Raw genomic sequence first — 52,547 nt, forward strand, 5'->3', positions numbered from 1 at the left:
GCCGGCGGGGGCGCCGGGACCGGTCCGCGCGACATGGCGCCGTCGAAGGGCGCCGGCCTCGCGAGTGCCGCTGCCGGCCGACTTGCGGGAATCGCCAACGGCGTGGGCCAGGCGGGGTCGGCGGGTGCGGGCTCACCGGGTATGGGTGCCCCGCCGCCGTCCGGTCAACGCGGCGGCGCCGAGGAGAAGGATCACAAAGTCAACAAGGCGTTGCGCAGCAAGCGAAACGGCGAGTCGCTCTTCGGCGAGGCAACCGCGATCGTGCCTGTCGTCGGTGACGCCGGTGATCCGGCAGCGCGCAAGCCGGAAGCGTCTTAGCAGGTGCGGTCGCTCCGATCCCTGAGCGTCCTGTTGCCGCCGGTGCGTCCCACACAGGCCGATGAAGTGGCATCCACTCCCGGTTGGCGGGCGGTCCGCGAACACCCGGGAGCATCGCCGGCGGAGATGGCGATCCGGGCCGGGCGGGCCGCGCTGGCTGCCGGTGCGATCGCCCCGTCGCAGGTGGGGTGGGTGCTGCACTCTGGGTCGGGTGTGCAGGGCAGCACGGGCTGGCCTCTGCATCATCATGTTCAACACGGCATTGTCGGTTCCGTCGGCAACGCGGTCGAGGTGCGCCAGTACTGCGCCGGTGGCCTCACGTCGTGGGCGATCGCCGACCGCCTCGCGGAGACCGGCGGCGACGTCGTGTGCACCGGCGCGGACAACTGGTCGTGGACCGATCGGTTCGCAACGTCGCGATCCGTTGGTGGCGAACCGTTCTCCGACGCCGCGCACGCGGCCGTGGTGTCCACGGGCGGCGGCTTCGCGCAGATACTCGGTTGGGGCACGGCCAGTTGTCCCGAGCAGTCCGATGCCTGGCGCACCCGCGAGGCCTTCCACGAGACGGCCACCATGGCGGACTACGCTTCGACGCTCGAGGGCGTCGGCCGTGGGCGGACATCGGAGGACACGCGCAGCTCGTTTCGCATGCTGCAGCGTGCCGCCACGACGGCCCTCGCCAAGGCCGCGCTCAGCCCCCGGTACGTCACCCACTTCGTGCCGCACAGCTCGCACGGCGGCGAACCGTATCGCCGGCTGGCCCGCGTGCTGGGGCTGCCGTGGGCCGAGTCGCTGCACGAGATCGCCCTCGGGCATGGCTATCTGGGGGTGAGCTGCCAGGCGGCCGGCTTGATGCACCTCGCCGAATCGCAGCTGTTGTTCCAGGATTCGATCGTGCTCCTGCTCGCCGCGGAGTATCTGCTCAGCGCAACCGCCGTCGTTCTGTACATCAATCGGCCACCCGAGGTGAGCACCGACGGCCCGACGCTGACGGCCGCATGAGCGGCCCCGCCCGGCGACGGGTCGGCAGCATGGACCTGACCGACGTCGAGGTCCTCAGCCGTAACTTCGGGCGAGATTTCCTGCCCTACCCTCTTATGTTCACGCGCCCGACGCGCTTTCCCACCGCCGACGCCTACTCCGAGTACGCAGCCACGGTTCCTAACCGATTCGCCACCGGCGACCTTGGGAAGTTCGAGAAGTGGGCGGCGTCCTACGCATATGCCGATCTGCGGGTCGAGTGCCACGTTCAGTACATCCCGGCCGACACCCCGAGTGTCCGACTGGTGGCCAACCGTCTGGGGGACAACGGCTTTCTGGCTCAACAGCGGGGCGACGACGACATCGTCGACGTCGACGAGATCTCGGCCTACCAGCTCGGGGCGGTGATCGCCGAGACGGTTGGGTTGGCGAAGCCGGGCCGGCGGGCGCGGATCGCGGTGCCCGAGTACGTGCGCCCCGCCGCTGCCGTCCCCGAGTCGCGCGACTTCTCGGTTCATGACACTTTCGTCGACACCGGAATCGAGACGGTGGCACGGGCGGACATCGCGGCGTACGGAACAGTGCAAAGCCACTGGCGTCCCGTCCGCCGGTGGGGATTCGACGCGGGCAAGAATGCGGCGCTGTTCGTCCGCGTCCGCGACGACGGTGACTACCTCTACGAGGACGCAAGCCTCACCGCTGCTTGGCCGATGGACCGTCAGGCGCTCGCGCAGCGCATCGACCGCTTGATCGCTGAAGACGTTGCGGTGTTGCGGCGAGTCCGTCGTGGCTAGCTGCCTCGCGACATTGCTGGGCGAACCCCACGACGTTGCATCGGCGCGGTCGTGACCGTCCGGCGGCCGTGGTGGCACTCCTACCCTCAGCCGAAATTGTCTTTCGCGAAACTTCTGGGGCCCACCCGCGCACTGGCTGACGACGACTGGCCTACCATCGGCAACGTGAGCGCGACGTCATCCCGTTCGTCGGCCCGGTCCGAAGGGCCTCGGCCGACCCGTCGTGATCAGATCCTGGCCGCCGCGCGGGCGGCGATCGAGCAGTACGGTCCCGGCGCGATCACCGGACAGATCGCCGAGCATGCGGGGTTGGCCAGGCCGAACGTCTACCGCCACTTCGCCAGTAAGGACGACCTGGACCTGGCGCTGGCCCGGGTGGCGTACCGGGAGTTGCGCGCCGCGATCACCAGCCGCCTCGATCTGTGTGGCACCCCCCTCGACGTGGTCCGCGCTCCGATCGAAGCGCAAACCACCTGGGCCGGCGAACACCCCAATCTGTACCGCTTCCTGGTCAGCCGCGGCCATCAGCGGAATCGCGACGATGCGTCGCGAGGGGCCTTCGCGGCCGAGCTCGCCGCCGCCGGTGCCCGCTACTTCCCGCACTTCGCTGACGATCCCGAGGCCGCGGAGGCGACCCTGGTCTCGATCATCGGATTGGTCGACGCCTCGGTGCTGCGGTGGCTCGACGGACGCGTCGAGACGCGCGATCGGCTCGTGGACCGGCTGACGTCGCAAGCCTGGCTGCTCATCGACCATCATCTGCGTGAGTTCGACGTCCGCCTCGACCCCGCGGTGCCGCTGCCGGACGATGCGGCCGAGGATGCGCGAACCTGATACACCCTGTATCATTCGGTCGGGAGGCGTTGACGTTGACAAACGACGCGGCACGATACGAACTGGCCGAAGTGCTGGCCTTGGTCGAAGAGCAACTCGGCGACCTCGCCGCCGTGCAGGAGAAGCAGCGCGCAATGACTGCGTGCGCTCACGAAGCGGACGGCGCGGTCGAGGTCACCGTCGATTTCCGGGGTCATGTCCGCGAGATCGTCGTTGACGAGTGTTACCTCGATGAGCATGAGTTCGCCGACCTCGGTGAGCACCTGACCCGGGCCGCCCAAGCGGCCACCCACGACGTCGGCCGGCAGGTGACCGAGTTGATGGTTCCGATCAACCACAGGCGAATGGCGTTCCCATCGCTTTCCGACATCGTCGACGGGGCCCCGGATTTCCGCGAGTTTCTTCCTGATTGGGACGGCCTCAACGGCGCGCCGACGCCGACGAGAACCGAGCAGGACGACGGCGATCCTCCGTTCCCGACGCTACGGGGATGACAAGACCGGTGGGCGCGACCGGCACCCCTCGGGAGGCCCGGACGGCCGAGTGCTCTGAGGTCGGCCGACGCCTTGGCTGTCGCCGCAGCCGCACCGCGACTCGGTAACGGACTCGCCGCTGTCTAGTGATCGCGTCGGTGGCGAGGCGCGACGTGATCGTTGCGCGCACGTTGCCGTCACCCAGCTTTGTACGTCGATCATGCCTCGCGCCAACGGTTGTCGACGGCGGTGGACCGGCCGACGCGGAGGCGCTGGGCTTGCACGAGTTGTCGCCATGAAGATGACCAGCGGTGGTACACCGTGTATCATTTCTTCATCGAGCGAGCGCTGGAGGCCGCCTGAGCGGCGCAGATCGACGGTGAGGACCTGACCCCATGAGCGAACCCTTCGAGGTGACACCGGCGGAGCTGCGCGCCACATCCGAGCATCTGCACGACGTGAGCGACAGCATGAAGAAGGCTCTTTCGGCCCTGCGCGGCAGGCTCGCCGGCGAGGGTGCGGCGTGGGGTGACGACAAGATTGGACATCAATTCGCCGGTGGTGGCGGCGGCTACCTTGCGCAGCTGGACTGGGTTCAGGGCTCGGTGAATGCGAAAACCGGATTGCTCGACTATTACTCGAGCGGACTGAAGGGCGCCGCCGACTCGTTCGAGCAGGCGGACGAAACGCCATAGCTCCGAGACACTTCAGCACAGGACGTCACATCGCCATGGGACAAATGCGTGGGTATTGAGATACCGCCGTCCCTGCAGTGGGTGTCCTACCTGGCCGGTGACGAGTGGCCGCAAGGCGACGAAACCGCCATGTTCCGCATCGGCGACGAATGGAACACGTCGGCCGCCGACGTTCTCGGCCTGGTCGACGACTTGGCAAGGGTGCGGTCCGCGACGCTGTCCGTGCTTTTCGGCGAAACCGCCCAAGCTGCCGAAGAGCACTTCCAAAAGCTCTTCGACGGAGACCATTCGGTGGAGAAGCTCGGCGATGCACTGGCGGCGCTGGGCGAGCTGGCCGCCAACACCGGCACCGACATCGAGTACGCGAAGCTGATGATCGTCAGCACGCTGGGGATGGCGGCGGTTTGGATCGCCTTCTACATTCAGAGCGCGCCCTGGACCGGCGGCGCATCGACAGCACTTATCCCGGCCGTCGAGGCGGTCACCACATCGGTCATCCGGCAGATCGTGTTTCGACTGCTCAACGGGCTGCGCGCCGCACTGCAAAGCGCCCTCACCCGAACGATGGTCAAGCGCCTGGCCGGCGAGGCGGGCGAGGAACTGGTGCAGAGCCTCGCCCAGGAGCTCGCAGTGCAGGGCTTCCAGGTCAACAAGGGCTCGCGCAAAGACCTGGTGGCCGACATGTTCCGTCAGACTGCGATCGCGGGCCTGGCAGGCGGCGCGGCCGGCGGCGGTACCGCCCACCCGATGCAGTCGGCGTTGGGTAATGCCCGCACCCGAACGGGACGGGCGGGAAACGCTGCGGCGGTGGAGGTCTCGGCCGGCCTGGCCGGTAACGCGGCCGGCTCGGCAGCGACCGGCGGACTCGACCAACTCGACCTGGTCTCGCTGTTGGGTGGGGCGACCGGCGACGGGCTCAGCGGCGGCATGCACGGGGCCGGAACTCCCGGGGCGGGTCCGACACATGCCCCCGAACCGGAGTTGGACGGTTTGGTGCCCGCGCCCCGCACACCGCTCGACGACCATCTCGGCAGTGCCCGGCCGGCCGATCAGCCGGCAACACCCGTTGATGCCGGCCGCGCGGACGACACGGACGGCGCCTCCGAAACGTCGGCGCAGGCGCCGGACGACGGGGCGACCAACGGCGCACAAGACGTCGCTTCCCAGGACGACTCGGTGACCGGCGGCGCGCAGGTGGCCGGCGGGACCGCGCCAGATTCGGGCGTGACCGCTGACGTGGATGGGCCGGAGCCCGCTGTCGGGCAGACCACGCCCACCGAGACGTCGCATGCCCCGCTGAGCGATCCGAACACATCGACATTCGACAATGGCGCGCGCGCTGGCGGTGATGTCCTCTCCAACAACGGGTCCTCGAGATCGGAGGTAGCGTCATCGACGGCGGGCGCTCAAGGGTCGACCACCACGCCTGCCGCGTCGTCGTCGGCGAACGCTTTCGCCGCAGAGCCGTCGACCCCTCCTGCCTCAACGTCGGCCTCCTCCGCCGTACCGTCGGCCGTCGGTTCCACTTCGACGCCCCATGCGGCGACCACGACCATGCCCGCGTCGCCGACGGCGCCTGCGTCAGCGCCGACGACACCGGCGGCGGGGACCACGTCTGCAGCGGCCACTGCGGCGTCAACATCGGCCGCAGCGTCCGGGCAGTCGAGTAGTTCGACGCCTCGGGCCGCAACGCCGGAAGCGCTGGCGCCGAGGAGCGATTCGCCCACGCCCGCGCCCACTGCCACGGTGTCGTCGACGACGAACGGCGGCGCTCCGATCACCCGGGTCGCGGACGCGCGGGTCCCGCAAGCCGGCGTGGACTCCGATGTGGCGCCCGGGGCGGTCGCCGGACCTACCGTCGACGCTGCCGCGAATCCGCCGCCGATGAGCTGTGCGCATCGCGTGGCCGAATTCGTCTCGCAGCGGTACCGCCGCGTGTTCACCGTGGAGGCCGCGGCGACGCCGGACGGGGTGCCTGCGCGCGCGCTGTACACGGCCTTCGACTCCGCGGTGACGTTTCAGAGCTTCCGCCAGGTGGCTGCTGAGTTGAGTGCCATGCCGTCCGGATCGGCGGCGATCATGGCGTTCGCGTGGGCTCCCGGTTACGGCCGAATAGGCGGTCATGCGTGCCTCGTCGAGAACAACGGCGGTCGAATCGAAGTCGTCGATCTCGAGACCGGCGAGCGGTATCCGTGGCCGCCACGGTGGTCCGAGGACGAGGTGTCGCTGACAGCGGTCGGCTACCTCGACGAGATCGGCGATCCGAAGGTGCGCGTGGGCGACTCGGTGGATGGCCTGCGGCCGGCGGACATCATCGGCCTGGTGGCCGGCAGCGCCGACGTACGCGCGGCGGCGCGGAAAGCGTTGCTGCAGAGCATTCCCAGCGGTGACGCCACCGAGTTGAGAAATCCACTGGGCGATGCCGGCTTGGCGGTCACCCGGGCAAAACGCAACGCCGCGTGGTGGTCGACGCTGACGCCCGAGCAGCGCGAAGCCGTGATCGTGACCTACCCCGAGCATGTCGGCAACGCCGAGGGCATCCCGACCGACGCGCGGGACCGAGCCAACCGGATCGTGTTCGACGGCTTCCGCCGGGTGCGCGACGGGCGGCAGGTGAAGCTCGACGAGGGCGAGGCGCTCAACCCTACTGAGCTGAAGTTCATGTTGCGTGTCAACAAGATCGATTCGGCGCTCGCCGCTGGTGCGGTCGCTGCTGAACGCGCCGGGGTCGGGGGCCCGCACCTGCTGGCCTTCGACCCGTTCGAGTTCGGTGGTGACGGCCGCGCCATCGTCAGCTTCGGTGATGACCCTCAGTTCGCGCATGCGGTGTCGATCTACGTGCCCGGATTCGGGACGACGATCGCCGACGTCGGCGGCGTCATGCATGGCGCCCTGAACATCTTGCAATCCACCTTGGCGGAGAACCCGGGCCTTTCGGCGGCGTCGATCGGCTGGATCGGCTACGACGCGCCGAATGACCTGGATTCGTGGCGCGTCGCCGGCCCTGCCCTGGCGCGAGCCGGCGGAGACATCCTGCACGCGGACATCAAGGCTTTGCACGCCGTCCATGCCCCATGGCCCCCGGGCAGCGACCCGGCCGTCGGCATCATGGTGGTGGGGCATTCTTACGGGTCCACGACTGTCGGCTACGCGGCGCAGGGTCGTCGGCTCAACCGCGAGGTCCGTAAGGCGTTCGTGCTGGAGGGATCTCCTGGTGCCGGGCCCCAGCGGCACGCCAGCGACTTCGGTGACGCCCCGGTTGTCGCGATGTCGTCGTCGCGTGATCCCATCACCGCGCTCGGTGCGCGGAGCGCCGAATCGGACGGCCGTATCCTCGGGCGCGGGCTCGGTGTGGATCCCGCGATGAGGGAGTTCGGTGCGATCCGTGCGACGGCCGAATTCCCCTCGAGGATGGACGACCTCACGTCCGTCGGGACGCATCGCAGCTACCACGACTTCCTTCCGACCGAGGGTGCTCGGACCGAGCGAATGGTCACCCCGGACGGCGCGATCAGGACTGAGTCGCTGCGCAACATGGGCATGATCGGCGCCGGCCGAGCCGAAGACCTCGACCGCGAGCGTCATCGTTTCGATCAGGGCCGCGTCGGCATGCGCCCACGGTGGCGCACCGTCGAGCCCGCGATGAGCCGGAGACTACGCATCGAGGGCGACGTGGACGTTCCGGGGGAGGATCGCCACATCCGGCGGCGGTGGAACCCGCGCTGGCATCTCGACGGCGACTCACAGCTCAATCCATCTGAGACCACCGTCAGCCGGGTGCTCGGCGCGTTCCGGCGCGGCGCCTCGCGGAGTGAGTCGCGGCCGGCACCGATACCCCGGAAAGTGGCAGTGTCAGGCCATGTCCGGCAAGTGCTGCTTCAGCGTGTGCCGGACGGCGACGCATCCAAGCTCCGCAACCCGTTGGGCGTCGCGGCGCTGGCGGTCGAGCGGGCGAAAGCCAACCAGAGCTGGTGGCGGGGCCTGACCGGCGATCAGCGGCGCGGCTTGGTCGAGGCCTACCCCGAGGAGATCGGTAACGCCGAGGGAATCCCGGTAGCCGATCGGGATCATGCGAATCGCATTGTCTTCGAGGCTCATCGTGCTGTCCGCGACCGCCTGCAAGCGAGGCTCGACGTGGGAGAGGCGCTGCAGGCCGGGCAGATGGAGTTCCTGCTGCGGATGAACAGGGTCGACATGGCACTGCGCAAGGGGGCCACCGCCGCCCAACGCGCCGGGGTGGGCGGCCCGTACATCATGGCCTTCGACCCGATCGAGTTCAACAGGGACGGCCGCATGATCGTGGCCTTCGGTGACTATCCCGAACACGCGGAGGCGGTTTCGGTCTACGTCCCGGGCCTGGGTGCGACGCTCGACACGATCGCGTACCACATGCACTGTGCCTTCAATATCCTCCAGTCAACGAAGGCGGAGAACCCCGACCTGTCGGCGTCGGCGATCGCCTGGCTGGGTTACGACGCGCCCAACGACAGGGCAACATGGCGGGTGGCTGGGCAGTCACTTGCGCGCGCGGGCGGCGAGATCCTGCACAGCGACCTCCAGGCCTTCCATGCGGTGCACGCGCCGTGGCCCCGGCACGGCGACCCGGCCTTCGGCATCGCGGTGTTCGGACACTCCTACGGCTCCACCACCTTCAGCTACGCGAGCCGCAATCAGCGGCTCGCCGGCGTCGTGCGCCGAGGAGGGCTGGTGGGCTCGCCGGGCGCCGGTCCGCAGCGGCACGCCAGTGATTTCGGCTTCGAGCTGGTCGTCCTGTCGTCGTCACGGGATCTGGTGACCGGACTCGGGGGCAGCACACCGGGTTCGAAAGGTCGAGTACTGGGCCGGGGTCTCGGCGCGGACCCGGTGATGCGGGCGTTCGGGGCCACTCGCGTCACCGCCGAATTCCCCGCCGCCACCGACCGCGGCGACACCACCGGAACCCATAACGCGTATTTCGATTACGCCGAGATTTCCGGGCCGCGCGCCGGGTGGCTGCTGCCGCCGGACTCCGACGTGCGTTCAGAGTCGTTGGCCAACATCGGGCGATTCGCTGCGGGCCGGTTGGAGCGTCTCGAGCTCGAAGGTCCGCGCGATCTCGCGGGGCGACTACTTCGACGCACCGTCGAACCCGCCGCGAGTCGCCGCGGAGGCAGCGATCCTGCCAGATGGTGGAATCCGCGTTGGCGAGCCGGCGAATTGCCGACCGAAACGAGCGTGACAGCCGGCCCGACGCGGGGTCCGCTCGACCGGCTGCGGGAGCTGCTGGGGTCGCGCGAGCTGCCGCGGCATGCTGCCGGCACGCTGTCGGAGGTCGACGCGCTCGAGGCCTACGCCGAGGTCGTCGGCGCGCTGCGTGAGTTGAACCACCGACTGTCCCGCCGCGGCGTCAGCGCACGGGCGCGTGCACGGTCGCTGCACGAGCTCGAGGGTGCACTCCGGCGCTGGTCACTCGACCTGATGAGCGATCGGGCGCGTGGAGAATCCGTTGCCGCGCAACTGGACACGCGCACCTTCGCCGAAGTCGTCGCGGCGTACCGCGAGCAGGGCCTGATCGGCGACGCGCCCTACCGCGCGATCATCGACGTCGCTCTGGGCGACCACGACTCGACGGTGCCCTCACCGATCCGGGTGCTCGGCCTTCCGCCGCACGTCAGTGGCACCCTGTCGGAGGTCGATGCGCTCGAGGCGTACGTCGACGGCAAGCTGGCGATTCGCCGGCTCGACGAGCAGCTGATCCGCGACGGGGTTGGGTGGGCGGAGCGGGCGCGCACGCTCTGGGATCTCGAGGTCGAGCTGCGCGGCTGGACCGACAGCCTGCTCAGCGACCAAGACACGATTGTGGCGGCTGCCACACAACCGATGTCGTTCTTCGATCGGGTAGCGGCGCTGCGCGTCGACGGGATGACCGGGGATGACGTCTACCGCACGGTGCTCGGCACCGCGGTGTACGACAACCCGGACGGAACCGCAGTGCCGGGCCCGCCCGCCGGTGCACCAGCCGCTGCGGAAACGTCATCTCAGCGCAGTGCAGGAGAGCGATGGCGCGACGTGCCGCCCGGCGTCGACCCGATGGGCAACATGGCGGCGCAGGCGCTGGCGCTGCGGGTGCCGGCCGTCGACGTCGCCGACATCTGCCATCCGCTGGGCGACGCCCGGTTGGCTGCGGAACGGGCGCGGGCCAACGCCGCCTGGTGGTCGGCGCTGGACGGGCGTCAGCAGCGGGCGATGCTCGACGGGTACCCGCGCGAGATCGGAAACGCCGAAGGCATCCCGACCGGCGCACGGCACGAAGCGAACTCTCAAGCGCTGCAGGACGTACATCGCGAGCTGACAGCGCAAAGCAACCGTGGTTCGCGGCTGACCCGCAGCGAGCGCAGACTGCTGACGCGCATCGAGCGCATTCGGGCCGCCCTGGATCGCGGCCGGCGCGCTGCTGAGGCTGCCGGCGTGGGTGGGCCGTACCTGTTGGCTGCGGACCTGTCCGCGTTCAAAGGGAGGGGCCGGGTGCTGGTCGGCTTCGGTGACGACCCATACCAGGCGGATTCAGTGTCACGCCACGTGTTCGGCATGGGCACGACGCCCGATGCTATCGGCTACTGCATGGACACCGCCCTGCGCCAACTGCAGTCGACCCGCAGCGCGAGCCCGACCGTGTCGGCGGCCTCGATCGCCTGGCTCGGGTACGACGCCCCGAGCGGCCGGGGCTTGTGGCGGGCGGCCGGCTCGGGTGCGGCGCGTGCGGGCGGCGACATCCTCCACGGCGACATCGTCGCGTTCAACGCCGCGCGCCAGATGTGGGTCGCCGATGGCGAGCAGTTCACCGGCCACCACGTGTACGGCCACTCGTACGGGTCGACCACGCTGAGCCACGCCGCAGCGGGCGGGCGGTTGGACGGCCAAGGGCACCCGGCGACCCTGAGCGGACCGGCCGGACGGAATCCGGCAGAAGGGCCGTCGGAGTCGCCGGTGAACATCAGCCGAATCGCTGCGGCCGCCACCACCGCATACCGTGCACAGGACCTCACGCTGCGCCACGTGGATTCCAACCAGGCGTACGACGTCGGCCACGTCCTGGACAACGCCGGCGATCCGGCCGTGCTCGACCAGTTCGCCCGAGATCTGTCCGGGTACTGCGGCCCGTACCGCATCGAGCTCACCCCGGATGTGGTGGATAAGGAGGGTCGGCGCGCCGACCCCGACGTCGTCGACCGCCGGGTCCGCCTACAGGGGCCGATCCTCAACGGGACCCAGGAGGTCGGCCGCCTGGTGGTCACCTTCTTCCGCGATGCCGATGGCCGACTGGTCGTGCACCATAACCGCATCTACATCTCACCGACATTCCAGCGCAGAGGCTTCCACAAAGCGGTCCACCTCCAACTGGAGCGGCTGTACCGGCGCAGCGGCGTCGACCACACCGAGCTCAGCGCGGAACCACCTGGCGGCGGATACGCAGCCGCTCGTCAAGGCGTGACGTGGAACGAGAACTCGGAGGATCACGCCGCATCCCTGGGCAGGCTGCGCACGTGGGCGCTCGAAACGGCAGATCAAATCGAGGCGGACAGGCCCGAAGCCGCCGCCGTCCTGCGGCACGCGGCGGTGAGACTGCGCACCGGCGACGATCTGTTGACACCGCAGCGAATCGCAGCGTTGACCACTCCGGACTACCCGATGCTCGGCGCCGATTTCATCAACGCAGACCTGTGGGAAGGGGTCAAGTACCACCGCGACGACGCAGCCGAGCCGGCCACCGCGGACGTCAAGGCGACCGCGGTCACCGTCGTCGATCGACCTTCGGGCCTGCTGCGGGTCGACGGACCGTTGGTGGTCGCGCATCGCGGTGCGTCGGCCGAACGTCCCGAGCATTCGCTGGCGGCCTATCAACTGGCGCTCGAACAGGGCGCCGACGCAGTCGAGTGCGACGTCCGGTTGACCCGCGACGGCCACCTGGTGTGCCTGCACGACCGGCGTGTCGACAAGGTGACCACCGGTACCGGCCCGGTCAGCGCGATGACGTTGGACGAATTGCGCGAACTGCGGTTCCACGCCCGCGACGGTGCCACGGACGAGACCTTCGACGTGCTCCTGTTCGAGGATCTGGTGCGGCTGATGGTTGACGCCGACCGCCCCGCTCAACTGATCGTCGAGACCAAGCACCCGGTCCGTTACGGCTCGGCTGTGGAACGCGAAGTGGTCGCGATGCTGTCGAGGTACGGTTTGGCGTCGGCGAGGTCAACAGAAGAAGCGCGGGCGCTGATGATCTCGTTCTCAGCGGCTGCGATGGCGCGGGTCCGCGAGATCGCGCCGCGGCTGCCGACGGTACTGCTGGGCCGCAACGTACCTGCGAAGCTCGGGGGCGGCGCCACCGCCGCGCGGCTCCTGAATGCCGTCGGCCCAAGAATTGGAGCAACGGCGCTCGGGCCGTCGGTTCGTACACTGCGGGAGCATCCCGCCCTCGTGGAGGAGGCGGCGGCCCGGGGCCTCGACGTCTACGTCTGGACCGCCAACGACCCCGCGGACGTCGCGTTCTGCCGCGACCTCGGCGTGCGATGGATCGCCACCGACTACCCGCAACGCACCCGGGCTCAGCTTGCAGCGACGGATGCCGTTCAGCGCGAGGCCATTTCGCCGAGCACGCGTCGTGAGAACTGCGCGCTGGCCCTGGCCGACGTCCTTGCACGGCTCTACCGGCGTCCGTTCTCCGTCGACGCCGAACCGTCGGCGAGCGGGGTGCCGGCGCGAGCGCTGTTCGAGGCGGCGGGTTCGGCCGCCCGCGGTGACCACGACTACCGGCAGATCGAGCAGACGCTGCTGGATATGCCGATCGGGTCGGCGGCAGTTGTCGCGTCGTCATGGGCCGGGCACGAGACGACCGGTGGGCACGCATATCTGGCGGTCCATGTCGGCAACGGTGAGGTAGCGCTGTTCGATCCGCATACCCAGCAGTGGTCGGACTGGCCGCCGGCGTGGGGCCAGTCCGCGGTATCGCGCACCGCCGTCGGCTACCTTCATGCCGACGGCACACCGGTCACTCCGCTGGACGGCAGCAGTGACGAGCTGGCCGCCGCCACGGCGGTCGGCGAGGTACAGGGGCCGCGGGATCAGCCGGCCGGTCAGGTTCGAAGCGCTTTCGTCCTCGCGCAGCTGTCCGAGCGCGAGCGTCAGATCACGACGATGGTGGGCCGTGGATCGACCGACGTGGAGATCGCCCAGCGGTCATTCCTCAACATCGACGTCGTGCGAGTCCACCTGGTCCGGATCATGGCCAAGTGCGGTGTCCAGGACCGGAGTGAACTCGCGACCATGGCCCGTGAAGCGGGCGCCTGGCAGGAAGCGCAAGGTGCCGAAATCCCCTCTGCTCTCGCGAAGCTGAATTCGCGCGAGCGCGAGGTGTTGTTGCTGGTGGCGCAGGGATTCACAGACTGGCAGATAGAGATCCGAATCGGTTCGGCCGCGACAACCGGGCAGGCTGTCCTGAGCCTGATGGCCAAGCTCGGCATCTCACAGCGCGAGCAATTGCGGGAGTTGGCCGAAGAGATCGGTTTGGTCGAGTCGCGGACCACGCAGCACAGCACCGCGGCTGCCTCGCAATCGACCGGGCACGCGTCGGGCGCCCTCACCGACGACGAACGCCGGGTGACGACGTTGCTGGCGCGCGGACTCGCCGGGTCTGAGATCGCTGGTCGGCTGACGATGGGTGAGACGGCTGTCGAGCGTCATCTCAGCGAGGCGATGGCCAAGCTCGGCGCGCGGGACCGAGTGGGTCTGGTTGTGGCGGCGTTCGAACGGGGACTTGTGCGTCCCGCAGCGGCGGACGGGGCACGTGCGAGCATTCGTAAGATGTTGAGCGACAGCGAGATAGAGGCGATATCGCTGATGGTTCAGCTCCTTGATGACGCCGCCATCGGAAGGGCACTGTTCAAAAACAATGCAGAAGCCGCTGAGCGCCACCTCCGCGCCGCCATGCTCAAGCTCGGCGTCGATGAGCGGAGCCAACTCGCGGCGATAGTGATTGGAACCGGTCTGGTGGTGAGCTCGCAGCAGGCGCCGGCGCAGGATCGTCTCGACCAGCAGATCGCCAGGCTGGTGACCGTCGGTCGCACCGACCTCGAGATCGCGAGCCAACTCGCGGTCGGCCCGGCGGCGGTACGCGCCGCCGTCGACCGCGTGATGCACAGGCTCGGCGTCCGTGATCGCCGCCGACTCGCAGCGATCGGGTACGAACGGGGCCTTGTCCCAGTTCGGCGCGGGGCGACACGCGCCCAAGTCGAGGCAGCGAAACTGACGGTCAGTGAAAGGCAGGTTCTGGCGCTGGTCAGTCAGGGGCTGACGAATCCTGAGATCGACAAGCGGTTGGGTGTGGGCACCTCAGCGAATTCAGTAGTGAACGCCCTGATGGCCAAATTCCGCGTCAGCGAAGCGACGCAACTGGTGCGGATCTATCACGAGAGTGCGGCGGGGCTGACCGATGACCAGCTTCGGATGACGGCGCTACTGGCGGATGGACAGTCGGTCGGGCAGATCAGCAGAGCGCTGTCGATCGGCGAGCAACGGGTCCGAATGACACTCGCAGCCGCAATGCAGAAGCTGGGAGCGTCCGACTACGCCGAGCTGACATTGAACTTCCGCCGCTCTGGCCTGCGACCGTCGGCACTCTCCGCGGCCCAACCGCCGACGCGGCCGGACCCAGCGGGTGAGGCGATCGATGAGCGCACCATTGCCCGCTTCCACAGCCGTCAGCGGCAGGTTGTCGTCATGTTCGGCCTCGGACACACCGAGAGCGAGATCGCTCAGCGGCTGTCCCGGCCCCTCTGGGAGGTGGAGCGTCACCTGCGAGCGGCGATCTCCAAGGTCGGCCTCCGCGATCGGGCCGCGTTGCAGAAGAAACTGTCCGAGAGCAATCTCATTCTCCGAGTGTCCGAGACCGACGCCGGGGCGACGCTGAGCCGACTCTCCGGCCGCGAGGCAACTGTCGTCGGCCTGATCGCCGACGGTCTCAGCGACGCCCAGATCGACGGACGTATGTCGTGGACATCGGGCACCGCGCAGGACCTGGTGCGAGCGATCCTCGAAAAGACCGGCGCATCGACGCGCACACATCTCATGGCGCTCGCTTATCAGCGCCCGGTGCCGGTTTCGCCTGATCAAGTGCCCCCGGCCGAACGGCACGCTGACGCCATCACGCTGCGAGAGCTCGCGCCGGACGCGTTGCGCAACACGCTGGGGTTGCCCGACTATCGGCCGGGCACTCTGTCCGACATCGAGACGAGCGCGGTGTACAGCCACGGTGAGCACGAGTTGCAGCGTCTGAGCCAGCGGCTCGCCGCCGAGGGTCGCAGCGCCGAGTACCGGGCGCGCATGCTCTCCGGGCTCCGACGCTCACTGCGGCTCTGGACCTTGTCGCTGATGAGCAACCGCGCCGCGGCCGACTGGATGCAAGCCAACGAAAAGCAGCCCGACTTCGATGATCTCGTGGCCAGGCAGCGGGCCAAAGGTGTCGCAGGTGAGCAGGTATACGAGGTCATCATCGCCTCGGCCACGCGTGTGAATGCCGGTCCGGGCACGGTGTCAGACACGGGCACGGTCGCCGTTTACAGCAGGTTCGAGGCGCGCATCCGCGCGGTTCGGGACGAGCTGGTCGCCGCCGGCCGACCGGTCGAGGAGCAGGCCAGGAACCTGTACGAACTGCGACGCTCGTTGCGGCGCTGGACACGCGCCATGATGGGTAATCGGGTGGCAGCCGAGTGGCTCGAAGCCCACGAGGTCGACCCCACGTTCGACGAGCTTGTGATCCGCCATCGTTCCGCGGGGCTGTCTAATCACGCGGTGTTCGAGGCGATCATCGCAACGGCCACGCACAGCCACTACGGGCTGGGAACGCTGTCAGAGGCCGAAACCCGGACGGTGTATCTGCAATTCGAACTCCGGATGCGTACTGTCGCCGCTCAACTTCTCGACGAGGGCGTCAGCCTCGAGAGCCGGGCTCGGATCCTGTCGGAGTTGCGGCGCTCCCTGCGAAGCTGGACCCGCGCGTTGATGCGCAACCGAGAGCTGGCGGATTACCTGACCGCCGCCGAACCGAACGTCAGCTTCGAGGAACTCGTCGAGCGCAAGCGCAAAAAGGGGTTCCAGGGCGATGCGATCTATCAGGACATCATCGACAGTTCGACGCGGAGCCGGGCGACGGTGAACGAGAATCTGGGAGTGAACCCTGAGAAACCACCGCCGTTGCCGCCGATGCGGGGATCCAAGGACGATATGAGCGACCGAATGGAGCCGCCACGTGACTGAGAGCCGAGACCCGATGCCGTTGCGCTACGACCAGAAGGGATTGCGGGGTAAGCGTGCGCTGGTGCTCGTCGACGAGCCGACCGACGAGATCGACTGGCCGGCCGATCTGCCGCCCGGCACTACGACGGTCATCATCCTCGACGACGAGCCCAACCCGCACCACACGCTGCGTGTCCACCCACCGGATGATCCTGATCGAGTGGCGTTGGTGGTCTACGACCAGCTGGCGCTTCGTGACTGAGTCGCGCCGGACACCCACGGAAACGATCGAGAGGTATGAAAATGGAAGCAGCCGAGGCGATCTCATTGGCGGCTGAGTATGTCAGGTCGCGGGGTCTGAATTATCCGACCGACGGTCTGGAGGCTGACCGTTTCGAGGCCGGTTGGAGCGTGTTCGCGCCCGTGGAGATAGACGCGAACGATCCGCTGGCGTTTCTCGACATGCCTTTGGGGCGGGCGATCTTCCTGGTCGGGGACTCCGGACGGATCGAGGAGTCGTCGTCATCGGTGCCTCCGCAGCAGGCGCGCGATGCCTTCACCGCGCGCGAGCGCCTGGCCGGCGCAGGCGAGAACGGCGAGCTGCAGTGAGCACTCCCAGCGGCTACAGCGAGCGTGACTTCATGGCCGACCTCGGCGAGCGCCTGCGCGAACGGGAGGCCGAGGGTGAGCCGCTGATCGCCGGCTTCACCGTCGTCGACGAGCCGCCGGAGGGCGCCGACGGCTTCGGCGACGAGGAGGCCACCACCGCCGAGGCCTCGCGTCTGCTCGAACCGATCGTCACGGAACTGGCCGCGCTCGGGCCGGCGCGATGGCAGCGGTTCGAGGCGGTGTTCGCGTTCACCGTGACCGCGGAGGTCGCCCAGCTGAGGTTCTTCGTCGACGAACAGTCCGGGTTGGTTCCCGTTCCGAAGGCGATTGCGGCGGTTGTGCGTCAGCAACGTCTGGTGGCGGCTGAGATGCCGGCGGGGCCCTGGTGGCGGTTGCTGCTGAGTGTGACTGAGGGCGGCGAGATGACCGTCGACTACGACTACGGCGACGATCCGTTCCCCGACGACCAGATCCTGGCGCCCGAGGACTACCTCGCCGACCTGGACACCTTCCCGCGCAACTGGGTGCCGGTTTGGCTGGCCGGCTACATCGCCGGTCCGGACGCCCAGGGCCGCAGCCCGCGGCGTGCGGCGGCTCAAGCGTCAGCTGACAGGGCCGTCGGCCGCGGCAGCGTCACCTCCCAAGACGTGGCACCGCTGACAGAGGTCTGGGCGCGCTGGGCGGCGCTGTCGGCGGTGCACGTCGGCGTCGGCTCGGAATGGGGACCACGGATCAAGCCGGGCTACGGCTGGTTCGAGGGGAATGAGCGCAGCGGGTCCACTCTGTATGTGCTGCCCGGTGATCGGGCCGTGCTGTCCGGCGGCCGCTGGGGCTCAGCGTTGCTGGACGCCGCCTACAACGGTGGCGAGGACCTGCCGGCGTTGTACGCCGGCGCGCCGGCCTGGGTCACCGACGGTGTGCTCAACACGCGAAATCGCAATGGTCTGCTGAGCTTCTGCTACTGGTGGATGGGCGGTCAATGGCACCGCGGCGGGACCGACACGCACGACGAGCTGGTCGCCCTGCCGGCCGTCGGCACGGCCGACGAGACAGTCGATGCGATGGTCGCCGAGACCGGCGCTCAGACCGCGGCCCAGTGTCGCGCGCTGCTGGCGGCGGCCGCCGAGCGATCGACGACCTACGACGCCGTTGCCGCCGTGTTCGCCGAACATCCCGACGCCGACATCGACGCCGCGGTGAACCAGCTCGACGTGGCCGGCCTGATGGCGCGATAGCCCGAGCCGGCCGTTGTATCCGAAAGTCTCTGCACATCATCGTGAAGAAAGGTGATCAACCATGCCAGGAACGCCACTGCCGGCCGCCGATGAACGCCAGAGTCTCCTGGAATTTCTGGCCTTTCAACAGAACGCGTTCTTCGCGGCCGCGTACGGACTGACCGACGCGCAGGCCCGGTCCACGCCGTCGGTCAGCAGCCTGTCGATCGGCGGGCTGGTCAAACACGCCGCCGCCGTGCAGAGGGGCTGGGTGCAACGCGCGGCCTGCGCGCCGGACTTCCCGCCGAAGTACGACCGCCCGATGGCGGAGGTCATGGCCGAACACGCCGACCAGTACGTGATGCGCGACGACGAGACCCTGGAGCAACTGCTCGCCGGACTCGAGAAGCAGAACGCCGAAGCGCTGCGGGTGTTTCGCGAGGCAGACCTCGACTCCCAGGTGCCGGTGCCGCGCGACGTGCCGTGGTTTCCGCAGGATCTCGACCACTGGAACGTGCGCTGGGTCGTGCTGCACGTCATCGAGGAGCTGTCCCGCCACGCGGGGCATGCCGACATTGTCAGGGAATCCGTCGACGGCGCAACGATGTACGAGCTGATGGCTGCGTATGAAGGATGGCCGGAAACGGACTACATCAGGCCCTGGAATCCGGCCGCGTCGTAATCGGTATGCAGTGCGGCTGTTGGGCAAGGCATCGCCTTCTGCTGACCCTGTGCATGGTCGCATTCTCGGTCGCCGCTTGCGGCAGTGGTCAAGGAGTGGTCTCCGAGCAGCAACTGCGGGCGAGAAATACTGGTCTGGAAGCGGCTTTCGCGCAACTCGAGCGAGAGAGTACGCCCGTCGTCGTCGGCGTGTCGCTGGGCGGGGCACCAGCGCACGTGCGTGAGTTCGGACCGCTACGCGCAGACGGCGTGGCCGCAGAGGAGACGTTGGTCGACATGGGGTCCATCACCAAGACGGTCACGGGAGTGGCGATTTCAAGACTGGTCGAGCACGGGATGGTCCGTCTGGACGAGACGCTCGCCGACATCCTGCCCGACGTCCCCGCGGACAAGGCGGCGATCACAGTTGAGCAGCTGCTCACGCACAGCGGCGGCCTCACAGAGGCGATCGGCGACGATGCTGAGGAACTCGACCGCGGCCAGTTCCTACGGCGCGCGCTGGCGTCCGAGTTGGTCGGAGAGCCCGGTGGGCACTACGCCTATTCCAACGTCGGATACTCGATACTCGCCGCCATCATCGAAGTTCGCAGCGGTCGTCCCTACGACGAATTTCTACGTGCGGAGTTGTTGGCGCCGGCGGGTCTCGATGGAATCGGCTACATGGCCGCGTACGACGTCGGCCGAACGTTGCGCACTCCGAGCGGCAAAGGTGTCCTCGAAGCGAGTTGGGGCGGCCACGACGCCTCGTGGCACCTCATCGGCAACGGAGGGCTTGTGACCACCGCACGGACGTTCGTCGACTTCCTTCGAGCACTGACGGACGGAAAGATTCTCACACCTCCCTCGCTTGACCGGATTCGTGAGCCGAGGGTGGCCGAGGACGACGCAGGCACCAGCTTCTACGGTTACGGCGTTGTCGTGCAGGATCTCCCGCAGCTCGGCCGGGTGTACTGGCACGACGGTGGGAACGGCGTCTTCTCTGCCGAGTGGTCGGTTGACGCCGATACGGGCGACGTCGTCTTCGTCGCGGGGGTCGACGAGGGTGCGGAGGAGGGAACGGCCTCAGCGGCCATGGGTGTCCTGCGCGATCACCTCTACCGTTGAACGTCGACTCTCACCCCACGATGGAGTCGCGGTGGACGGGGCTGTGTCAGCTCGGGGCGAGAGCGCGCCGTTTCAGCCGCCCAGTCGCGAGAAATTGTCGGCGACGGCACCGGCCAGTTCCAGGTACGCCCTGACGGTGGCCGGTTTGAGCAACGCGAAGTCGACGTCGGCGCCTTCGGCTAGATGAGGGTCGAACGGCACGAGGTGGATCGAGGCGCAACGCGCCTCGAAGTGCTCGACGACCTTGTCCACCTTTATCGCCGCTGCGCTCGGTCGGGACGCGCTCAAGACCACATGGGCGTCCCGCACCAACCCGGAATGACCGTGCTGCATGAGCCAGTCCAGCGTCGCCGATGCACTGCGTGCGGCGTCCAGTGCGAGTGAACTGACGAGGACCAAAGAGTGCGCGAGATCGAGCACACCGGTCATCGCCGAATGCATGATGCCGGTGCCGCAGTCGGTGAGGATCACGTTGTAGTAGCGCCGCAGTACGTCGACCGTACGGCGGTACTCGTCTTCACCGAAGACATCGGCCGCGGCCGGGTCCTGTTCGCTGGCCAGCACCTCGAGGCGGCTGAAGGCCATCCGCGTGTGGCCCCGGACGTCGGCGTAGCTGCTGATACGTGGGTCGGAGATCAGATCGCGCACGGTCGACCGGTTCGTGGTGTCCCGGACACGCTCGGCAAGTGTGCCGCGGTCGGGGTTGGCGTCGACCGCGATCACCCGATCCGAACGGGTCATCGCCAGCGCCGAGCCCAATCCCAAGGTGGTGGTCGTCTTCCCCACGCCGCCCTTGACAGAGAGGATCGCCACCCGGAAATCGCCGGCAATGGGCCGGCGGATCCGGGCGAGCAGGGCGTCGTACTCACGCTGCCGACGAGATGCGCCGGGGTTGACATGGCCGCCGCTGAGTAGGTGAACCGTTCTGCGCCAACCTGATCGGGGTGACGGGCGATCGCCGGGAGCCGGCACCGCCTCCTCCAAGGACGGCGGCGTACGAAACGCCCGTGGTGGCAGCGAACCGAGCGGTGGAGGCGGGGGCGGAAACGGAACCGGCGGGACCGGCAGCACCCCCGGCTGCGGGACATAGCCGGTGGGCGGCGGGCCGGGCCATCCCGGTGGGGGAGGCGGCAGCCACCACGCGGGGGGCGGGTTGGATGCCGGCGTGGGCGGTTCGGGTACAGGTGGGTTGGCTTGTGGGAGGGGGCGGTAGCCGGTCGGCGTGTGCGGCGCCGGCACGGACTCCGGCTGGGTGTCGACCGCCTCGGCCGCCGTCGCATCGGCGAACATCCTCGGTACGGCGGCTGTCGGAGTCTGCCACGGTGGCAAAGCCATCCGACGTGACGACTGCGCGTTCGTCCCGTTGTCGTCGGCTCTTCCCGACGCCGGTGCGGGCCGGTTGCTGCGGTGCCTACCGTTGAGGCTGCTCAATTGGTCCTGCTCGTACATGTTGCTTCCCGAGTCCGAAGTGATACACCGTGTCATGCTACTCGTTCGCCCCTGCTTTCCGCGTTGCGCCGCCGAGGCCGGGTGGGCAGGACGGCCAGCGCCACCACTGCTATCGCGACGCAGAGTCCCGTCGCTGTCAGCGCGATGGTGCGGGGGCGCCGGTCGACATCCTCGGGTTGCGGCGGCTCGGCGATCGGCTGCGGGGCCTGCCGATCGGGCAGAGCGTCGGCGGGCGGCAGGAGGTAGGACAGCGCGGCGGCCGCATCGACGACACCGTAACCGGTTTCGGCGCTCGGCTGAGAGCCGGCGGTATGCGCGGTCCGCTTGATGACGTCCATCACCTGAGCCGCGCCCAGGCCGGGGAATCGTGACCGCAGCAGTGCGACCGCACCCGAGACGAACGGCGCCGCGAAACTGGTGCCGTTGATCGGCTGTGAGCCGCGCTGATCCTGCCAGGTGTTCGTCAAGCCCGGCCCGCGCGGGTTCAGCGAGGTGATCATCTCGCCGGGAGCGGCGACGTCGACCCACGGCCCACGCACGCTGAAGTCCGCCGGTTCCCCGGTGGGGGTCAACGCGCCCACCGTCAGGACGTAGTCGGAGTACCACGCCGGACTGACGATTGTCTGCACCGACGCCCACTGACGGTCCAGCGCCAGATTCGGGTCGGCGACAGGGTTCTGAGCACTGCACAGGCCTTGCTGATCGATGTTGCCTGCAGCGGTGACGACGACGACGTTGCGCTCGAACGCATACCGCACGGCCCTGCCGAGCTCGGCGTCGTTGATCGGAGTGCCCGCGGGAACGCAGGCGGCAACCGACAGGTTGATGACCGTCGCGCCCAGGTCGACCGCGCGGGTGATGGACCGTGCCAGTGTGGTGATGTCGCCGTATCCGCTGGACACCGCGTTGGGGTCGTCATCGTTGCGGCGGGCGCCTGCCACGTCGTAGGCGCTGGAGTGTTGCCGGATCGACAGGATCGTCGCCTCGGGTGCCACTCCGGTGAATGCGTCCTCGGGACTTGCTCTGCCCGCGATGATTCCGGCGACCACCGTGCCGTGTGCATCGCAGTCCTCGAGCCCATCGCCGGTCGACACGTAGTCGCCGCCGGCCTCCAGCGCGGGCAGCCGGGGATGCCTGTTGACCCCGGTGTCGATCACCGCCACTTTTTGGCCTGCGCCCCGGGAGAATCGCCACGCGTCGGTGAACGCGAGCATCTGGGCTGCGTGCGGCGCCAGGCCGAAGTCCGCCTGGGGCATCACCCCGGTCACGCCACAGTCGGTGATCCGTTCCGTCGGTTCCAACGGCGCCACCGGTCCGTTGGGCGGTGGACCGGGTGCCACGACGGGCGGGCCGACCGCGTGTGCGGGTGGAGCGGCCGCACACGCGGCCACCCATCCGGCTGTCGCCGCAGTCGCGAGCCATCGACGTAGGCCCGCCATCATGGGGAGCCGACCATCGAGATCGTCCCAATGAGCCCGTCGGCCCACAGGGCCACCGGGATCAACGCAACGAACGCCGAGTAGCGCAGATACGCGGTCGTCGGCCGCATCCAGCCGGGCGTCGCACCTGCCGCGCCCACCAGGGCGGCGGCCCCGACTGCGACCACGGCCACCGACAGCACGACCAGCGCCGCCTGGGCGATCACCGTGGCTCCGTCCTGCGCCCGCGCCGCGGCGATCACCACGATGCCAGCCGCCGGAATCCCGAACGAGGCCTGCTGGAGCGGGTCTCGTGCGGCCGCCGCCAGCAGCGCCAGCACCATCCCGCACAGCGCGGCGAACACCACCCGGGCCCAGTCGACGGGGGCGGCGTACAGCACCGTGGCAGCGCCGCCGGCCACGGTCGCGGCCAGGCCGGCCGACAAGGCGGAGCGCGTCCGCTCGGCTGCCCGCACGTCCGCCCAGACGGTTTCCGCGGTCGGCAATTTGGCATCGGGGCACGCGATGCGGTCGGCTTCGCCGAAGCCATCTACGAGCCGAGGCCTCGGCTCGTCGGGGTCCTTGGTGCCGGTGGAGACCCTGGGGCGCCGCAGCCGTATGCGTGATGCAGTCGGACAGGCGAACGCCGCCAGTACCGCGGCCACCGCGCCGGCCGTCGAGGCGCCCGCACCCGCGGCGTGCCCCAGCGCCGCCATCGACGCGGCGGTGAGGAAAACCCCGCACGCCAGCAAGGCCCAACCGCCCGTGCCGATCACCCACCGACACGCACCGAGCACCACGATCAACGCGGTGGTACCCGCGGCCAGCGCCAAGCTGCCCCGACCTTGCACCGCGACCCAGCAGAGCGCGGCGATCACCGGGATGATCGTCCACCCGAGTGCGATTCCGACGTCGGCCCGCCGGTAGACCCGATGGGCGAGTGTGGCCGCGCCGACTGTGGCCGCTACGACCAGCAGCGCCAACGCAACCATGGCCGGGCGGTGGCGCGCGAAGGCGTCGCCGGCCACGAAGTACGCCCATGCGAGTCCAGCCGCCATCAAACCGGCACAACCCATCTGACGCGCCGACTCGGCGCTCCAACCGGCGTGGGCGCTCTTGTTCAACCGGGCAGCCGCGTCGACCACGTCGTCGTGCAGAGTGGGCGGCGACAGCGCCCGCTGTCGAGTGAGTCGCAGCAACTCACCGCTGCCGACACCAGCCTCGCGCAGCGTCGTGTCCGGTGACAGTGAGGTGGCGGCGGGCGCCATGCGACCCAGCACCCAAACCTTGTGCCAGACCTGGGGCGCCGATGCCGATGTGTCCTCGGCCTCGTCGCCATGTCGTGACCGCACCAGCGCGATGAGGTCCGGCAGCAGGGCCGCGACCGGGACATCAAGGGGCAGAGCAATATCGAGTTGTGTCCGCTCACCGAGCACGGAAATGCGGATGTGCTCGGCGGCGGCAGACATCGACGGCGATCGGTCGAGTTCACGGAACCCGGTCACAGGTCGGGCATCCGGCAGAGTTGGATCACACCGCTGCGGACAGTGCGGGACACCAGCATGCCGCGACCCGGCGGCAGCGCGGTCGGCTTGTAACCGCCGAACAACGCCCCTTCGTCCCTCGAGCCGCTCATCACCAGACCGTTGCACGACAGGTCCTTGAGGCGGCCGATGATCGGATCCATCATCGCCCGTCCAGCGCCGCCGCTGCGCCGGGCGATCACGATCCGCAGGCCGATGTCGCGGGCTTGAGCGAAGTACTCCACCAGCGGCCCCAGCGGGTGGTTCAGTGAGCCGCTACCGATGAGATCGTAATCGTCGACCAGCAGGTAGATCTGCGGTCCACTCCACCAGGACCGCGCTTTGAGTTGCGCGGGAGTGACATCGGCCGGTGGGAGCCGCTCCTTGAGCGAGGCGGCGAGCGCCGTCATCAGCTCCGTGCAGGTCGGCGCGGCGGTGGCGTAACCGCCCAGGTACTCGTCGGCCACCGACCCGAGCAGGGAGCGCTGGAAATCGACGAGGACGATCTTGCATTCCTGTGGCGTCGAGTTCTCCATGACACCGGCGGCGATGTTGCGCAACAGACTGGTCTTCCCGCACTCGCTGTCGCCGAAAACCACCAGGTGCGGTTGGACATCGAATCGCAGTACCACAGGCGCCAACTCCGCCTCGTCGATACCGATCGCGATCCGGGACGAACTGAGATCTCCCGCAGCGCGTGCCTTTTCGACAACCTCGCCGCGGTCCAGCTGGTCGGGCAACAACCTGACCCGCGGCGCAGCGCGGTCGCCGTAATGGGTGCGCATCGCCGCCACCGCATCGGCCACTCCGGTCGGCAGATCCTCGACGGTGGAGCGCGAGTCTAGTCTGGGCAATGCGGTCAGGATGTGAAGGCGTTCGGCATTGATTCCCCGGCCGGGGCGACCGACGGGGACCAGTTCGGCGAACTTGCGGCCGACCTCGCTGTCGATCGGATCGCCCATACGGAGCTCTATGCGGGTGCCCAGCATGTCCTTGACCGCGGGACGGATCTCCATCCAGCGCGTCGCGGAGATCGCGAGGTGAACACCGTAGGACAGGCCGCCGATGGCCATCGACTGCAGTACCGGTTCCAAACTGTCGAAGTCACTCTTGATCGTGGCCCAGCCGTCGACCACGAGCACGACGTCGCCGAATTTGTCTCGCGCCAATGGGTCGGATGCCTGCTCGCCAGGGCGTAGCGTCGCCAGCCGCGCCTTGCGCTGGCGGAAGTCCCGCATCGATTCGATCCCTAGATCGCGGAACAGCCGCTCGCGGTCGCTGAGCAGTGCGGAGACCTCCGCGACCGTGCGCCGGACGCGGTCGGGCTCCATCCGTCCGGCCACGCCACCCACGTTGGGCAGTCCGTCCAGGCTGGCCAAGGTGCCGCCGCCGAAGTCGATACAGAAGAACTGCAGCTGCTCCGGGGTGTGTGTGGCGGCCGACGACATGATCAGGGTGCGCAGGGCCGTCGACTTGCCGGACTGTGGACCCCCGACGACGGCCACGTTTCCCTTGGCGCCGGAAAGGTCGATCGACAACAGGTCGCGGCGCTGATCATAGGGGCGGTCCACCACGCCGATCGGCAGTCGCAGACCGCCGTCGAGGTTGCGCGCGTCCTGCCACCTCGGATCCGGAAGCAGATCGTTGACGGCGGGACTCTCGTCCAGCGGCGGCAACCAGACTTCGTGCGCAGGACGCCCGTGCCCGCGGAGCCGATCGACGACGACGTCGAGGACGCTGGCCTGGGCGAGTCGGACGGCACCCGGGACCGCCGGTGCCGACACTTCGTGTCCGTTGGTCTCGATCGCCACCTCACGCGACGGCGGCGCCTTCGTCAGATCCTTCGCCACCGGAGTGGCGGTGAAGAGCTTCGGCGTCGACTGGCCGAAGACGGAGCTTCGGGGGGCGCCAGCGGAGGTGTCGGGTTTCACGTAGGGCCCGGATACGTAAGAAGCGTTGAAACGCAGTGGTTCTGATGCATCGCATTTCAGGAACGCCGATCCCGGGACGCTGGGCAGGTGGTAGGCGTCGGGGACGCCCAGCACGCTGCGGGACTCCCCGGCCGAGAACGTCTTGAGCCCGATGCGGTAGGACAGATGGGAATCCAACCCCCGCAATTTGCCTTCCTCAAGGCGTTGCGATGCCAGTAGCAGGTGGATGTGCAGGGAGCGGCCCAGCCTGCCGATCATCACGAACAGCTCGGCGAAGTCCGGCTTCTGTGCGAGTAGTTCGGAGAACTCGTCTACGACGATGAACAGTGCCGGCAGCGGGTCCAGCGGTGCACCGCCGGCCCGCGCCCGTTCGTACTCGGAGACGTTGGCGAAGTTGCCTGCGGCGCGCAGGAGCTCCTGGCGACGGTTCATTTCACCGGCGAGCGCGTCGCGCATCCGGTCCACCATGGTCAACTCGTACTCGAGATTGGTGATGATCGCCGCGACGTGCGGGGCGCCGTCGAGCCCGAGGAACGTGGCGCCGCCCTTGAAGTCGACCAGAACCAGGTTCAGTACCTCGGGTGAGTGCGAGGTGATCAGCCCGAGCACCAGGGTGCGGAGGAACTCGGACTTGCCCGAGCCGGTTGCGCCGATGCACAACCCGTGCGGACCCATGCCACCCTCGGCCGACTCCTTGATGTCGAGTTCCAGCGGCTGGCCCGTCGGCGTGATGCCGATCGGCACTCGCAGCCGCTCGCGCGCTGAGCGCTGCCGCCACACCGTTTCGGGCACGATCTCGGCCGCGTCGGGAATCTTCAGCAGTGCCATCAAGCCGGGATCGACTGCTCGCGAATTCGGTTCGAGGCTCACGATGTGTGCGGCGCTGGCGGGCCGGTAACGCCCGATGCGGCGCGCGGTCGCGGCCGCCTGTACCGTGCTCATCCGGTCCGGCGTCGCGAAGTGTTCCACGCCGGTACGCGTGCGGGCACCGACGCTGTCCTGCTCGATGACCAGCGCCAGGCCCCGCTTGGCGGCCAGGCCCTCGGCGCGCCCGCTGAGGTCGAACACCGTGACGCTGTCCAGCCCGACGTCGGTCACCAGCCGTTCGTCACCCGATACGTAACCGTCGTCGATCACCACGACGAGTTGGGGTATGCCTTGAGTCGGCTCGCCGTGCCGGGTGAACCTGCCTCGCTCGCCCAGTTCGGCTGACATCGTCGTCTCGAACATCTCGAGTGAGGGAAACAGCATGCGCATGGAGCCGAGACCGTCACGCGCGGTGGCGTGCTGAGCGTGCGGCAGCCATTTGACCCAGCTCCAGGCCTCGCCGTCGGGGTTGGCCGTCACCACGGCCATCCGGACGTGGTCGGGTCCGTGGAAGGCGCAGAGCTCGGCGATCATCGAGCGCACCAACGCACGGCAGTCGGCACGGTCACCCTCGAAGCCGATGGTGGGGAATGCACGCAGCGACACCGCCGTGGGCAGCGCGTGCACGACCGAGTGAGTGTGCACGAAACGTCGTAGCGCGACGGTGCACACCGGCTCGAGATCCTCCGGCGGACCGGTCTCGGGTGCCAGCAGTCTCGTCGCGAGCCGGTGGCTGCCGATCCCGACCCGGACATGGCAGAAGTCCGTGTCGTTGGGGCGGCGCTCCCACATCCGGCGGGAACCCGCGACGTCGACGATGGCGCGCGGGTCCGGGTGGCTCCACTCCAATGCGGTGCGTTGTTCGGCACCGGTCTCGGCGGCCTCGTCGCGCAGGTTGGCCAGATAGCTGAAGTAGTCCTTGCGCTCCTCGTTCAGCTCGGCCGCCGACTTTCCCGACCGACCACCCATGCCGCCCATGAACATCCCGGCCATGGACATCACCATCATCATCGGGAAGATGAGGAACATCGGGTTGCGCGTCAGATCACGCCCGCCCACCGTGATCATCAGCGCGATCATGCCGACGACGGCCACCACCATCACCAGCGGCATGAGTTTGACCAACAGGCGGCCGGGGATCACTCGCGGCACCTCGGGCGGTGCCTGGAGGTTGATCTCGCCACCGGGCATCCGCGGCGGTGCCAGCCGCAATCGGCGCACGAATCCCTGAGTGCTCAATACGCCTCCCGAAGTCACCCGTATGATACAGCGAGTATCACCCAGTGGCACGAGTGAGTTCACGGAGGGCAGCGATGACCATGACAGCGTCGGCGCCGCCGGAGCAGGACGCCGACGTCGCGTCCGAGCCGGAGCTCAGCCGGGTGTCCGTACTGGTGGGTCGGGTGCTGCTCGACGCCGGGTTGCCGGCCGAGGCGACGGTGTCGGCGGTCGTCGGTGACGTCATCGAACTCGCCAACGCCCAGTCGTCGCTCGAGTCGGGCGGCTCCGGGGCCTTGTACGACAGCACCGGGGGCCGATGGACCCTCGCGCGTGTCGGGGCGCAGGCTTTCGAGCCGTCCCGCACTCTGCGCGACGTCGGTGTCGCTGACGGTGACTTGCTGGTGATCCGCGAGATCGACGCGCCCGCTGCACCTTTGCTGTTCGACGACGTCGACGCCGACAGCGCCGAAGGCCAACGCGACAGCCGCGGGGCTTCTGCTGTGCGGTGCCTGCCGGTCGTCGCGCTGTGTGTCGTCGGCTCCGTCGTCGCCATGGTGCTGCTTGCACTCCGGTCGCCGACGCCGCCGGTTGCGGCGGCGGCGGTCGCGCTCGGCCTGCTGGGGCTCGCCGTGGTGACCCTGCTGCGTCACCGAGGAGTGGCCAGTCGGCGAGATGCGACGTGGCTGACCGCCGCGGCGCTGCCGCCGATCTTCGGCGGCAGCCTCTATGTGATCCCGGGAGGAGCCGTACTCACCGCCCTGCCACTGGCTTTTGCGCTCACCGCGCTGGCTGCACTGCTGGTTTTGCTCATCACCGACACGGGACGCACATTTTTCACGGGGGTGGTTGGCCTGTCGCTGGTGGGCGCACCCGCGATCACGTCCATGCTGCTCTGGCAGCCCCCGGTCCGGTCCGTCGGCGCACTGGCAGCGATGGCGTCGGTGGTGGTGATCTATCTGGCTCCACGAATCACCGTCCTGCTTTCCCGGGTGCCGATTCCTCCGGTGCCCACCGCCGGAGAACCGCTCGACGACATCGACACACAGGGCGGCACGACGGTGGAGGGTGTCAATGCGGTCGGCAGGCAGATCGTTCCGACCGAGCGTGACATGCTCGATCGGGTCGGGCGCGCGAACCGCTATCTGACCGGGATTCTCGGCGCCGCGACGGTGGTGGCGGCGACGGGAAGCTACTTCGCGGTCGACGTCAGCAACGGGTTCTTCTGGCAGGGAACCGCGTTCGCCATGATCGTGGCAGTCGTGCTGTGCCTGCGCGGGCGAAGTCACCACGAGCTGCTGCAAGCGGGGATGTTGATCGGCGGCGGAATGACTTGCGCGTTGGCGGTGATCGTCAAGACCGCGACTTTTCTGCCCGGCTGGCAGGTGAACGCGGCGGTGATGCTCGTCGGGCTTGCGGGCGTCGTCGCGGTGTGCGGGCTGGTCGCACCTCGGATCGCGTTCTCGCCCGTCATGCGTCGCCAGGTCGAGCTGGCCGAGTACATCGCGATCGGGCTGCTGTTCCCGCTCTGCTTCTGGGTCACCCGGCTGTACGCGTTCTTCCGGGAACTGGAAATCTGACGGGTGGCGCGGCCGTGCGCTCCGCCACCGGTCGATCACCCGCCGGCCGAGGAGCTCACCTGCTGCCCGCGCGGATCGGGCGCCATGCCGTCGTGTGCGACCAGCGCCGACTCCTGCGACAGCTGCGGCCCCGGCGGCAGCAGGGCCAGCACCGGCCATGGCGCGAGTTGCGGCATGTCGGCCTCGCCGTCGCCGCCTTTCATACCGGTCAGCCCGAGCGCAGACGCGCTCGCCGCGTCCTTGACGTGGAATCGCAATCCGGTGTCAGAAACGTAGAACAGCTGGCCGGCCGCCCGGCTACCCGGCTCGACGCCGGTGGCTTGCACGTACTCGCCGGTGCCCGGCCGCAGGTAGACCCCGTCCAGGCCGGGCCCGCTGGCGTCGAAGGTGGCCAGCCGGACCGGCGCCGCATCGGCCGGCAGCGGCAGGCGGTTCCCGATCAGCAGCCGAGTGGTGGCCTGCGCTGCACCGTGAGCGCGCTGCCACGCCATGCAGACCACCTGATTCGGTTCTCGGGCAACCACTTGCGGTGACTGGACGGGATAATGGTCGACCGCGAGCCGGCGGACGATCGGCGCCACGCTCGTCATGGCCGGCGACACACTGTGCGGGGCGGACAGCACGGGGTTGCTGTATCGGATGATGTCGGCAGTGGCCGCAGAGACCGGCTGGAGGCCGTCGGACAGCACGACGTACAGCGTGTCGCCGCGTGAGTCCGACGTGCGCAGGATCGATCCGACCCGATACGCCGGATCCAGGTAGGCGGTCGGCTCCCCGGCGCGCTCCACCGCGACCGGCAAAATGGGCGCGACTGCGGGGAAAGCGTTGAGCAGGCCGGGTGATATGTCGCGTATTGCGCTGCCACTCAAGTGAAGTGCTCTTGACACCACCGGGTCGCCGATGTCGATCTGCGCGCGCACCCCGTCGAAGATCAGGAACACGTCCGCACCCGACCGGGCCAGGATCATCTCCTGTGGCGCCGCGGCCCGGATGCCGGTGTACAGATCCGGGCGGTTCGCGAGGACCGAAGTCTCGATCGACGCGGCGCCGGCGGCTTCTGCTGTGGTCGGGGTGCGGGTGCTGTCACAGACGGTCCATGATGATTCGGACACTTCGTCACCCGCGGCGATGCTCGCCGGGGCGCCGACCGCCCCGACCACCGGACCTCGCCTGACCGTGTTGAGGAACTTGTCATCGACTTCCTTCGGCGTGACGTTCTCCCCGGCGATCAGCCGAGCCGACGCCAGGTTGAGCGCAGGGTGCAGGGTGTCGCCGATGCGCACATACAGCGCGCCGCTGGACTTGCTCAGCAGAACCTGTGAGTCGCCCATGTTCGGCGTCGGCTTGAAGAAGGCGAGTACGCCGGCGGCCCCCGTGATGAGCACGCTGATCACCAACCCGACGATCAACGCCCGTATCTGGCCGCGCATCGGGTCATGGATCATTCGGGAATCGCCGCGGATCAGCGCGTGCTCAAGCCGCCGAACCACGAATCGGTATCCGTTGACCTGCGCTCGGGTGGTGACAGGCGCTGGCATGGTCCTCCGTCGCCGGATAGTGGATACTCAGTGTATCAAAGGCGCGCTACCGGCCCCGCACACTCAAGGAAGCCACAGTGTCCCGTCACGCTCTCGCTGAAGATGCCGCGATCTCCACCCCCGCTGCGCCAGTCGGCAACGTCGAGATCCTTGCGCAGAGGCTGCTGCCTGTTCAACACGTCGTGCTGGCGCAGGTGTTGGTCATCGCAGGGATCGCAGCCGCAGCGGCCCTGCGGCTACACGCGTGGCAGGGCGGGGCGGTGGGGCTGGCCGTCGCGGGCGCGGTCGTGGCCCGAATGCGCGGCAGAACATTGCCGCAGTGGCTGGCGCTGTGGGTGCAGTTCATCCGGGCGCGTCGACGGCGGTCGCGCGGACACCACACGGCTGAGCCGTTCGACACCGACGGAAGTGACGGCGAGAAGATCGGTTTCCGCTGGGACGGCGAGACGCTGCTGTCGATGTTGCGGATCGAAGCCAACCCGCAGGCCATCACGGTCCTGGAACCCGGCGTGACAGTGTCGGGCGAGGCAGTGCCGGTGCAACTCGTAGCCGACTGCCTGACCCAGTTCGACATCAGCTTGGCGTCGGTCGACATCATCAGCCACGGCGCCCGCTCACAGGGCGGCAGTCGCATCGCGGCCGTCTACGACGCGGTGCTGGGACCGCTGCCTGCGATAGCTCAACGCAGCGTCTGGATCGTCGTCCGATTCGATCCCGCCCGGTGTGCGAGCGCGGTCCGGCGTCGCGGCGGCGAGCGTGATGGCATCCTGCGCGCGGCCGCGACGGCCACCCGCCGGGTCGCCAACCGGCTCGTCGAGGCCGGGCTGCGGCCCCAGATCCTCACCTCGGTCGAGATCGGGCTGGCTGCCAACCAGTTGTCCGACGGGCTCGGCGTGCGCAACATCAACGAGAGCTGGGCGACCTGTAGTGCCGGGCGATTCCAGCTGCGCAGCTATCTGCTGCCGCCGGCGCTGCTGACCACCGAGGGACTGGCTGCATTGTGGACTGTTCCGAGCTACTCGACCACGCTGACGGTGTCGGTGCGGAGCGACGACGCGGGGAACGCGGTGCAGATTCGGGGTCTCGCCCGCTTCGATACCGGAGGATCGCGCAGCGTGGCACTCGATGAGCTCGATCCGCTTGTCGGGGAGCAATTCTCGGCGATGTTGGCAAGTCTGCCGCTGCCACCGCCGACCCACCCGGTGCAGCGCTGGGCGTTCGGGCGGGGAGATTCGCCGTTCTCGGGGCTGGTGCTGCCAGCGGCGGGCTGTGGGCAGGTGATCGGCGCCGATGCTGCCGGTCGGGCGGTGGCGGTGCCACTGTTCGGACCGCACGTCGCCAGGGTCGAGATATCCGGCACGCTGCATCTCGCGCAGCAGGTGGTGCTCCGCTCGTTGGCGCTCGGAGCGCGGGTGCGTGTGCACACTCAGCGCCCGGCGCAGTGGCACGCGATGGTCGCCCGTGTCGCCGATCAGGACATGCTCTGGGTCGACGAACTGCGGCGCGGCGAGATCCAGGCCGGCTCGGACCGCAACCTGTCCATGGAGATATTCGACGGCGTCGCTGAACAGCCCGCGCGGGTCGGCGTAACCGTGGTGGTGGTGCAACCGCCGGCCGTCCCGCCGTCAGAGACCTGCGACGTCGCGCTGCAGTCCCTGGACGCGCACCGCGACACTGTGCGGGTCAGCACCCGCGCGGGGTCCTCGGTGGTGACGATGGTCGCGACCGACGACGAGCTGGACTACATCAGGGCGTCGCTGGCAGCCGCAGAGTTCGACACGGCACCAGTGGGCGGTGCGGGGCCCGCCCCGTCCGTAGTCGGCGGCCCGACGCGGGAATCGACGGCTATCCGCTCCAACTGATACAGTGTGTATCAATCCGTCGAGGCAACCGCCGCGCTCGATGCAACAGGAGTGGCGATGACGTACTGGTACGACTGCGCCGACCAGCCCCCATCGACGCCGGACGAGGGCCGGAGCCTCCTCGGCAGGTACATGGCCGGTGCTGTGGCCGTGCTCGGACTCGCGATATACCTGCTGAGTTTCAATTCCCCGGTGACCGTGATCGGTGCTGACTGGGCGGTACGGTTCGCCCTGCTGGCCGGCGTCGCGGGCGCCGTCGGTCTGGTGCCCGGCAGGAGGGCCCCGCTGGCCGTGATGGCGAGCCTGGCGGCGGTCGGTTTTCTCGACGCGCTGTCGCGTCATGTCGGTGCGGCTTCGTCGGACTGGTCGGTCGTCGTGATCATCGTGCTGGGTGCGCTACAGACCGTAGTCGCGGCGGTCGCGCTCGTGGCCGAGCCGGCGACGACCGGCGACCCAACGCCGACCACCCACGATCCCTACGCGTATTACGCGTACTACGCCGCGGCGGCCCAGCAGAGCTATGCCCAGCATCGCCCGCAGGAGCCGACGCGGTCCGACGCGGCAGCACAGTCGGCGGCGGCGGCGGCCGAGGGCGCCCCCGCGGCGCACGCCGACGACGTTGCCGCGCGCTATGCGGAGTACGCGCAGTACTGGACGGGTGAGGCCGGAACCGCTGCGACGCCGACCGGCCCGAGTGCGCAGGCTTTGGGTGTCCCGCGCACGCAGGCCGCGCCCGAGCCGGTGAACCGTCCGCCGCATGACGTCGATGACACGGCGCTGCGGGTGCGGCCGCAGGCCTGACCGTGGCGGTTGCCGTCAGGCAGCTGGATCGTGATCTGCATCGAAAGGATCGTCGTGACCACCGAGTTGCCGGCGCGGGCCGAAGGACGAGTCGGCGAGCATCTGCGGCGGTGGCGCGTCCGGCGAGGTCTGAGTCAGATGCGCGCTGCTCATGACTGCAACGTCTCGACACGTCATCTGAGTTTCGTCGAGACCGGTCGCGCCCGTCCCAGTCGGGAGTTGATCGTCCACCTGGCCCGGTCGCTGGGCGCGACCAACGAGGAGCTCAATGTCTGCCTGGTGTCTGGTGGATACGCGCCGCGACATGTGGTGGAGCTCGGCGGCGAGCACCGGGCCGTGTCGGACACGCTCGCAGAGATGATCGACCGCCACGACCCCTATCCGGCGTTCGTGTTCAGCGCCGACTGGTTGACGGTGCGCGTGAATTCCGGGGGTCAGTGGTTGTGCTCGGTGTTGATGCCCGATATGTGGGGCACCGTGGCCGATCCTCGCGTCGGGCTCGACATGCTGGCCGCCTTGACCCGTGAAGACGGATTGCTCTGCCAGATGCGGAACGCAGACGTCGTCGGCTGGACGTTGTTGCGCCAGTTGCGGCTCGAGCAGCTGACCAACCCAGCGCTGCGGACACGCGTCGACGCATTCGAGGCGTCGCTGCTGCGGCGGTACCCGGGGTTCGACCCGGACGACGGTGGAGATCGGGTCGATCCCACACTGCACCTCGATTTCGACACCGTGCTCGGACCACTGGCGTTCTTCACCGTGCAGAGCGTCATCGGGATGCCGCAGCAGGTCACCGTCGCCACTCCCAGGGTGGAGCTGTGGTTCCCTGCCGATCAGCACACCCGTGAGGTGATGGCGCGGGCGTTGCACTGAGCGCCGGCGCGTCACTGCCGGTGTGGTCGGAGCTATCTCGTTCAGCCGACCCAGGCGTCCGTGAGCAGCGCGCGCCCGGCGTTTCCGCGCTGCAGCAGGGTCGTCAATTGAGTGCGGTCGCCCGCCGCCGCAGTGAGATCGGCCGCGACCTCGCAGAGCACCTTGGCGACATCGGTGGCATTGAGCGAGAGAATGTCGGTCCACAACTGCGCATCGCCGGCGGCGACCCGGGTGGTCTCCAGGACGCCCGCGCCGCACAGCCGCAACACCGAATCATCGGCGTCGTCGAGGCTGGCAGCGAGTGCAGCGGCGACCAGGTGGGGCACGTGCAACGACTTCGCGACCGCGCGGTCGTGATCGGCGGGCGTCATCATCACCGGTTCGGCGCCGGTCAGCTCGACGAGTTCCACCACGGCACTGATCGCATCCGGATCGGTCGCGGACAGCGGGGTCAGCACCCATGTGCGGTCGAGGAACAGCGTCGGCGAGGCCGCCATCGGACCTGCCCGCTCACTACCCGCGATCGGATGGCCTCCGACGTAGCGGGAGAGATCGCAACCGTAGGCCTCCGCGGCGGCCAACGGCGCGCCCTTGACGCCGCCGACGTCGGTGAACACCGACGCCAGACCGGCATTCTGGGATTCGGCCAGCACCGAGGCGATTTCACCGGGAGGCACGGCGAGGACCGCCACGTCGACGGGTCCCGGCGGATCCTCGATCGTTCCCGCGCCCCTGGCAGCGGCGACGGCCGCGGCCGCGGGGTCCCTGTCGCGCAGATAGACCTGCAAGCCGCGTGCCCGAAGAGACAGCGCAATAGATGTGCCGATCATCCCGGTGCCGATGACCGCGACGCTTTCCAGGAAGGCGGTCTCGGCGCCGACGGCGGTGGCACCACCGCATGTGGTACATCCGCGGTGCCCGTCGATGGTCTGGGGTTGTGTCATGATCTGTTCCTTTGGCTCGCGGGCGCTCAACCGTCGAATCGGATCGGCATGTCTTCAGTATCTGAGTCGGATCAATTACCGAGCAGGTAATGGACTGGCGCCGGATCGACGAGAAAGCCGCAGGCTCGCCTCTCACGACGAGCGGCCGGATGGCTGCGGGGCGTACAGCACAACTGTGTAGTCAAGTTCTGGGCCACAACAGGTTCCGAGTCGGGTGCAACATTCATCGCCGCACTGTCCGCCGTCAGCAACGCCCCGATCTGACGGCCGCGACAATTGGATTCGGTCCGTGCTGGACGGAACTCTGCCGCATTAACCGCATCATGCGACGGCAACACCACATAGGATGGTCCGGTTGTGTCCGGCGGTGGTTGTTCGGTGGCCAGGTGGCCCGGGTTCGAGTCAGTGGATTTCGCTACGGTCGCGCAGTTCGGCGCCTATGCGGTGGAGCGGGTTGGGTGTGAGCTTGCTGCCGACGGGGATAGTGACGCTGCTGATGGCGGACGTCGAAAACGCAGCACAACTCTGGGAGAACCGGCCCGATGACATGGCCACTGCCAACGCCACGCTCAACGAAGTCGTGTCGCGGGCGGTCGCCGCGCACGGGGGCGTTCGCCCGCCCCAGCAGGGTGCCGACGACGGGTTCGCGGCCGCGTTCGCACGCCCCAGCGACGCCGTGGCATGCGCGCTGGATCTGCAGCGTGCGCCGCTGACGCCGATCCGGCTGCGGATCGGAGTGCACACCGGCGAGGTGCGTCTGCGTGACGGGGCCACCTACGTCGGTCCGACGATCAATCGTGCGGCACGGTTGCGCGATCTCGCGCACGGCGGTCAGACCGTACTGTCCGGCGCCACCGAGCCGTTGGTCGTCGACTCTTTACCGGCCGGCGCATCGTTGATCGACCTGGGCAGTCACCTCCTCGCGGGCCTGCCACGGCCCGAACGGGTGGTTCAGCTGTGTCATCCGCAACTGCCCAGCGGGTTCGCAGCCCTCAAGTCCGCACCGACTCGTCTGCCGCACAACATCCGACGGCATCTGACACGCTTCGTGGGTCGCGGTCAACAGATGCGCGAGATGCGTCAGCTACTGGCCGAGAACCGCCTGCTCACGCTGACCGGCGCGGGCGGTGTGGGCAAGACACGCTTGGCGATTCAGGTCGCGACCACGCTGAGTAACGACTTCTCCGACGGCGTCTGGTACGTCGATCTCGCGCCGATCACCACCTCTGAAGTGGTGCCGGTCGCACTGGCGCGTGCCCTGGGGCTGCAGGATCAGACCGGCAGCTCCACCATGGACACGGTGCTGCGATTCGCGGAGGGCCGGCACCTGTTGGTCGTGCTCGACAACTGCGAGCATCTGCTCGACGCGAGCGCAGCCGTGGCTGAGGCTCTGCTCGGCGCATCCCCGACTGCAAAAGTGTTGACGACCAGCCGCGAACCGATCGGCGCGCGTGGCGAGGTCATCTGGCGGGTGCCTTCGCTGTCGCTGGCTGACGAGGCGATCGAACTCTTCGATGACCGCGCACGCCACGTGCAGCCCGATTTCGCCGCGGATGCCCGGGATTCCGCTGTCATCGCCGAGATCTGCCGCCGTCTCGACGGCATGCCGCTGGCGATCGAGCTGGCCGCGGCGCGGGTCCGCGTGCTGTCGCTGACCGAGATCCTCGAGGGCCTGCACGACCGCTTCCGGTTGCTGACCGGCGGCGCGCGCACCGCGACGCCCCGCCAGCAGACGCTGCGCGCATCCGTCGAATGGTCGCACGATTTGCTGGTTGCATCCGAGCGGACGCTGTTCCGCCGGCTCGCAGTGTTCATGGGCGGATTCGACCGCGACGCAGCACAAGCGGTCTGCGCCGGTGGCGATGTCGAGCGCTTACACGTGCTCGACCAGCTGACCCTGCTGGTGGACAAGTCCCTCGTAGTGGCCGAGAACGGCGACGGCCGGACCCGATACCGACTGCTCGAGACCATGCGGCAGTACGCGCTTCAGAAGCTGGGCGAGTCGGGTGAGGCGGACCAGCTACGGAGCCGCCATCGGGACCACTACACGTCGACGGTGATCGAGCTGGACAACCCGGGAACGCAGGCACAGGATGCGCGGCTCGACTGGATCGAAGCCGAAATCGACAATCTGCGGGCCGCTTTCGCGTGGAGCCGCCAGTGTGCCGACCTCGGAACGGCCTTGCGGCTGGTGTCGGCGCTCCAGCCGTACTGGCTCATGCGTGGGCTGATGGTCGAGGGGCGCAGCTGGTTTCACGTAATCCTGCACAACGAGAAGGGCGATGATCTCGACCTCGCCCCCGAGGTGCACGCGCGCGCGCTGGCCGATAAGGCCGTCCTGGACAGCGGATGGGTTACCGCTGACAGCTTGCCGCAGGCCGAACAGGCGTTGCGAATCGCACGGGACCTCGACGACCCGGTCCTCGTGGGTCACGTGCTCACGGCCTGCGCCGCCACGTCCGCCGTTCACGGACACGCAGCACGTCCGTACTTCACCGAGGCGATCGGGCTCGCCCGTTCGCTGGGCGACCGGTGGCGTCTGAGCCAGCTGCTGGGCTGGCAAACCTACTCCGCGTTCGTCGCCGGCGATCCGGTCGCGGCACGGGTGGCCGGAGAGGAGGGGTACGACCTCGCGCGCGCGATCGGCAACGATTTCGTCATGCGACAGTGCCGCATCTGGGGTGTCGGTGTGTCCCAGATGGTCGAAGGCAACCTCCCCGCCGCAGAAGCCGAACTGCGCGAGCTGACGGCCGACGCCGAAGCGGCTGCGGACGCGGTCAACGTTTATGTCGGACACATCAATCTGGCGTTCCTGCAGTCCTACCGCGGCCGGCCGGAGGCCGCGCGGAACGAGGCTGAAGCTGCCATCGACACGGCCGTTCGATCTGGCGGCGGGTTCTACATCGGGCTCGGCCACATGGCGATGGTGGGAGCAGAACTGGCCGCCGGGGATGTCGCGGCCGCCGAGGCCGCGGTCGACGCGGCCCAGCGTCACATTCCCGCCGAGCCGCGCTTCCCGGCGGCGATGCTCTGGCGATTCGCCGCGCTCGCCTTGGCGGTCGGCGACCTCGGCGCCGCACAGACGTGGGCGGATCAAGACGTCGCGGCAACGCTCGGCGGGTGGCACCGTGCACTGGCGCTGACGACGCGCGCTCGGGTCGCCCTTGCGCAGGACGGGGTCGAGCAGGCCGAACGAGATGCCCGCGACGCGCTGACCTGTGCCGCCGACGTGGGCGCCATTATGGTCATCCCAGACATCCTCGAGATCCTCGCCGGCCTCGCTGCCGAGGCCGACAGTCATCAGATGGCCGTCAGGCTGTTCGCTGCGGCGGCAGGCATCCGGAGTGATCTCGGCGTGGTCCGGTTCAGGGTTCACGACGCCGACCACGGAGCAGGGGTGCTGAGCGCACGAAACGCACTGAGCCTCGACGAATTCGAGCGCGTCTGGGCGCAGGGTGCTGACATGTCCGTCAATGAGGCGGTCGCCTACGCCCAGCGGGGCCGAGGTGAGCGCAAGCGGCCCACCAGCGGTTGGGATTCACTGACGCCGACCGAGCGTGAGGTCGTCACCCTGGCCAGTGAAGGATTGTCGACCAAAGAGATCGCAACGCGGCTCTTCGTCTCGCCACGTACCGTACAGACCCATCTGACCCATGTGTACGCCAAGTTGGGGTTGACCTCGCGAGTACAACTCGTCCAAGAGGCCGCGCGACACACCTGACAGCCGGCGGCGCCACTACCGCCGGAACAAGTACGCGGTTGGCTTTGCGCGTATACGCGATATCGCCGATGTTCGCCGCCGGAGTTCGGCCGATGCTGATGTCATGGGCGATTGCGCGGACCGGCGTTGCAGTCCGGTCGTCGCTGCCCACCACCTGCCGGACACATCGACGAGCTTCGTCGGGCGGCGCGCGGACACCATGCAGGTGTGCCGACTGGTCACCGAGAATCGGTTGGTCGCCTTGACCGGGGCCGCCGGTGTCGGCAAATCGCGGATGGCCATCGAGGTGACTGTTCGAGCCGCCGAGGCCTTCGTGGACGGGGTGTTCTACGTCGACCTGTCGCTTGTGACGAATCCCCTTGGCGTGGCAGTCGCGACCGCACGAAGGCTCGGCCTCGTCGATCAGCACAGTGGCCGTGCGACCGACGCTCTGCTGACGTTCATCGGCGAGCGCAGGGTCCTCTTGCTGCTCGACAACTGTGAGCACCTCTACGACGCATGCGAAGAAATGATCGTCGAGCTTCTCGGCGGCTGCCCGCGGCTGGCGATCATGTCGACAAGCCGGGAGCCCTCGGGCGTACCGGGCGCGGTCACCTGGTGCGTGCTCCCCCTGGGTATCGGCGACGATGCCATCGAGTTGTTCACCGACCGGGCGCGTCAAGCGCGGCGCGACTTCCGTGTGGTCGACGACAACGCTGTGCTGGTGGGCAGAGTGTGTCGGCGGCTCGCCGGTATGCCGCTGTCCATCGAATTGGCGGCGGCGCGGATGGGCAGCATGGATCTGCAGCAGATCGAGGAGAGTCTGCAGGCTCGGTTCCGGATGCTCACCGGAGGCCCGGATCTCGCGCTGTCCCGCCAGCAGACGGTGTACGCATCGCTCGATTGGGCGCATACGCTGCTGACCGAGCCGGAGCGGGTGCTGTTCCGGCGGCTTGCGGTCTTCGTGGGTGGATTCGACACGGATGCCGCCCTGTCGGTCAACGGGGACGGCGATCCGGAGGGCTCCGAGCTTCGCGAGATGATCGAAGTATTGGTCGGCGCCTTCCTCCTGGCGGTCGAAGATGCCGAAGGTGCTGTCCGATATCGGCTGTCGGAAACCATCCGCCAGTACGCGCTGGAGAAACTGGGTGCATCCGGCGAAGCCGACGAGGTACGTCGCCGGCACCGCGACTATTTCACCATCGCGGCGGAATGCGTCGAAGCGACGGAGCCGAGCGACTACGGGCGGCTGGCGAGATGGTCCGAGGCCGAATCCGACAATCTTCGTGCCGCCTACGCATGGAGTCGTGAGCAGGGCGATGTCGAAGCGGCATCACGGCTCGTCTCGTCGCTTCGCCGGTTCGTGCAGCCGGCACGTGTGCAAGGCGATGCCGCGCAGGTCCGAACAATCGACACCGCAGAGAAAGTCGATCAGTGACAACACTCTGCGACCGCTGCGGCGGCTTCTACCAGAACGGCGTGTGGCCGCCGAAGGCCCTGTGTCCCTTCTGCGATGCCGGCTGCTCGCTTCCGGTCCGCATCACCGACCCACAGTCCGCCCGACGCGGAGCTGGTGTCGCCGCTCCGCGGCGCGAGGCACATCCGTCCACGAGCCGAACAGCAGAGAGTGTCTGAGGTGCCAACCATGTCAGTGGCTCCATCCCCGAGGGATCCGTCGATGGTCGTTCCGTGCAAGATCCAGTCGACCAATACTCAAGGTGGAGTGGGTGATCACCTGCGCCGCTGGCGCGCTCGTCGCGGTTGGAGCCAACTGCGCGTCGCGGCGGACTGCGTGGTGTCGACCCGCCACCTCAGCTTCGTCGAGACCGGACGCGCGCGCCCGAGCAGAGAGCTGATCATCCACCTCGCCCGGTCGCTGGGAGCCTCCAATCAAGAGCTCAACGTGTGCCTGCTCGCCGGGGGGTACGCGCCCCGGCACGTGGTCGACCTCGACGGTGCACCAGCGGGGTCGAACGCCACTCTGGTCGAGATGATCGGACACCACGATCCGTACCCGGCTCTGGTGTTCAACGCAGACTGGACGATATTGCGAATGAATGCCAGCGGCCAATGGCTGTGCTCGGTGGTGATGCCCGATCTATGGGCCAGCGTGCCCGATCCCGACGCCGAGATCGACATGATCGCGGCCTTGACTCACGCGGGCGGGCTCCTGTCACACATGCGCGATGCCGCGGCCGTCGGGTCGGTGTTGCTGCATCAGTTGCGGATGGAGCAGCTGACCAACCCGGGCCTGCGGACGCGCGTCGATCAGTTCGAGGTCTCGCTGCGCGACCGTTTCGGCGGATTGCGTGAGCCGCACGAGCGGGAGCGCCGTGATCCGTCGCTACACCTGCGGTTCGACACCGACTACGGCAGGTTGTCGTTCTTCACACTGCAGAGCGTGGTCGGCATCCCGCAGCAGATCACCGTGGCGACGCCGCGGGTGGAATTGTGGTTCCCGGCCGATGCTCCGACTCGTGCTCTGTTGGACAGCCGGGCGAGCGCGCTGGCCGACCGTGACTGGCACACGTCACTACCGGCCGAGGCGTCTTGATCGGCCTCCGCCCAGGAGGGCCGGCATCACCCGACCGTAGATCGGCTGTTCAGAGGTCAGCGTTGAAATCGACTCAAGCGATCCAATCCCCCCAGGCGGTCATGACAACCAGGATTCGCAGGGCGAGGAGTCCGCGCGCAGCCGTAGCCTGAGCTGGTGATGCCGGCGCTGCGATCCCCCGAGGAGCGACAGGGCGTCCGGTGGCGCGAACGCAGCAGACTTGTTCGTGCGGTGCGTCTTTGGCGCACCCGCAACCCGCGGACCTTCCGGGAGAAGGTGCGCTACAAGATGCTGCGCGACCACCGCGCGCTCGTGGTCACCTTCGCGGACAAGGCGGCGGTTCGCGATCACGTCGCGTCGATCGTGGGGGAGCGGTACCTTCCGCGGGTGTACGCGATCGTCGACGACCCGGCCGCGTTACGGGACCTCGATCTGCCCGACGCGTACGTGGTCAAGCCGACGCACGGTAGCGGCGCCGCCGTCGTCGTCTCGAAGAGCGCTCCGGCCGAGGCGCGTCTGCCGACCGAGCCGGGGAGTTGGGTGTACCGCCACGTCAGGCCCGAGGCCGCGGCTCGGGAACACATCATCCGGATCGCGAAGGGCTGGGTGGCACAGCTCTACGGTCAGGGTCCGAACCGCGAATGGGTGTACGGGCGGATCACCCCGCGGATCATCGTCGAGGAGATGCTCGCAGGTGCCGACGGCGCCATCCCGGACGACTACAAGTTCTTCGTCTTCCACGGCCGCTGCGCCTTCGTCCAGGTCGACGGCGGACGGTTCGGCTCGCGGACGATGGACTTCTTCCGACCTGACTGGCAGCACCTACCGTTGCGCGGCGGACCGCCGTGGGCACATCCCGAGCCCGTTGCGCCCGACTGCCTGGCGGAGATGATCGATCTGTCCGAAAGGCTGGGCGCCGGTACCGACTTCGTCCGTGTCGATGTGTACGACGTCGACGGGCGGATCGTCTTCGGTGAGCTCACCAGCTTCCCCGCGGGAGGTGACAGCCCGTTCGACCCCGAATCGTTCGACCTGGAGTTCGGCCGTCCCTGGACTGTCCCCCGGCGCTACCGGTAGGACAGACTGTCGACATGGGCATGTTCTCCTCATCTGACGGCGGCGACGAACTGCGGGACCGCGTGGCACAACTGGAACATCGCGTCGCGTTGCTGGAGCGGGCGGTGCGCGGCTACGGCATTCCGATCCCCGTCGCGTACGAAGGGGCGCCGTCGGAGGCGCAGGTCAGCCCGAAGGTGCGCCAGCTCGTGATGGACGGCAAGAAGCTCGAAGCGATCAAAGCCCTCGTCGAGGAGACCGGGATGGGACTCAAGGACGCCAAGGACATCGTCGACCGGCTGTAGCGCTTCAGACCCGGACGGTCACCGGCGCCACGTTCCAGATGTCGTCGCAGTACTGGGCGATGGCTCGGTCCGACGAGAATTTGCCACTGCGGGCGGAGTTCAGGATCGACATCCGGGTCCATGCGTCGGTGTCGTGCCACGCGTCGCTCACCCGCTGCTGGCACTGCGCGTACGCCGCGTAGTCCGCCAGCACGAGGAACGGGTCGCTGTAGGTCAGCGAGTCCACCAACGGCCGGAACACGTCGGTGTCTCCGTGCGAGAAGTGTCCACTCGAGATCAGTGAGAGGACCGCCCGGAGCTCCTCGTCGGCCTCGATGTGGTCCGCCGGCCGGTAACCCTGCGCCTTGACGCGTTCCACCTCCTCGACCGTCAAGCCGAACAGGAAGAAGTTCTCCGGCCCCGCCTCCTCGCGGATCTCGACGTTGGCGCCGTCGAGTGTGCCGATGGTCAACGCGCCGTTGATCATGAACTTCATGTTCCCGGTGCCCGACGCTTCCTTGCCCGCCGTGGAGATCTGCTCCGACAGGTCGGCCGCCGGATAGATCAGGTGGGCGTTCTGCACGTTGAAGTTCGGCACGAACGCCACCTTGATGTGGTCGTTGACGTCGGGGTCGTTGTTCACGGTCTCGCCGACGGCGTTGATGAGCTTGACGATCCGCTTCGCGATGAAGTAACCGGGCGCGGCCTTGCCGCCGAAGATGAAGGCGCGCGGTGCGATGTCGAGGCCGGGATTCTGCTTGAGCCGGTGGTAGAGCGCGACGATGTGCAGCACGTTGAGGTGCTGGCGCTTGTACTCGTGGATCCGTTTGACCTGGATGTCGAACAACCAGCTCGGGTCGAGGTCCACACCGGAGGTCGACCTGATGTAGTCGGCGAGCCGGGACTTGTTCGCACGCTTGATGTCCCGCCACCGCTGCTGGAACTCCGGATCGTCGACGTGGCGCTCCACCTCGGTCAGCCTGCTCAGGTCCGACATCCAGCCGGCGCCGATCGTGTCGTCGAGCAGCCGGCGCAGTCCCGGGTTGGCCAGCGCCAGGAACCGCCGCGGCGTCACACCGTTGGTGACATTGGTGAACCGCTCCGGCCAGAGCTCGTAGAAGTCCTTGAGCACACTGGCCTTGAGCAGATCGGAGTGCAGCGCCGCGACACCGTTGACGGCGTGGCTGCCGACGGTAGCGAGATGAGCCATCCGGACACGCTTGCCGCCGTCCTCGTCGATCAGCGACATCCGGCGGACACGGTCACCGTCGCCGGGGAAGCGCAGACGCACTTCGTCGAGGAAGCGGTGGTTGATCTCGTAGATGATCTCCAGGTGCCGCGGCAGTGATTCGCCGAACAGCGCCAGCGGCCAGGTCTCCAGGGCCTCGGGCAGCAGCGTGTGGTTCGTGTAGCCGAAGGTGGCCACGGTGATCGCCCACGCCTCGTCCCAGTCGAGATGCCGTTCGTCGACCAGGATGCGCATGAGCTCGGCGACGCCGATGGACGGATGGGTGTCGTTGAGCTGCACGGCGAATTGTTGCGGCAGGTCGTGCACGGAGCGGTCACTGAGATCCTCGACGATGTGCACGATGTGCTGCAGTGAGCACGACACGAAGAAGAACTGCTGCAGCAGTCGCAGCCGCTTGCCGATGTCCGGCTCGTCGTTGGGGTAGAGGATCTTGGTGACGGTCTCGGAGGTCACCTCTTCCTCGACCGCCCGGTAGTAGTCGCCGGTGTTGAACGCCTCCAGCGCGAACGACTCGACGGCGCGCGCGCTCCACAGCGTGAGCACGTTGCAGGTGTTCACCGCGTGGCCCTGGACGGGTGTGTCGTAGGCGACGCCCTTGATCACGCGGTCGGGCAGCCAGCGCACCCGGTGGCGGCCTGCGTCGTCGGTGTAGTGCTCGGTGTGCCCGCCCCAGTTCACCCGGTAGTTCACGTCGGGTTTGGCGATCTCCCACGGGTTTCCGTTGACGAGCCAGTTGTCGGTCTTCTCGACCTGCCAGCCGTCGTGGATCTCCTGGTCGAAGATGCCGAACTCGTAGCGGATGCCGTAGCCGATCGCCGGGCGCTCCAGGGTGGCCAGCGAATCGAGGTAGCACGCGGCGAGCCGACCAAGGCCGCCGTTGCCGAGGCCGGGCTCCTCCTCGCATGCCAGCACCTCGTCGATGTCCTGCCCCAGGATGCCCAGCGCCTCGCGGGCCGCCGCCTCGATCCCGAGGTTGAGCAGGTTGCTGCCCAGCTGGGGGCCCATCAGGAACTCGGCCGACAGGTAGCACGTCACCTTCCTGCCCAGATCCATCGACGTCTGGGTGGAGGCCACGCGGTTGTCCTGCATGCGGTCGCGCACCGCCAGGGCCAGGGCCCGGTAGTAGTGCTCCGGCTTCAGCGCGGCGGCCGGCCGGCCGATCGAGTACCTCAGGTGGTCCTGCACGGACTGTTTGAGCGCATCCACGTCCATCCCGGTGCGCACGCTGTGCGCGGGAGTCGGCTGCGGGGTGTGAACGAGGTCGGTCATCGCGCTCCTGTGCAGGCTTCGTCGTGGCTGGCGGGTTGCCGCATTGTGGCAGTCGCGCGTGGACGACCGACGCCGTGGACGTTAACGCCCGATGGCGTCGGCGCGCGGGGTCAGGACGGACGGGCGAGGGCGCGCACGAGCATGTCGACGAGCTTGTCGAGGTAACCGGGCTCGGCGTCGGCGTCGCGGACGGTCAACCGCCAGTAGACCGGGGCGCCGATCAGATCGAGGGCGATGTCCAGGTCGGTGTCGGGCGCCAACTCACCGCGGCGCATCGCCCGCTGCAGCATGACCGCGCCACGGTCCCGGCGAGGCCGGCCGATCATGCCCTCCACCAGGTCGCTCAGTTCCGGATTGCGGGCCATCTCGGCGACCAGGTCGGGAAGGATCCGGGAGAAGCGGGGGTGTGACAGCCAGCGGGCCACCGCGTCGAGGGACTCCCTGAGATCCCCGCGCAGCGAGCCGGTGTCCGGCGCAGCGGCCTGGTCGATGCTGAACTCGGCCAGCACCGCCAGCGCCATCTCCTGCTTGGACGACCACCGCCGGTACAGCGCGCTCTTCCCGACACCGGCCCGTTTCGCGACCGCCTCCATCGACAACCGCGCGTACCCGAGGTCGGCCAGCTCGTCCAGCACGGCCTCGGTGATCGACGCGGTGACCGTCGGCTGGAGGACTGCGGCTCCGGTGGGCGGGCGGCGTGGCATGGACTGGACGATACCGTCCCGTCCCGAGTACGGTTAGCGTCGGGACGGTACCGTATCGTCCATACCGAGGAGGTCTGATATGCAACCTGTCGAACTCGTCGACCGCGCACTCGACCTGCTGGTGAGGCAGGACATGGCCGGCTTCGCCGACCTGTGGGCCGACGACGGCGTGATCGAGTTCCCCTTTGCCGCGCCGGGCTATCCCGAGCGCGTGGTCGGCCGAGAAGCCGTTGCGGAGTACATGCGCGGATATCCGGATCTGCTCCGAATCGAGGATTTCCCGCACAAGGTCGTCCACGAGACCGTCGATCCGGGGGTGGTGATCGTGGAGTTCGAGGCGGCGGGCACCGTCGTCGCGTCCGGGGCGCCGTACCGGATGCGGTACATCGCCGTGATCACCGTGCGCGACGGCCGGATCCAGAGCTACCGCGACTACTGGAGCCCACTGGCCGCCGCCGAGGCGATGGGCGGCACGGAACAGTTGGAGTCGTTCGGCGGCGTGCGGCGATGAACGACGTGCTGGTACTGGGTGCGAGCGGGACGACAGGTCGCCGGGTGGTGGCCGTCCTGACAGCGCGCGGCGTCCCCGTCCGGTCGGCGACGCGGACGCCGACGGCGCCGGGTGAGGTGCGATTCGAGTGGGTCGACCGCACCACTCACACATCGGCGCTCGACGGCGCCGGCTCCGTGTACCTGGTCGCGCCGCCGGGCGAAGCCGATCCGGCGCCCCTGGTCGAGCCGTTCCTGGAGGAGGCGCGCAGGTGCGGCGTGCGCCGCGTCGTGCAACTCAGTTCGTCCGCGCTGCCCGAAGGAGCGCCCGGCCTGGGAGAGGTGCACCGACTCGTCCGGTCGACGATGCCCGAGTGGGCCGTCCTGCGCCCGTCGTGGTTCATGCAGAACTTCACCGGTGATCACCTCGTCGCGCAGGGAGTGCGCGACGGCGAGATCGTCACCGCCACCGGCGACGGCCGGGTGGCGTTCATCGATGCCGACGACATCGCGGCCGTCGCCGCCCACGCACTCACCGACCCGTTCGCGCACAACACCGAACACATCCTCACCGGTCCGCGGGCGCTGAGCTACGACGAGGCCGCGAAGATCGTCGCCCGACACCTCGGCCGCCCGGTGCGGCACCAATCGGTGTCGGCGGCGGAGCACGCCGGACACGTCGCCGCCGGCGGGATTCCGCTGGAATTCGCCCGGATACTCTCCGCGCTCGACGTCGACATCGCCGGTGGCGCCGAAGACCGCGTCACCCGCACCGTCGAGGACGTCACCGGCCGCCCCGCGCGCACCTTCGAGGAGTTCTGCGCCCGCAGCTTCCGATGTGCGCAAGCGATGTGACGGAGGTCCGCCGATCCGTAGGGTGAAGGAGTGCCTCTCGTGCTCGGTCCCGCGCTCCGCCATGTCGGTGAGACGACCGCATCGGTGTGGGTGCAGACCGAGCAGGCGGCCACCGTCACCGTCCTCGGCTGCTCGGCGCCGACGTTCAACGTGCAGGGCTACCACTACGCCCTCGTCCAGGTGACCGGACTGACCCCCGACTCGGTCACCGAGTACCGGGTCCACGTGGACGGCCGGCAGGTGTGGCCGGTCGACGACGCGCCGTATCCGCCGAGCGTCATCCGGACGCGCGGCCCGGAATCCGCGCCGCGGGTGCGCGCGATCTTCGGATCGTGCCGGTACCCGAAGACCGAGGACGACAAGGTCGACTCCAAGCTGGGTCGCGACGCCCTCGACTCGTATGCGACCCGCATGGCCGGACAACCGATCGAGGCGTGGCCGGATGCCCTCATCCTGCTGGGCGACCAGCTCTACGCCGACGAACTCACACCGGAATCGCGAGAACAACTGGCGGGCAAGCGAACTCGGCGCAAATCGAACGGCGGGCGGCCGCCGGACGAAGTCGTCAGCTTCGCCGAATACGAACGGCTGTACCGCCATTCGTGGGGTGACCCCGAGATCCGGTGGCTCATGTCGACCGTGCCGACCGCGATGATCTTCGACGATCACGACATCCGCGACGATTGGAACACCTCCGAGGCATGGCGGACGGATGTCAAGAAGATGCCCTGGTGGCGCGACCGGATACGCGCCGGGCTGGCCTCGTACTGGGTGTACCAGCACCTGGGCAACCTCAGCCCCGCAGACCTCGCGGACAATGTGGACTATCAGCGGCTGGTCGCGGCGGAGGGCGACACCTGGCCGCTCCTGACCGATCTCGCCGACCGTGCCGACGAGGAGGTCGATGACAGCAAAGGCGTCCGCTTCAGTTACCGATGGGATCTCGGCCGCACCCGATTGATCATGGTCGACTCGCGTAACGGACGGATCCTCGAGTCGGGTAACCGCATGATGATCGGCGAACGGGAATTCGCCTGGCTCGAGGGCGAAGCCACCGACCGCCTCGACGACGTCGACCACCTGATGATCGCCTCGTCGCTGCCGTGGCTGCTGCCGCCGGTCATCAGCGATCTGCAGATGGTGAACGAGCAGGCCGCCAACCGCCCTGGCAGACGCGGCCGACTCGCCGAGAAGATCAGGCGTGCCGGTGATCTCGAGCACTGGGCGGCGTTCCTGAAGTCGTTCCTGCGCCTGACCGGGCTGATCACCCGGGTGGCCGGCGATCCCGCCGGGCCGGCGACGGTCAGTGTGCTCTCCGGCGATGTCCACCACAGCTACGCCGCGCGCGCACAACTGGCCGGCCTACAGGCGGGGCGAGGTGCCACTGTGCATCAACTGGTCTGCTCACCGGTGCACAACTACGTGCCCGCGGCGGTGAAGCCGGCGTTCCGCCTGGGGTGGTCGCGGCCGGTGGCCCGGCTCACCCGGCGATGGGCCCGGCACCGCGATCTGCCCGACCTCCCCGTGAGCTGGACGAACACCTGCGGCCCGCTGTTCGGCAACACCATCGCCACCATGGAGGCGGATGGCCGGCGTGCCGAGGTGTTCTTCGAACAACCGAGTGGGCCCGCAACCCTGGACGAGGCCGGCCGGGTGCCCCTCACCCGCCCGGCGCCGGCATCGGTGCCGGTCACATCGAGTAGCGACTCACCTTCTGCGGGCGGATGACGAGGCGCACCTGGTCCTGCGCGAGGATCTCGGCGAGGTCGGCCGCCCGGCCGGCGTCCTCGAGATCCCAATAGCGCGCGGCGAGTCGGGCGGCGAGGTCGTGCGCTCCGTCGGACTCGACCGTGACCGGTCCGGCGACCGACACCCAGCGTTCGCGCTCACCCACCGGTGCGGCGACGACGAGCGACGCGCGCGAATCCTCCTGCAGGCGGCGCATCTTCGCGGTGTCCGGTCCGGTGAACAGCTGCACGGTGCCGTCGTCGGCGACGTCGAACCACACCGGGCGCGGTTGGGGCGGGCGCGGTCCCGCGGCCACCGACAGGAAGCCGTAGAGCGGGCGCCGGAGGAACTCGCGATCCTCGACGGTCAACCCGTCGGCGCTCATCGCCGCCACGCCCCCGCCACTGCCGTCCGCAGTACATAGTCCTCGAACGTGCGGGGCGGGCGGCCCAGCACGGTGGCGACGCCGTCCGTCGTCTCGGCGAGGAGGCCGCGTCGCATCAGCACGAACATCTCGGCGACGTGGTGGGCGTCGTCCTCGCTCACGCCCTCTGCCACCAGACCCGCCGCGTACTCGTCGGCGGAGATCTGCTTGTAGGAGATCGGCAGACCCGCCGCGCGGGAGATCATCTGCACGGCCTCCTCAAAGGTGATCGACCGCGGACCCGTGAGCTCGTAGATCCGTCCGGCGTGCCGCCCCGGCTCGGTCAACACTGTGGTGGCGGCGTCGGCGACGTCCTCGAGGTCGATGAACGGCTCAGGCACCCCGCCGGCCGGCAGCGCCAGGGTGCCGGTGAGAAGCGGTGCGTGCCAGAGCTCCTCGTCGAAATTCTGGGCGAAGTTGTTGGGTCGCAGCACGGTCCACTCGAGCGACGAACCACGCACGGCGTCCTCCGCGTCGCGCATGTCCTGCCCGAATGTGGAGTCCCCCCAGGTGTCGGCACCGCGCCCGGACAGCAGGACCAGGCGCTGCACACCTGCGGCTTCGGCACGGGCCACGAAGTCGTGCGCGGGTCCCGGAGTGCCGTCCGGCAGCGGCGGCGCGACGATGTAGGCGGCGGCCACTCCCTGCAGTGCCGCTTCCCAGGTGCCGGGGTCGGACCAGTCGAACGGGATCTCGGTGGACCTCGCCGCGGCACGGACGGGCGCGCCGCGCAACCGTAGCCGGGCGACGATGCGCCGGCCGGTCTTGCCGGTTCCACCGAGGACGAGGGTGGTGTCGATGCTCATGTGACCCATTGAACGGCGCTCGGCCGGACACTTCCATGGGTACGAAGCCGAGATGCATGTCCGATCGTCTAACCTCGCGGGCATGGACGCGTTCGGTGACCTGTTCCGTGGAGTACGGGCCCATGGGTCCCTGTTCGGCAGCAGCACCCTGTCGCCGCCATGGGCGCTGCACTTCGTGGACGGCGCGCCGCTCACCCTGTGCACCGTCCTGGGTGGTCAGGGTTGGATCGTGCCCGAGGACGGCCGGCCCGAGCCGCTCCACGCCTATGAGACGGTCGTCGTGCGGGGTCCCGGAACGTTCACGTTCGTCGACGAGCTGGACACCGTGGCGGAGCCGATCGCGTGCGGCGAGCGCTGCGCGACACCCGAACAGGGCGGGACCCGGCACCGCCTCGGCTGGTCCGACAACCGCGACGACGGCGGCACGACCCTGATCGTCGGCGCCTATCCGGTGCGCGGCGAGATCAGCCGGCGGCTTCTCGACGCGCTGCCCGTCGTGCTGCGGGTGGAAGCCGGCGGCACGGGAGACCCGGTGCTCGATCACCTCGCCGCGGAGGTCGCCGTCGACGCCCCCGGCCAGCAGGTGGTGCTGGACCGCCTACTGGACTGGATGCTGGTGTGCACGCTGCGCGAATGGTTCGACCGGCCCGGCGGCGAGCCGCCGGCGTGGTGGGCGGCCCAGCGCGACCCGGTGGCCGGCGACGCGCTGCGCCTGCTGCACGCCGACCCGGCCGCGCCGTGGACGGTCGCCACACTGGCCGACCGGGTCGGGGTGTCACGCTCGACGCTGGCCAAGCGCTTCGCCGATCTGGTGGGCGAACCGCCGTTGACCTACCTCACCCGCTGGCGGATGACGCTGGCGGCCGACCTGCTGATCGAGCGGAAGGGGGCGACCGTCTCCGACATCGCCGGCACCGTCGGGTACTCCGATCCGTTCGGGTTCAGCGCAGCGTTCAAACGGGTCCGCGGCGTCAATCCGAGCGAGTTCCGGCGGGCCGCGGCCGAGGCGCTGCCGACCGGCTGAGTGGGTAGATGTGTTAGCTGTATCGGTGCCGACATCGGCACGCCGCGGGCCTGAATCACGACACGGATACGGCTGCGTCACAACCGAAGCTCGCTTGAGCGTCAACCTCGCAACCACTTCTGGCGTTGTGTAGACGGGCATTACGGTGTGCTCTACGGTTGCGCCACAGGAAATTTTCGTCGCAGTCATTTTTGAGCAGAGTTGAAGGAGTCCCGGCGATGAGCACCTTTGGTCGGATTGCTGTGAGAGTAGTTGCCGGTGCAGGCCTATGCGTGGCGGCCGCGGCGTTGAGCCCACATGCGGCAGCCGCCCCGTTGAAGACGGGCGGATACCAGTGTGTGGACCAGGCCGCCGGCGCACCAGCGGCTCCCGCCGCACCGGCGGCTGCCGGCGCGGCGCCGGTGTGCAGTGCGGTCGCGGCTCAGGCCGCG

General features: G+C 68.5%; 34 protein-coding genes and 5 pseudogenes. 28 read left to right on the forward strand and 11 right to left on the reverse strand.

The window, feature by feature from the left end; translation table 11 throughout:
• From H7I41_RS00475 to H7I41_RS30450, 7 genes and pseudogenes are all read left to right on the forward strand, one after another.
• Positions 1-318 (forward strand): annotated as a pseudogene (locus tag H7I41_RS00475) (hypothetical protein); the annotation flags it as partial.
• 66 nt (positions 319-384) lie between these two features.
• A complete protein-coding gene (locus tag H7I41_RS00480; protein ID WP_264010584.1) occupies positions 385-1,320 on the forward strand; it encodes a beta-ketoacyl-[acyl-carrier-protein] synthase family protein in 936 nt (311 codons plus the stop codon).
• Positions 1,317-2,093: an ESX secretion-associated protein EspG gene (locus tag H7I41_RS00485; RefSeq protein ID WP_264010585.1), complete on the forward strand. Its 777-nt coding sequence runs from the start codon at positions 1,317-1,319 to the stop codon at positions 2,091-2,093. Before H7I41_RS00480 ends, H7I41_RS00485 begins: the two co-directional genes overlap by 4 nt.
• Positions 2,094-2,258: 165 nt before the next feature.
• A complete protein-coding gene (locus H7I41_RS00490) occupies positions 2,259-2,927 on the forward strand; it encodes a TetR/AcrR family transcriptional regulator (RefSeq protein ID WP_264010586.1) in 669 nt (222 codons plus the stop codon).
• A gap of 35 nt (positions 2,928-2,962) precedes the next feature.
• Positions 2,963-3,421: a YbaB/EbfC family nucleoid-associated protein gene (locus H7I41_RS00495; RefSeq protein WP_264010587.1), complete on the forward strand. Its 459-nt coding sequence runs from the start codon at positions 2,963-2,965 to the stop codon at positions 3,419-3,421.
• A gap of 374 nt (positions 3,422-3,795) precedes the next feature.
• Positions 3,796-4,095, forward strand: coding sequence for a WXG100 family type VII secretion target (locus H7I41_RS00500; protein ID WP_264010588.1), 300 nt, complete (start codon positions 3,796-3,798; stop codon positions 4,093-4,095).
• 129 nt (positions 4,096-4,224) lie between these two features.
• Positions 4,225-4,506 (forward strand): annotated as a pseudogene (locus H7I41_RS30450) (WXG100-like domain-containing protein); the annotation flags it as partial.
• A gap of 995 nt (positions 4,507-5,501) precedes the next feature.
• Here H7I41_RS30450 and H7I41_RS00510 read toward each other — a convergent pair.
• Positions 5,502-6,089: a hypothetical protein gene (locus H7I41_RS00510; RefSeq protein WP_264010590.1), complete on the reverse strand. Its 588-nt coding sequence runs from the start codon at positions 6,087-6,089 to the stop codon at positions 5,502-5,504.
• A gap of 793 nt (positions 6,090-6,882) precedes the next feature.
• On the opposite strand from H7I41_RS00510, the pseudogene H7I41_RS00515 reads away from it, so the two are divergent.
• The 8 genes and pseudogenes from H7I41_RS00515 to H7I41_RS00550 form a co-directional block, all read left to right on the forward strand.
• Positions 6,883-10,965 (forward strand): annotated as a pseudogene (locus tag H7I41_RS00515) (alpha/beta hydrolase); the annotation flags it as partial.
• A 798-nt stretch (positions 10,966-11,763) separates the two neighbouring features.
• Positions 11,764-12,684: pseudogene (locus H7I41_RS00520) on the forward strand (glycerophosphodiester phosphodiesterase); the annotation flags it as partial.
• 69 nt (positions 12,685-12,753) lie between these two features.
• Positions 12,754-16,383 (forward strand): LuxR C-terminal-related transcriptional regulator, encoded by a 3,630-nt coding sequence (locus H7I41_RS00525; protein ID WP_505011354.1) that lies wholly within the window; start codon positions 12,754-12,756, stop codon positions 16,381-16,383.
• Positions 16,376-16,624, forward strand: coding sequence for a DUF7161 family protein (locus H7I41_RS00530; protein ID WP_264010591.1), 249 nt, complete (start codon positions 16,376-16,378; stop codon positions 16,622-16,624). Before H7I41_RS00525 ends, H7I41_RS00530 begins: the two co-directional genes overlap by 8 nt.
• Before the next feature lie 35 nt (positions 16,625-16,659).
• A complete protein-coding gene (locus H7I41_RS00535) occupies positions 16,660-16,971 on the forward strand; it encodes a hypothetical protein (protein ID WP_264010592.1) in 312 nt (103 codons plus the stop codon).
• On the forward strand, positions 16,968-18,206 hold the full coding sequence (locus H7I41_RS00540) for a hypothetical protein (RefSeq protein WP_264010593.1): 1,239 nt from the start codon (positions 16,968-16,970) through the stop codon (positions 18,204-18,206). Before H7I41_RS00535 ends, H7I41_RS00540 begins: the two co-directional genes overlap by 4 nt.
• A 61-nt stretch (positions 18,207-18,267) precedes the next feature.
• Complete coding sequence (locus tag H7I41_RS00545) at positions 18,268-18,867, forward strand: DinB family protein (RefSeq protein WP_264010594.1); 600 nt, start codon at positions 18,268-18,270, stop codon at positions 18,865-18,867.
• A gap of 95 nt (positions 18,868-18,962) precedes the next feature.
• On the forward strand, positions 18,963-19,970 hold the full coding sequence (locus H7I41_RS00550; RefSeq protein ID WP_264010595.1) for a serine hydrolase domain-containing protein: 1,008 nt from the start codon (positions 18,963-18,965) through the stop codon (positions 19,968-19,970).
• Between the two features lie 72 nt (positions 19,971-20,042).
• Here the strand turns inward: H7I41_RS00550 and H7I41_RS00555 are convergent.
• The 4 genes and pseudogenes from H7I41_RS00555 to eccCa all read right to left on the reverse strand — a co-directional run.
• Positions 20,043-21,212 (reverse strand): annotated as a pseudogene (locus tag H7I41_RS00555) (MinD/ParA family ATP-binding protein); the annotation flags it as partial.
• Between the two features lie 239 nt (positions 21,213-21,451).
• On the reverse strand, positions 21,452-22,858 hold the full coding sequence (mycP, locus tag H7I41_RS00560; protein ID WP_372503621.1) for a type VII secretion-associated serine protease mycosin: 1,407 nt from the start codon (positions 22,856-22,858) through the stop codon (positions 21,452-21,454).
• Positions 22,858-24,342 carry a type VII secretion integral membrane protein EccD gene (gene eccD, locus H7I41_RS00565; RefSeq protein ID WP_264010597.1) on the reverse strand — a complete coding sequence of 495 codons (1,485 nt, stop codon included), beginning with the start codon at positions 24,340-24,342 and terminating at the stop codon, positions 22,858-22,860. Before eccD (H7I41_RS00565) ends, mycP begins: the two co-directional genes overlap by 1 nt.
• A complete protein-coding gene (gene eccCa, locus H7I41_RS00570) occupies positions 24,339-28,397 on the reverse strand; it encodes a type VII secretion protein EccCa (RefSeq protein WP_264010598.1) in 4,059 nt (1,352 codons plus the stop codon). The genes eccD (H7I41_RS00565) and eccCa overlap by 4 nt, the downstream gene beginning before the upstream one ends.
• Positions 28,398-28,471: 74 nt before the next feature.
• Between eccCa and eccD (H7I41_RS00575) the strand changes: the two genes are divergently transcribed.
• Positions 28,472-29,956 carry a type VII secretion integral membrane protein EccD gene (gene eccD / locus H7I41_RS00575; RefSeq protein ID WP_264010599.1) on the forward strand — a complete coding sequence of 495 codons (1,485 nt, stop codon included), beginning with the start codon at positions 28,472-28,474 and terminating at the stop codon, positions 29,954-29,956.
• A gap of 35 nt (positions 29,957-29,991) precedes the next feature.
• Here eccD (H7I41_RS00575) and eccB read toward each other — a convergent pair whose 3' ends face one another.
• Positions 29,992-31,494, reverse strand: coding sequence for a type VII secretion protein EccB (gene eccB, locus H7I41_RS00580; RefSeq protein ID WP_264010600.1), 1,503 nt, complete (start codon positions 31,492-31,494; stop codon positions 29,992-29,994).
• Between the two features lie 77 nt (positions 31,495-31,571).
• On the opposite strand from eccB, the gene eccE reads away from it, so the two are divergent.
• The 3 genes from eccE to H7I41_RS00595 are packed head-to-tail and all read left to right on the forward strand — an operon-like array spanning position 31,572 to position 35,030.
• Positions 31,572-33,356: a type VII secretion protein EccE gene (gene eccE / locus H7I41_RS00585; protein WP_264010601.1), complete on the forward strand. Its 1,785-nt coding sequence runs from the start codon at positions 31,572-31,574 to the stop codon at positions 33,354-33,356.
• 57 nt (positions 33,357-33,413) lie between these two features.
• Entirely contained in the window at positions 33,414-34,157 is a 744-nt protein-coding gene (locus H7I41_RS00590) for a DUF5336 domain-containing protein (RefSeq protein WP_264010602.1), read from the forward strand.
• Positions 34,158-34,211: 54 nt separating this feature from the next.
• Complete coding sequence (locus H7I41_RS00595) at positions 34,212-35,030, forward strand: helix-turn-helix domain-containing protein (RefSeq protein ID WP_264010603.1); 819 nt, start codon at positions 34,212-34,214, stop codon at positions 35,028-35,030.
• Between the two features lie 41 nt (positions 35,031-35,071).
• Here the strand turns inward: H7I41_RS00595 and H7I41_RS00600 are convergent, their stop codons facing one another.
• A complete protein-coding gene (locus H7I41_RS00600) occupies positions 35,072-35,974 on the reverse strand; it encodes a prephenate dehydrogenase (protein WP_264010604.1) in 903 nt (300 codons plus the stop codon).
• A gap of 439 nt (positions 35,975-36,413) precedes the next feature.
• Between H7I41_RS00600 and H7I41_RS00605 the strand changes: the two genes are divergently transcribed.
• The 5 genes from H7I41_RS00605 to H7I41_RS00625 all read left to right on the forward strand — a co-directional run bounded on the left by H7I41_RS00605 (position 36,414) and on the right by H7I41_RS00625 (position 43,589).
• A complete protein-coding gene (locus H7I41_RS00605) occupies positions 36,414-39,695 on the forward strand; it encodes a helix-turn-helix transcriptional regulator (RefSeq protein WP_264010605.1) in 3,282 nt (1,093 codons plus the stop codon).
• Positions 39,696-39,798: 103 nt separating this feature from the next.
• Positions 39,799-41,112 carry an ATP-binding protein gene (locus tag H7I41_RS00610; protein WP_264010607.1) on the forward strand — a complete coding sequence of 438 codons (1,314 nt, stop codon included), beginning with the start codon at positions 39,799-39,801 and terminating at the stop codon, positions 41,110-41,112.
• Between the two features lie 135 nt (positions 41,113-41,247).
• Positions 41,248-42,228: a helix-turn-helix domain-containing protein gene (locus H7I41_RS00615; protein ID WP_264010609.1), complete on the forward strand. Its 981-nt coding sequence runs from the start codon at positions 41,248-41,250 to the stop codon at positions 42,226-42,228.
• 159 nt (positions 42,229-42,387) lie between these two features.
• Positions 42,388-43,305, forward strand: coding sequence for an ATP-grasp fold amidoligase family protein (locus H7I41_RS00620; protein ID WP_264010621.1), 918 nt, complete (start codon positions 42,388-42,390; stop codon positions 43,303-43,305).
• A gap of 14 nt (positions 43,306-43,319) precedes the next feature.
• The gene (locus tag H7I41_RS00625) at positions 43,320-43,589 is read left to right on the forward strand and encodes a ribosomal L7/L12 family protein (protein ID WP_264010610.1); all 270 of its coding nucleotides are present in this window, start codon (positions 43,320-43,322) and stop codon (positions 43,587-43,589) included.
• Between the two features lie 4 nt (positions 43,590-43,593).
• Here H7I41_RS00625 and H7I41_RS00630 read toward each other — a convergent pair whose 3' ends face one another.
• Together H7I41_RS00630 and H7I41_RS00635 are read right to left on the reverse strand one after the other, a co-directional pair.
• Positions 43,594-46,086 (reverse strand): glycogen/starch/alpha-glucan phosphorylase, encoded by a 2,493-nt coding sequence (locus tag H7I41_RS00630; RefSeq protein ID WP_264010611.1) that lies wholly within the window; start codon positions 46,084-46,086, stop codon positions 43,594-43,596.
• 110 nt (positions 46,087-46,196) lie between these two features.
• Positions 46,197-46,790: a TetR/AcrR family transcriptional regulator gene (locus tag H7I41_RS00635; RefSeq protein WP_264010612.1), complete on the reverse strand. Its 594-nt coding sequence runs from the start codon at positions 46,788-46,790 to the stop codon at positions 46,197-46,199.
• A 79-nt stretch (positions 46,791-46,869) separates the two neighbouring features.
• Between H7I41_RS00635 and H7I41_RS00640 the strand changes: the two genes are divergently transcribed.
• From H7I41_RS00640 to H7I41_RS00650, 3 genes are read left to right on the forward strand one after another with little or no spacing between them, the layout of a single operon-like run.
• The gene (locus H7I41_RS00640; RefSeq protein WP_264010613.1) at positions 46,870-47,301 is read left to right on the forward strand and encodes a nuclear transport factor 2 family protein; all 432 of its coding nucleotides are present in this window, start codon (positions 46,870-46,872) and stop codon (positions 47,299-47,301) included.
• Complete coding sequence (locus H7I41_RS00645; RefSeq protein ID WP_264010614.1) at positions 47,298-48,134, forward strand: NmrA family NAD(P)-binding protein; 837 nt, start codon at positions 47,298-47,300, stop codon at positions 48,132-48,134. The genes H7I41_RS00640 and H7I41_RS00645 overlap by 4 nt, the downstream gene beginning before the upstream one ends.
• Positions 48,135-48,164: 30 nt before the next feature.
• Complete coding sequence (locus H7I41_RS00650; protein ID WP_264010615.1) at positions 48,165-49,862, forward strand: alkaline phosphatase D family protein; 1,698 nt, start codon at positions 48,165-48,167, stop codon at positions 49,860-49,862.
• Here H7I41_RS00650 and H7I41_RS00655 read toward each other — a convergent pair.
• Both H7I41_RS00655 and H7I41_RS00660 read right to left on the reverse strand, forming a co-directional pair.
• Complete coding sequence (locus tag H7I41_RS00655; RefSeq protein ID WP_264010616.1) at positions 49,825-50,247, reverse strand: pyridoxamine 5'-phosphate oxidase family protein; 423 nt, start codon at positions 50,245-50,247, stop codon at positions 49,825-49,827. The genes H7I41_RS00650 and H7I41_RS00655 overlap by 38 nt on opposite strands.
• Positions 50,244-51,092, reverse strand: a complete 849-nt coding sequence (locus tag H7I41_RS00660; RefSeq protein ID WP_264010617.1) for an NAD(P)H-binding protein — start codon at positions 51,090-51,092, stop codon at positions 50,244-50,246. Before H7I41_RS00660 ends, H7I41_RS00655 begins: the two co-directional genes overlap by 4 nt.
• An 82-nt stretch (positions 51,093-51,174) precedes the next feature.
• Between H7I41_RS00660 and H7I41_RS00665 the strand changes: the two genes are divergently transcribed.
• The gene (locus H7I41_RS00665; protein ID WP_264010618.1) at positions 51,175-52,116 is read left to right on the forward strand and encodes an AraC family transcriptional regulator; all 942 of its coding nucleotides are present in this window, start codon (positions 51,175-51,177) and stop codon (positions 52,114-52,116) included.
• Positions 52,117-52,547: the final 431 nt, after the last annotated feature.

The organism is [Mycobacterium] manitobense (assembly GCF_025821665.1).
Taxonomy (GTDB): Bacteria; Actinomycetota; Actinomycetes; order Mycobacteriales; family Mycobacteriaceae; genus Mycobacterium; species Mycobacterium arseniciresistens.

Excerpts from the sequence above, each read along its gene's own strand:
- H7I41_RS00485 (WP_264010585.1), top strand. The coding sequence starts at position 1,317 with ATGAGCGGCCCCGCCCGGCGACGGGTCGGCAGCATGGACCTGACCGAC.
- H7I41_RS00500 (WP_264010588.1), top strand. The coding sequence starts at position 3,796 with ATGAGCGAACCCTTCGAGGTGACACCGGCGGAGCTGCGCGCCACATCC.
- H7I41_RS00535 (WP_264010592.1), top strand. The coding sequence starts at position 16,660 with ATGAAAATGGAAGCAGCCGAGGCGATCTCATTGGCGGCTGAGTATGTC.
- H7I41_RS00545 (WP_264010594.1), top strand. The coding sequence starts at position 18,268 with ATGCCAGGAACGCCACTGCCGGCCGCCGATGAACGCCAGAGTCTCCTG.
- mycP (WP_372503621.1), bottom strand. The coding sequence starts at position 22,858 with ATGGCGGGCCTACGTCGATGGCTCGCGACTGCGGCGACAGCCGGATGG.
- eccD (WP_264010599.1), top strand. The coding sequence starts at position 28,472 with ATGACCATGACAGCGTCGGCGCCGCCGGAGCAGGACGCCGACGTCGCG.
- eccB (WP_264010600.1), bottom strand. The coding sequence starts at position 31,494 with ATGCCAGCGCCTGTCACCACCCGAGCGCAGGTCAACGGATACCGATTC.
- H7I41_RS00590 (WP_264010602.1), top strand. The coding sequence starts at position 33,414 with ATGACGTACTGGTACGACTGCGCCGACCAGCCCCCATCGACGCCGGAC.
- H7I41_RS00600 (WP_264010604.1), bottom strand. The coding sequence starts at position 35,974 with ATGACACAACCCCAGACCATCGACGGGCACCGCGGATGTACCACATGC.
- H7I41_RS00605 (WP_264010605.1), top strand. The coding sequence starts at position 36,414 with ATGCGGTGGAGCGGGTTGGGTGTGAGCTTGCTGCCGACGGGGATAGTG.
- H7I41_RS00610 (WP_264010607.1), top strand. The coding sequence starts at position 39,799 with ATGGGCGATTGCGCGGACCGGCGTTGCAGTCCGGTCGTCGCTGCCCAC.
- H7I41_RS00620 (WP_264010621.1), top strand. The coding sequence starts at position 42,388 with ATGCCGGCGCTGCGATCCCCCGAGGAGCGACAGGGCGTCCGGTGGCGC.
- H7I41_RS00625 (WP_264010610.1), top strand. The coding sequence starts at position 43,320 with ATGGGCATGTTCTCCTCATCTGACGGCGGCGACGAACTGCGGGACCGC.
- H7I41_RS00630 (WP_264010611.1), bottom strand. The coding sequence starts at position 46,086 with ATGACCGACCTCGTTCACACCCCGCAGCCGACTCCCGCGCACAGCGTG.
- H7I41_RS00635 (WP_264010612.1), bottom strand. The coding sequence starts at position 46,790 with ATGCCACGCCGCCCGCCCACCGGAGCCGCAGTCCTCCAGCCGACGGTC.
- H7I41_RS00640 (WP_264010613.1), top strand. The coding sequence starts at position 46,870 with ATGCAACCTGTCGAACTCGTCGACCGCGCACTCGACCTGCTGGTGAGG.
- H7I41_RS00645 (WP_264010614.1), top strand. The coding sequence starts at position 47,298 with ATGAACGACGTGCTGGTACTGGGTGCGAGCGGGACGACAGGTCGCCGG.
- H7I41_RS00655 (WP_264010616.1), bottom strand. The coding sequence starts at position 50,247 with ATGAGCGCCGACGGGTTGACCGTCGAGGATCGCGAGTTCCTCCGGCGC.
- H7I41_RS00660 (WP_264010617.1), bottom strand. The coding sequence starts at position 51,092 with ATGAGCATCGACACCACCCTCGTCCTCGGTGGAACCGGCAAGACCGGC.
- H7I41_RS00665 (WP_264010618.1), top strand. The coding sequence starts at position 51,175 with ATGGACGCGTTCGGTGACCTGTTCCGTGGAGTACGGGCCCATGGGTCC.